The organism is Ramlibacter rhizophilus, assembly GCF_004681965.1.
Lineage (GTDB): Bacteria > Pseudomonadota > Gammaproteobacteria > Burkholderiales > Burkholderiaceae_C > Ramlibacter > Ramlibacter rhizophilus.
Genome location: NZ_SMLL01000008.1, coordinates 52,546 through 109,387, shown reverse-complemented (window position 1 = coordinate 109,387; position 56,842 = coordinate 52,546). Strand labels below are relative to the sequence as shown.

The following is a 56,842-nucleotide window of genomic DNA, read 5'->3' as shown; positions in this document are numbered from 1 at the left end:
CGCGAGCTGGTGCAGCACGTCATCGCGCAGCAGCTGCATGCGCAGTCCGTGCCCTTCCTCCTGAACGTGAACATTCCCAACCGGCCGCTGTCGGAACTCGGCCCCTTCGAGGTCTGCCGCCTCGGGCGCCGGCATGCGGCCGAAAACGTCATCTCGCAGACCAGCCCACGCGGCGACACCATGTACTGGATCGGCGCCGCGGGCGCGGCCAAGGACGGTGCACCGGGCACCGACTTCCACGCCGCGGCGCAGGGGCACGTGGCGGTCACGCCCCTGCAGGTGGACCTCACGGACTACGAGGGCCTGGCCGCCTGGAACCAGGGCCTCGCGGCGCTGGGCGCGGGCACGCGATGAACCGACGTCCCAGCTTCCCGGCGCGCCTGCCCGCGTCGCAGCCGGTTGCGACCCGACGCCCGGCGACGCGCACGCCGGTGCCCGCAGGGGCTGCGCCTGCGCCCAGCGGCATCGGCCTAGATTCGGGCGCCGTGCGGGCGCGCATGGTCCACAAGCTCGCGGCGCAGGGCATCACCGACCGCCGCGTGCTGGCCGCCATGGGCGAAGTGCCGCGCCACGCCTTCGTGGACAGCGCGCTCGTGAACCAGGCCTACGAGGACACCAGCCTGCCCATCGGCCTGGGGCAGACCATCTCCAAGCCCAATGTGGTGGCACGCATGATCGAGCTGCTGCTCGGGGGCGAGTGCGATGCGAAGGGCCTGCTCGGTCGCGTGCTGGAGATCGGCACCGGCTGCGGCTACCAGGCCGCCGTGCTCGCGCGCGTGGCGCGGGAGGTCTACAGCATCGAGCGCCTGCGCGGCCTGCACGAGAAGGCGCGCGAGAACCTGCGGCCGCTGCGCATCCCCAACGTGCACCTGCTGTTCGGCGATGGCATGCTCGGCTTTCCCAAGGGTGCGCCGTATGCAGGCATCATCGCGGCCGCGGGCGGTGAAGACCTTCCGCCCTGCTGGATCGAGCAGCTCGCCCCGGGCGGTCGCATCGTCGCTCCGACGCTCATGCCCACCGGGGCGCAGGCCCTGGTGGTCCTGGAGAAAACACCCGCCGGTCTCAAGCGCAGCGTGCTTGAGGCTGTTCATTTCGTCCCCCTAAAATCCGGAATCGCTTGAAGGAAACGCACAAGATGCCCCAGTTGCTGTGGCAGGGTCGGAAGGAGCTTCTCGTCCTGCTGTCGGTGGCAGTCCTGGCGGGCTGCGCCTCCCGCACGCGCGGGCCCGCTCCCATCGAAGACCGCAGCGCCCTAGGTCGCGGCGCACAACAGGCCAGCGTGGCCAACACCCCACCCACCGTCGTGGCCACGCCCGTTTCACCGGGCCTGGCCGAGCCGCCTGCCGACGTGCCGCGCCTTCCGCTGGGCGCCGAAAACGCGGGCAAGCCGGGCTACTACACCATCCGCCCCGGCGACACCCTGATCCGCATCGCGCTGGACACCGGCAACAACTGGCGCGACATCGCGCGCTGGAACAATATCGACAACCCCAATCTCATCGAGGTGGGGCAGGTGCTTCGCATCGTTGCGCCGGTCGCGACGGCGTCCGGGAGCGGGGAGGGTGGGACCACCCGGCCGGTGGCGCCGCCGGCGGTGGCCGGCTCGCCCGTGCCGCCCCCGGGCGGCTCGCGCGTGGTGGCGCCCGTGACGGTGCCGCCACCCGCTGGCTCGGTCGCCCAGGCGCCCACCGCGCCGGCAGCGCCCGCGCCTGCCGCGCCGGTCCCGCCACCCGCACCCGCCCCGGCACCCAGTCCCGCTCCGGCTCCGGCGGCAACCGCCCCTGCGCCCAGCGCCCCGGTGCCGGCGGCCGACGAAGCCGTCGCCTGGGCCTGGCCTGCACCGGGCAACACCGCGGTGCTCGCCGGCTTCGACGAGGCGCGCAACAAGGGCGTGGACATCGCGGGCAAGCAAGGCGACCCGGTGATCGCCGCCGCGGACGGCCGGGTGGTCTATGCCGGCGCCGGCCTGCGCGGCTACGGCAACCTGGTGATCCTCAAGCACAACAACACCTACCTCACCGCCTACGCGCACAACCAGACCCTGCTGGTCAAGGAGGACCAGGTGGTGCGCAAGGGCCAGAAGATCGCGGAGATGGGCTCCACCGACGCGGACCGCGTCAAGCTGCACTTCGAGATCCGGCGCCAGGGCAAGCCGGTCGATCCGGCGCGCTACCTCGGGAGCCGCTGAACCGGCCGGCCGCGTCCCCGCGCGGGGCGTGGCCGGACGTGTGCGGCTTCAGGGCCCCTCGGGCCGCAGCCGTCCTTCCGACGCTTTGGAAAGCCTCAGGAACTCGCGTCCGAGGGCGACGGCCGCGCCTCGTTCGCCAGGTCGCTGGTGGTGGTGCTCCGTGCGCGCTGCAGCTTGATGTGCGCGGCCAGACCACCGGATGTGGTGTTGGCCAGGGCGAAGACGCCGCCCATGCGCTGCACCGTCTTGTCCACGATGGCCAGGCCCAGACCTGCGCCGGTGGCGGCGGTGCGGGCCGTGTCTCCGCGGAAGAAGGGCTTCATCAGGTTGGGAAGGGCCTCCGGGGCGACGCCCGGCCCGTGGTCGCGGACCTTGAGCAGCACCCACTCGCTGCGCGTCTTGGCCGAGATGTCCACCACGGCCATGCCGGTGGACGGCGTCTTGCCGTAGCGGCGCGCGTTCTCCAGCAGGTTGGCGATCACCCGCGCGAGTTCGACTTCGTCGGCCAGCACGTGGACATTGCGCGGCAGCTCCACGTTGATGCGCATGTCGCCGCGGTCCTGCACCGCGTACACGCAGGCCTGAACCACGTCGTTGAGGCTCACCCGCTTGAGTTGGGTGTGGTCGGGGCGGGCGTAGTCCAGGAACTTGTCGATGATGGCGTCGAGCTGGTCGATGTCGGCCGCCATGTGGTCGCGCGCGTCCGGGTCCGCCACGCTCATCTCGGTTTCCAGGCGCAGGCGGGCGAGCGGCGTGCGCAGGTCGTGCGAGATGCCGGCGAGCATCACGGCGCGGTCCTGCTCGATCTTGGCCAGCTGCTGCGCCATGCGGTTGAAGCCGATGTTCACCTCGCGAATCTCGCTGGTGACGGCTTTTTCGTCCAGGCGGCTGGCATCGAAGTCGCCGTCGCGCACGCGGCTGGCGGCAAAGGACAACTGCTTGAGCGGGCGGTTGATCAGGCGCGCGATCAGCGCCGCGCCGGCGAGCGACAGGCCCGCGGCCGTGACCAGCCAGATCAGCCAGGTGCGCCCGCCCACGCGCGAGAAGCGCGCGCGGTCCATCAGCAACCAGTAGGAGTCTTCGCCGATGGTGAACCCCACCCACAGGCCCGGTTCGCCGTTGACGCTGGCGGCCAGCACCGTGCCGGGCCCCAGGCGCGAGACCAGCTCGCGGGCGACGTCCCGGTCCATGCTGGCCGAGTCGAAGGCGGTGTGCCGGTCCGTGGTCTTGCGCGGCATGATGCGCACGCGCTCGCGTTCGGCCAGGGTCTTGATGAGGGACACCCGCGCGATGGCGTCGGAATATTCCAGCGCCGCGCGGCTCAGGTTGACCAGCGAGGCGATCTGCTGCGCCGTCTGGATGGCCCTCGGCTCGAACTCCAGCGCCCGGAAGGTCTGCAGCCAGGCGACGATGGAGCCGATCAGCAGGATGGACAGCAGGAAGAAAGTGCGCCAGAAAAGCGAGAGCCCCACGCGGGGCCGGCTTTCCAGCGGGGCTGGCGCCGTCTCCAGCGGCGTGGGGCCGCTCTGGGTGTCCATGGTGTGCGAATAGCTGCTGGGCAAGGCCTTCCGTTCCTTCGCCTGAAGGCGATCGAAGGGGCGGCGGATCAGCCCGCCCCGTCCGGAACGAAGACGTAGCCCACGCCCCAGACCGTCTGAATGTAGCGGGGAGCGGCCGGGTCGGCCTCGATCAGTTTGCGCAGACGCGACACCTGCACGTCAAGACTGCGGTCGAACGGTTCGAATTCACGACCACGTGCCAGTTGGGCCAGCTTCTCGCGAGACAGCGGCTGGCGCGGATGGCGCACCAGCGCCTTGAGCATGGCGAATTCGCCGGTCGTCAGCGGCAGCTCGTCGCCGTTCTTGCGCAGGGTGCGGGCGCCCAGGTCGAAGGCGAAGGGGCCGAAATTCACCACTTCGTTCTCACTGGAAGGCGCGCCAGGCGCTTCCTGCACCGGCCGGCGCCGTAGCACCGCATGCACGCGGGCCAGCAACTCGCGCGGGTTGAAGGGCTTGCCCAGGTAGTCGTCGGCCCCGACCTCCAGGCCCACGATGCGGTCGACGTCCTCGCCCTTGGCCGTGAGCATGATGATCGGCGTGCGGTCATTGGCCGCGCGCAGCCGGCGGCAGATCGACAGGCCGTCTTCGCCCGGCATCATCAGGTCCAGCACGATCAGGTCGGCCGTCTCGCGCAGCATGAGGCGGTTCAAGGCCTTGCCGTCCTCGGCCAGGATGACTTCGAACCCTTCCTGCGTGAGGTAGCGTCGCAGCAGATCGCGGATCCGGGCGTCGTCATCGACGACCAGGATCTTGTCGGTACGGGCTGCAGTTTGGTTCATGGCGTTCCAACGTTTACTTGTAACAGTGGCCATTTTGCGGGGCTTGTTGCAGCTCGTGCGATCTTTTGCCCCAGGGCTAACACAGGGTTACAAAAGTTGCCCCAGGCGCTCGCGGCCCGGGGAACTGCCTTACGCTGGCGGGTCCCGGCCTCGGCCGGAGCCAGTCATGCAAGGAGAACCATGAGTCAGCTCATCCGTGTCCTGGGCGTCCTGAGCCTCGCCCTGTGCCTTCTGCCCGCCACCGCGCGGGCCCAGGGCACGACGGCAGCGGACGCGCCGCCCCGCAACGTGCTTCACCTCAATGCCTCGGCCGGGGTGGAGGTCGTGCACGACCATGTCCAGCTCACGCTGTCCACCACGCGCGAGGCGCCCACGCCCGGCCCGGTGCAGGAGCAGCTGCGCGCCGCGGTGGACCAGGCCCTCGCCACGCTGCGGCCGCAGGCCGAGGAGGGACAGATGGAGGTGCGCAGCGGTGGCTTCCAGGTGCAGCCCCGCTACGGGCGGGAGGGCCGCATCCAGTCCTGGGCGGGCACGGCCCAGCTCATCCTCGAAGGCCGGGACATCCAGCGCATCAGCCGCGCCGCCGGCCGCGTGGAGACCATGACGGTGGCGGGCCTGGACTTCGGCCTCAGCCGCGAGCGACGCCAGGAAGCCGAAGGGCGCGCGCAGCAGCAGGCCATCGCGCGCTTCCGGGCCCAGGCCGGCGAGCTCGCGCGTGGCTTCGGCTTCGGCGGCTACGAGCTGCGCGAGGTCACGGTGCAGTCGGCCGACCCCGGCCCCTTCCCCCGTCCGCGCATGATGGCCATGGAGGTACGCAGCGCCGCCGCCGATGCGGCGGTGCCGGTCGAGCCGGGCCGCAGCACGGTGACGGTCACCGTCTCGGGCTCGGTGCAGATGCAGCCGTCGGCGGCTTCGCGCTGAGGACGCGGCGCGTGCCCCGGTTCCTGGTCCTGCTGAACCCGGCCTCGGGCGGTGGCCGTGAGGTGGCGCAGCACAAGCGCGAAATCCTGGAGCGGGTGTTTCGCGAGGCCGGGCAGGACCACGAATTCGTGCCCCTGGACTCGCCCGCCGAACTGGCGCACGTGGCCCGGCTGGCGGCCGAACGCGCGCACCGGGAGGACGCCGTCCTGGTCGCCGTGGGCGGCGACGGCACCCTCACCACCGCTGCGCAGGCGGCGCACCACGCCGGCTGCGTACTGGGTGCCGTGCCCCAGGGGACCTTCAACTACTTCGGCCGCGAGCAGGGCCTCTCGCAGGACGCCGAGCAGGCCGCCCGCGCCCTGCTGCGCGCCACGCCCCGGCCGGTGCAGGTCGGCACCATCAACGGCCGCCTGTTCCTGGTCAACGCCAGCCTGGGCCTGTATCCGCAGCTGCTGGACGACCGCGAGGCCTTCGTCGATCGCTTCGGCCGCCACCGCTGGGTGGCGCTGCTTTCGGCGCTGTCCACCCTGTTCAAGTGGCGCCACCAGCTGTCGGTGCAGATCGAGGTGGACGGCCGCGAGCGCCGGCTGCGCACCCCCACGCTCTTCATCTGCAACAACCGCGTGCAGCTCGCCCGCCTGGGCCTGGCGCCCGAGGTGCTGGAGCAGGTCGGCCGCACCCACATGGTCGCCATGGTGCTCAAGCCGATCGGCACGGTGGCCATGTTCGGCCTCTTGCTGCGCGGCGCCTTCGGCCGCCTGGGCGAGGCCGAACAGGTCGAGAGCTTCACCTTCGACCGCCTCACCGTCTCGGTGCGCAGCGCGCGGCGCGTCAAGGTGGCGGCCGATGGCGAGATCGGCATGATGACGCAGCCCATCACCTTCGAGGTCTGCCCCACGCCGCTGATGCTGATGATGCCCAGCGACGAGGACCGCGTCGAGGCGGAATGAGCCTGGTCCTGCACATCTCCGACACGCACTTCGGCACCGAGCAGCCGCCGGTGGTGGCCGCCCTGCAGGCGCTGGTGCGCGAGCGCCGGCCGGACCTGGTCATCCTGAGCGGCGACGTGACCCAGCGCGCGACCGAGCTGCAGTTCGAGGCCGCGCGCGCCACGCTGGCCGGGCTGGGCGATGCGCCCCTGCTGGTGCTGCCCGGCAACCACGACATTCCCCTCTACAACCTCGCGCTGCGCCTGTGGCGGCCCTATGCCCGCTACCTGCGCGCCTTCGGGCCGCAGCTGGAGCCGGTGCTGCACCTGGACGACATGCTGGTGGTGGGCGTCAACACCACGCGGCCCGAGCGTCATACGAACGGCGAGGTCTCGGCGGCGCAGATCGAGTCCGTCTCGCGCACCCTGGCGCGCGCGCGGCCCGGGCAGCTGCGCATCGTGGTCACGCACCAGCCCGCCGCCGTGCTGCGTGCCAGCGACGAGCACGACCGCCTGCTCAACGCCGACGAGGCGCTGCACGCCTGGTCCAACGCCGGCGCCGACCTGGTCCTGGGCGGCCACATCCACCTGCCCTATGTGGTGGAGCTTTCCGGCCAGGCACGGCCCACGCCGCGGCCCATGTGGTGCGTGCAGGCCGGCACCGCCCTGTCGCACCGCGTGCGCTGGGGCACGGCCAACTCGGTCAACCTCATTCACTGGCACGCCGTGCCCCTGGGCCGCACCCGCACCTGCAAGGTCGAACGCTGCGATTACGACGCGAAGACCGAGGCCTTCCTCACGGCCTCGGAACAAACCCTCGGCCTGGCCTGAGCGCAGCCGGCGGAGGTCTGGTCATCCATTAGGATGCGACGAAACCTCGTCGTCCCGGAATCCCCATGACCGAACCGCGCCTGCACCACGTGAACTGCCAAAGCGCAGCCGGGCCGCACCGCATGGCCTACTGGCTCTGGGGCGACGCGCAGGCACCGCAGGTGGTCGTCTGCGTGCACGGCCTGTCGCGGCAGGGGCGTGACTTCGACGTGCTCGCGCGCCGCCTGGTGGACGCCGCCGGCGGCACGCTGCGCGTCGCCTGCCCCGATGTCGTCGGCCGCGGCCACAGCGACTGGCTGCGCGACCCCTCCCTCTACCAGCTGCCCACCTACGCGTCCGACATGCTGGTGCTGCTCACCGCGCTGGACGCCGCGGCGCCGGTGGCCTGGTTCGACTGGGTGGGCACCAGCATGGGCGGCCTCATCGGCATGGCCGTGTGCGGCACGCCCCACCTGCCGCTGCCCGCGCCGGTGCGGCGCCTGGTCCTCAACGACGTGGGGCCGGTGATCCAGTGGCAGGCCCTGCAGCGCATCGGCAGCTACCTGGGGCAGGGCGGCCGCTACGACACCCTGCAGCACGCGGCCGACGCCATGGCCGCCATCTCCGTCGGCTTCGGCCCGCATTCGCGGGAGCAGTGGCTGGCGCTGTCGCAGCCCATGGTGCGCGCCCTGCCGGAAGGCGGCTTCGCCCTGCACTACGACCCGGCCATCGCCCAGCCGCTGCGCGCGCTGCGGCAGGAGGACGCCGCCCAGGGCGAGGCCGCGCTCTGGGCGCTGTACGACCAGATCCGCGCCGAGACCCTGCTGCTGCGCGGAACCGAATCGGACCTGCTGTCGCACGAGACGGCGCTGGCCATGACGCAACGCGGGCCGCGCGCCCGCCTGATCGAGATCCCCGGCGTCGGCCATGCGCCCACGCTGGTGACACCGCAGCAGGTCAACCCCTTGGTGGACTTCCTGCTGCACGAGGAACGCAAGCATGAAAAGCCTGGCGAGCGAGGCGGCTGAGGCCGCGCCCGTTCCGGAGCTGGTCGCCGCCGCCGAGCAGTCCTTGCCCCGCCAGGCCGATGCCCTGGCGCGCGCGCGCGCCTTCGCCGAGCCGCTGATCGCGGGGGAAACCCTGGACACCGGCGAGAACACGCTGGTGCATGCCGATGCGGTCGCCGACATCCTCAAGCAGATGGGCGGCTCCGAGGCAATGCAGGCCGCCAGCTACCTCGTGTATGCCTGCACCCACCTGAACCGCCCGCAGGAGGTGATCGCCAAGGCCTTCGGCGAAAGCTATGCCGCGCTCGCCGTGGAGACCACCAAGCTGGTCGCCGTGCAGCGGCAGGCCCGCGGCGGCGAGGCCCGCCCGAGCGGCGTGCACGCCCAGGCCGAGAACATCCGCAAGATGCTGCTCGCGTTCTCGCGCGACCTGCGGGTGGTCATGCTGCGCCTGGCCTCGCGCCTGCAGACGCTGCGCTGGCACGCCGTCTCGCGCACCGTGCCTCCGCCGGAGGTGGCGCGCGAGGCACTGGAGGTCTTCGCGCCCCTGGCCAACCGCCTGGGCATCTGGCAGATCAAGTGGGAGATGGAGGACCTCGCCTTCCGCTTCCTGGAGCCCGAGACCTACAAGCAGATCGCCCGGCTGCTGGACGAAAAGCGCGTCGAGCGCGAGACCTACGTCGAGCAGCTGCGCCAGCAACTGGAGGACGAGCTGCGCGCCCAGGGCCTGCACGCGCAGGTGCACGGACGGCCCAAGCACATCTACAGCATCGTCAAGAAGATGCGCGGCAAGTCGCTGGAATTCGAGCATGTGTTCGACATCCGCGCCTTGCGCGTGATCGCCGCCGACGAGCGCGAGTGCTATGCGGCCCTGGCCTGGGTGCACCAGCGCTTCGAGCCCATCGAGGGCGAGTTCGACGACTACATCGCGCGGCCCAAGCCGAACGGCTACCAGTCGCTGCACACGGTGGTGCGCGACGCGACCGGCCGGCCCATCGAGATCCAGTTCCGCACCCCGGCCATGCACGAGCACGCCGAGCATGGCGTGGCCGCGCACTGGGCCTACAAGGAGGCGGGCGCCAAGGGTTACGCGGGCGTCTCGGCCAGCAGCGACTACGACGCCAAGATCGCCGTGCTGCGCCAGCTGCTCGCCTGGGAGCGCGACCTGGCCGGCGCGGCCACGGGCCTTTTCGAAGACCGCATCTACGTGCTCACGCCGCAGGCCGCGGTGGTGGAGCTCGCGCAGGGCGCCACGCCGGTGGACTTCGCTTACACCGTGCACACCAGCCTGGGCCACCGCTGCCGCGGCGCGCGGGTGGACGGCGCCATGGTGCCGCTGAACACGCCGCTGAAGAACGGCCAGACGGTGGAGATCGTCACGGCCAAGGAAGGCGGGCCTTCGCGCGACTGGCTCAATCCCGACCTGGGCTTCCTGGCCGGCCAGCGCGCGCGCGCCAAGGTGCGCGCCTGGTTCAACGAACAGCAGCGGCACGAGACGGTCGCCCGCGGCCGCGAGGCGGTGGAAAAGCTCCTGCAGCGCGAAGGCCGCACCGCCTTCAAGCTGGAAGACCTGGCCGCGCAGCTCGGGTTCAAGACCGCCGACGACCTCTTCGCCGTGGTGGGCAAGGACGAGTTCTCGCTGCGCAACATCGAGACCCTGCTGCGCCCGCCGGAGGCGCCGCTGCCGCAGGACGAGTTCCTTCTCAAGAAGCCGCGCTCGGGCGCGGGCACGCCCAAGGGCGGCGTGCTCGTGGTGGGCATCGATTCGCTCATGACGCAGCTGGCGCGCTGCTGCAAGCCGGCGCCGCCCGATGCCATCGGCGGCTTCGTCACGCGCGGCAAGGGCGTGAGCATCCACCGGCGCGACTGCAGCAACTTCCGGCAGATCGCCGCGCGCGAGCCCGCGCGCGTCATCGAGGTGGAGTGGGGCGGCGCACGCGCCGACCGCGAGGCCGTCTATCCGGTGGACGTGGCCGTCGAGGCCGCCGACCGCCAGGGCCTGCTGCGCGACATCTCGGAGGTCTTCGCCAAGGAGAAGATGAACGTCATCGGCGTGCAGACGCAGTCCGTCAAGGGCACGGCCTGGATGACGTTCACCATCGAAACCGCCGACGCGCAGCGCCTCATGAAGGTCCTCACGCAGGTGGCCGAAGTGCAGGGCGTGCGCTCGGCGCGCCGCCGCTGATGCCCGCGGAAGTTGGCCTCTTCGACCCTGCTACAATCGCCGCTTCTCGAACGAACTCAGGCGCGTAGCTCAGCTGGTTAGAGCACCACCTTGACATGGTGGGGGTCGTTGGTTCGAGTCCAATCGCGCCTACCAATCCCGCAAAGGCCCGGCCCCGCAAGGACCGGGCCTTTTGCATTCCGGCAGGCCTCAGGCCGCCTCCTCCGCCGGCAGCTTCAAGCCCACCATCGAGATCCGCGCCCCCTCCATCGCACGCACCACCAGCGTGGCGCTGCCCAGGGGAACTTCGTCGCCGACGACGGCCGGGCGGCCCAGCGCCGTCGCCATCCAGCTCGAAAGCGCCGCATCGGCCTGCGCCTCCGGCAGGGGCAGGCCATAGAACGCGCACACGTCACGCAGCGGCGAGGCGCCGTCCAGGACGAAGTCGCCGAAGACCGCGCGCGTGCGTTTCTCGTCGGCGGCTTCGGGCAGCGCGACCTGCAGGCGGCGGGCGGCCCAGCCGATGGTCGTGCCTTGCAGCAGCAGCGAGACCACCACGACCACGAAGGCCACGTTGAACAGCAGCATGGCGTCGGGCACGCCCGCCATGAGCGGGAACACCGCCAGCACGATGGGCACCGCGCCGCGCAAGCCGACCCAGGAGATGAACCAGATCTCGCGCGGTCGGAAGCGGAACGGCGCGAGGCAGGCCCACACGGCCACGGGGCGGGCCACCAGCATCAGCAGCGCCGCCACGCCCAGGGCCGGGCCGGCGACGGTGAGCACCTGCGAAGGCGTGACCAGCAGGCCCAGCAGCAGGAACATGCCGGCCTGCGACAGCCAGGCATAGCCGTCCATGGCCGACAGGGCGGTGCCGGTGCGCTCGGTTGCGCGGTTGCCCAGCATCATTCCGAACAGGTACACCGCCAGGAAGCCCGAGCCGCCGACCAGGCCCGTCGCCGCGAAGACCGCCAGCCCCGCGGACACCAGCAGCAGGGCCGTGATGCCCGCATCTGAAGGCGGCAGCCGCCGCATCAGCCAGGCGGCCATCAGGCCCGCGACGAGGCCGAAGAGCGTGCCCCAGCCGAACTGCTGCAGCAGCGTGAGCAGCACCGGCGCCGGGCCGCCCGTGGCGCCGGGCTGCGCCTGCAGGATGACCGCGATGAGCGCCAGCGTGAGGTACACCGCCATGGGGTCGTTCAGGCCCGATTCGATCTCCAGCGTGGCCGCGACACGTTCGTTCAGGCGCGCGCCGGAGCTCTTGAGCATGGCGAAGACCGCGGCCGCGTCGGTGGAGCCGACCACGGCGCCGAGCAGCAAGCCCGAGCGCCAGTCCAGGTCCAGCAGCAGCGAGGCGCCCACGCCCGTGATGCCGGCGGAGATCGCGACGCCGAGCGTGGCCAGCAGCAGCGACGGCTTCAAGCCCGTGCGGAAGGTGGAGAAGGCGGTGCGCAGGCCGCCGTCCAGCAGGATCACCGCCAGCGCCGCGTTGCCCACCCAGAAGCTCAGGACGAAGTCGTTGAAGGGGTAGCCGCCGGGGCCGTCCTCGCCGGCCAGCGCGCCAGCCAGCAGGAACACCAGCAGCACCGGAAAGCCCACGCGCGTGGACACGACGCCCGAGAGCACCGAGAGGAACACCAGGACGGAAGCGGCGAAGAGGGGGATGTTGACGAAGTCCACTGCCCGGGCATTCTGCCTGCCGGGCACGACGGAAACGTGGCTTCTCAGCGGCGGATCGACGCACCCTGCATGGCGCCGGAGGCGAGCCGCACCAGCCCCTGCGCTTCGGGCACCCGCTGGCGCAGGGCCGCGGCAACATCGGCCGCCGCGATGGGCCGCAGGTTCGCCGGCACCAGCGGCCGCAGCCAGCGACTGGCCCGCAGGAAGAGATGCTCGCCCCGGCGCGCGGGCTGGCCGAGCGCCGCGCGGTCGCCCACCAGCAGCGAGGGCCCCGCCACCACCACCGTCTCGAAGCCCAGGCCGGCCACGGCCTCTTCCAGCTCACCCTTGACCCGGTTGTAGAACACCCGCGAATGCGCATCCGCGCCCATGGCGCTGACCAGGCCCAGCCGCCGTGCGCCCGCCGCGCGGGCGGCGCGGGCCACCGCCAGGTTGGCGTCGAAGTCCACGGCGCGGAAGGCATCCTGGCTGCCGGCCACGCGGATCGTCGTGCCCAGGGCGAGGTACACCTCTTCCACCGGCGGCAGCGGGGCGAGCTGCGCGAAATCCACGACGAGCAGCTCGAGCTTCGGGTGCGTGACCGTGAGCGGCCGGCGCACCAGTGCCAGGACGGACGCGACGGACGGCTCGTCCAGCAGCCCGCGCAACAGCGCCTGGCCCACCAGGCCCGTCGCGCCCGCGAGGGCGATGCGCCGGCCGCCGGGCGGCCGGGGGTTCGTGTCGTCGTTCATCGCCGGCTCCTTGCAGTCCAGGGGAAACGAGCATACGGGCATCAACAGCGTCCGACACGCACCGTCTCGCCTGCCACCACCGCGCCGCGGCGGCGGGCGCGCTAGGGTCGGGTCATCCATTGGAAGGCAGCAAGCATGAACCTCGAGAAACCCGACATCCTCAAGCGTTTCGACAACCCGGAGCCCTTCTTCCCCGGTGAGCACTGGGTGCTGCTGGTCGCCGGCTTCGGTGCCTGGATGGCGACGCGCAAGCATCACTCGCTGGCCGTGCGCACCCTGGGCACCTTCGTCGGCGCCACGCTCGTGGCCCGCGCCGTGCACGGCCACGACCGCCTGAGCGAGGTCATGCGCCTGACCCCGGTGGGCGGGGGCATCAGGCGCGATCCGGACGACGTGGTCTAGGACCGTGGGCGCCCGCCCAGGCACCTAAGGGTAATCGGCGCTGCGCCACCGGGTCAGGGTGACTACCATCCGACCGTGCAGACCTGGCACCTGGACCCCGCACCCACCGCCCAGCCGCTGAGCGCGCAGGCGGTCGGCCTGCTGCTGGACGCGCCGGACCGCCCGCAACCGGCGGCCGCCTTGATGGCCTTCGTGGACAGCGTGGTGCCGGTGGACTACCTCTCCCTGGTGGAATACCGCAGTGCGCGGCGCGAAGCGGTCGCCGCGCCGGAGCTGGTCGAAGGCCATGCGCGTCCCGGCATGGCCAATGTCACACCCGAGTGCTTTGCCACCTACCGCGAGCGCTTCTGGCGCGAAGACGCCGGTACCCAGCTGGCGCAGCGGGTGGACCAGCCCCGTGGCATGGCCGCGCTGCACGTCGTGGCCGAAGAGATCCACTCGGAATCCTGGCGTCGCGACATCTACGAGCGGGCCCGGCTGCGTTCCCGGCTCAGCTTCTTCTACGCGCCCGTGCCGGGTGCACGCTTCGCCATCAACCTGTATCGCGATGTCGCGCGCGGCGACTTCCAGCCGGCCGAGATCGAGCGGCTGCTCGGGGTTGCGCCGCTGCTGGCGCGCACGCACCGCAACGTGCTGGGTGGCGCGGCCGCACGCCCATCCCATGGCCCCCAAGCCGTGGCTTGGGCCGAGAGCGCGCTGCAACGCCAGCTGCCGGAGCTGTCGCCGCGCGAGCGCGCCGTCTGCGCGCGCATCGCCTGCGGCATGAGCGCCGACGGCATCGCCTGCGAGCTCGACATCGCGCCCTCGAGCGTGCTCACGCTGCGAAAGCGCGCCTACGCCAAGCTCTCCGCCCGTGGCATGCACGGCGGGCGCATGCAGCTCGCCACGCTGGTGCGCTGACCCCTTCGCAAAGACCCTGGGCGTCCCCTTCGAGGGGGACGCCGCGTTCGCCCGCCACGGCCACCATGGAGCGAAGGACTTCATGGAGACACAAGCATGTGGCTGCGCAACTGCTGGTACGTCATCGCCTGGGAGCACGAGATTCCCGCGGCGGGCTCGGCTGAACTTTTCACCCGCACCGTCCTGGGGGAGCCCATCCTCGTCATGCGACGGGAGAGCGGCGGCTTCACCGCCCTGGAAGACCGCTGCTGCCACCGGCTCGCGCCCTTGTCCAAGGGACGGCGCGAAGGCGACTGCGTGCGCTGTGGCTACCACGGCCTGAAGTTCGATGCCTCCGGCCGCTGCATCGAAGCGCCCGGCATCCCGCTGATCCCGCAGAAGGCGAGGGTGCGCAGCTACCCCATCGTCAACCGCAACCGATGGTTGTTCGTCTGGATGGGCGAACCCGAGCGGGCCGACACCGCGCTGCTGCCGGACAACTTCTCCTGCGACGATCCGGCCTGGACGCACAAGCCCGGCTACCTGCACTACGACACGCCCTACCTCCTGATCTGCGACAACCTGCTGGACTTCTCGCACCTGTCGTACGTGCACGAGAAGACCCTGGGCGGCAGCACTGCCATTGCCCAGGCGCGGCCGGAGATCGAGCGCGTGGACGGCCCGGGCATGCCCGGCATCCGCGTGACCCGCCACGTGCCGGGCGTGCCGGTGCCGCCGTACTACCGCCGCATGCGGCCCTTCGAGGAAAGCGCCTTGCTGGACCGCTGGTTCGTCTACGACTTCCTCCTGCCCGGCACGCTGCTGATGCACTCGGGCGGACGCCCGGTGGAGGACGCGCCCGAGGACCTGTCGCGCGCGGTGCGCCTGCACAGCTGCCAGACGCTCACGCCGGAGACGCAGACCACCACGCACTACTTCTTCCAGCAGTCGCACCCGGCCGACCAGGGCGACGAGGGCGTGACCGAAGGCATCTACCAGAGCCTCATCACCGCCTTCAACGAGGACCGCGACACCATCGTGGCCCAGCACCGCAACATCCAGCGCAAGCCCGACGCCCCCATGCTGGCGCTCGCCATCGATGGTGCGCTGGTGCAGTTCCGCCGCCTGCTCGCGCAGCGCGTCGCTGCCGAACACCAAGAGACCGCCTGATCCACGCACCCCCAACGACAAGGAGACAAGCATGCGTCGCACCTTCCTGCTGCAGACCCTGGCCGCCTCGCTCGCGCTGGCCGCCGCGCCCGCCTTCGCGCAGGCGAACTTCCCGAGCAAGCCGATCCGCTTCATCGTTCCCTACCCGGCGGGCGGCGGCACCGACTACGTGGCCCGCCTGATCGGCGAGCGCCTGTCCAAGCGCCTGGGCCAGCCGGTGCTGGTGGAGAACAAGTCGGGCGCGGCCGGCGCCATCGGCGTGGCCGAGGTCGCCAAGGCCGAGCCCGACGGGCACACGGTCCTCATCACCATCAACGACCCGCTGGTGAACAACGTGGCGCTGTTCAAGTCGCTGCCCTACGACCCGCAGAAGGACCTGGCCTTCGTGGCGCAGATCGTGCGCAGCCCCGCGCTCATCTCGGCCGGCACCCAGCTGGGCGTCAAAAGCATGGACGATCTGCGCCAGCTCGCGCAGCGCGGCGGCGGCAAGCTCAGTTACGCCTCCTGGGGCATCGGGGGGCTCGGACATCTGGCGGGCGAGTCGCTCAATCGCGAGCTCAAGGCGCAGATGGTGCATGTGCCCCAGCGCGGCGAAGGCCCGGTGGTGCAGGACCTGCTGGCCAACACCGTCAGCGTCGGCCTGTCCAGCGTGGGCACGGCCAAGCAGCACGTGGCGGCCGGCAAGATCGTGCCGCTGGGCGTGATGAACCACCAGCGCATGAGCGCCATGCCCAATGTGCCCACGCTCAAGGAGCTGGGCTTCAAGGACCCGCTGTACGAAACCAGCGTGTGGATGGCCGCCCTGGTGCCGGCGCGCACGCCCGCGCCGGTGGTGCGCAAGCTCTCGGAAGAAATCCGCGCCATCGCCGCCACGCCGGAGGTCACCGCCTTGCTGGTGGACCGGGGCCTTGAGATGCACCTCACCACGCCGGAGCAGGCCACGGCCAACTACCGTGCCGAGTTCGACATCATCACGAAACGCATTCGCGACCTGGGGATCGAGCCGCAGTAGGAGGACCCGTCGGCCGGCGCGTCAGCGCGCCTCGTGCCCCTCGCCTTGCTCCTCCAGCGCGTCCAGCGTCGCGAGCAGCTCGTCGCGGTCCACCGGCTTGACCAGGAAGCGGTCGGCGCCGGCCTGCAGGGCGCGGTTCATGGAGGCCGCGTCGTCGTTGCCGGACAGCATGACCACCCGGCAGCGCGGAAGCGCCAGCGCGGCTTCGTGCTCGCGCACCCGGCGCAGGGTCTCGATGCCGCTGAGGACAGGCATTTCCATGTCCAGCAACAGGACGTCCGGCCAGCGCTTCATCATCTGCTCCACGGCGACCTGGCCGTTCTCCGCGGTCTCCACCTGGAAGGGGGGGCTGGGCAGGAGCTGGCTGGTGACCAGGCGACTGAATTCGTCGTCGTCCACCAGCAGCAGTGTGCGGGCGGGGCCACCGTCCAGGGATGCGGCCGGCAGCGGCTGCGGCGCCGAGTTCCGCGCTTCCGCGGATTCCATCCTGCCTGCCGGCAGCGTCAGGGTGAGGGTGGTGCCCTGCGCGGCGCTGGTGTGCAGCGTGAGCTCGCCGCGCTGGGCGCGCGCCATGAGCCGCGCGGAGTAGGTGCCCAGCCCCGCTCCGCCGCGCTTGCCGGCGCTCGCGTACTTCTCGAAGAAGCGCGCCGCGATGTCGGCGCGCACTTCGCCGGGGTTGTGGATGCGCAGTGACACCGGATCGCCCGGGCTCAGCGACAGCGACACGCGCCCGCCCGGCGGGGTCGCCTCGATGGCGTTCTTCACCAGGTTGGCGATGATGGAGTAGCACAGCAGCTCCTCGCCGCGCACCGCCACCGCGGTGCGGTCCGAGCCGCCGCCGAAGTCCAGCGTGACGTCGGCGCCGCGCGCGAGCGAGTGCAGGTCCACCAGCACCCGCGTGACCACCTCGCGCAGGTTCACGGTCTGGGGCCGCAGGTCGTAGCTGCCGGTCTCCATCCGGTACAGGCCCAGCGAGAGGTTGACCATTTCCAGCATGCGCAGTCCGGCGCGCTGCAGCACGCCCACCAGCTCGCGCTGCTGGTGCCCGAGGCTGGGGTCGTCCTGCAGCAGGCGCGAGGCGCCGATGATGCTGTTCAAGGGGGTCTTGAGGTCGTGCCGCGAGATGCGCTCCACGTCCTCGCGCAACCGGGCGTTCTCCTCCAGCGTGCGGCTGCGCTCCTCGGCGTTGAGGGCCTGGCTCATGCGCCGCGCGATGACCAGGGCGGGGGAGAGCAGGAAAAGTGCGAAGCCGAAGGGCACGAGCTTGCGGTCCGGGTTGCCGCCGTCGATCAGCAGCAGGTCGGCCAGCGTCGCCAGCAGCACGCAGGCCATGCCGCCGAGCAGCACCCGCGCTTCGGCCCGGCGGTCGGACTTGAGCACCACGCCCACCACGTAGGCGATCACCAGGGCAGCCACCGCGGTGCCCGGCGCCACCAGCTGCGAATACGTCGCCGGCGGCAGCCGCAGCACGGCCCAGGCGCCGGCACACAGCAGCGCCATCACCACCGCCACGGCCCTGCGCGAGATCTCGGTGGGAAACAGCTTCTTGAGCGTGAGAAAGAAGAAGGCCATCGCCGTGATCCAGGCGAAGTACTCCATGCGCATGTACGCGAACCAGGACACCTGCGGTTCCAGCGGCCGCAGCAGCAGCCGCTCGCCGAGCAGGTCCGCGTAAAGGCCCATGGCGAGGCAGAACAGGCCGAAGACCAGCGGCGTGCGTTCGCGCCGCCGCACGGCGAAGAAGATCAGCGCAACCAGGCCCGTGATGCCATAGGCGGCCAGCAGGGCCGCATGCGTGGCGGTGCGGCTCTCGCGCCAATGCGCCAGCACGTCGGCCGGCCCAACGGCCAAGGGGCGCACGAAGCCGCCGGTGCGGTGGTCGAAATTGGCCAGGTGCAGCGTGATGCGCAGCGGGCAGTCGAACTCGCGGGTGATGGGCACGCGGTTGTAGACCGCCGCCCAGGTGTCGGCGGCCGAAGTTCCCGGCACGCCGTGCGCCGCCACGAGTTCGCCGTTGACGAACAGGCGCGAGGCTGTGCGCTGCGGACTCGCCTCCAGCGCCAGGGCCTGGCCGACCGGGCAGTCCACTTGCAGCGCGTAGCTGCCCCAGCCCTGCGGGCCGGGTGGCTTGCCGTCGGCCTGCAGCTCGTTCCAGCCGCCCGGTACGGCTGCAAGGGCGGAATTCGGCACCTGCTGCCAGCGCGGATCGATGAACTGCTGCCAGGCGAAGCCCCACTGGCCGGACAGAAGCACCGGCTCCCTCGGAACGGCGGAAAGCTCGATGCGGCCGGCCACGGCTTCACGATGGCTGGCGGCACTGGCCGGGGAAAACAGGACCAGGAACAGGAGGAGGGCGGCGGCGAAAAAGAACGCGGCAAGGCTTCGGCCGGGCGGCATCCCGCGAGTGTAGGCCGCGGGAACGGCAACTCAGCCGCAAAAAGCCGGGGGCTTCACTGCCTCGTCCACCGCTCGACGCTGGCTAAGATCGTTTTCCGCTGTCCTGTGGGGTGGATCGAACATGCGCCTGAACCTGCCGCCGGGCTCGCTGCCCGTCCTGCTGCTCCTGGCCGCCCTGGCTTTCGCCGCCGGGCTCGCGGCCGCTCATGCCGGCCTGCTCGATTCGGCGCGCGCCCGTCTCGGGCAGGTGCTGGGCACGCGCGCTCCGCTGCCGCCTCCGGACGCCGCCGCGCGCGAGTACCGCAGCCAGCGGCTGGCCTTGTACCGCTCGCTCGAAGGGTCGGCCGACGTCGTGATGCTGGGCGACTCGCACACCGAGGGCGGCCCCTGGGCCGAGCTGCTGCCCGGCCGCCGGGTGCTCAACCGGGGCATCGGCTGGGACACCTCGCAGGACGTGCTGGACCGGCTGGACGAAGTGATCGCCCGCAAGCCGCAGGCGGTGTTCCTCCAGATCGGCATCGTGGACCTGCGCTTCGGCCACGCGCCCGAGGTCGTGGCCGAGCGCATCGAGGCGGTCGCCGCGCGCCTGCGGCAGGCGGGCATCCGGCCGGTGGTGCAGAGCGTGCTGCCGGTTGCGCCGCAGCTGCGGGAAGCCACCAACGAGCGGGTGCGGGTGCTCAACGAGCGCCTGCGCCGGCTTCCCGACTACCTGGACCTGCATCCCGCCCTGGTGCGCGCCGGCGCGCTCGATCCGGCCCTGAGCTACGACGGCGTGCACCTGTCGGGCCCGGCGTACCGGCTGTGGGCCCGCGAGGTGGAGGCTTTCCTGGCGCGCGGCGCCTGATCAGCCGGGCAGGCTGATCGACACCCGCGCGCCACCCAAAGGGCCCTGGCCCAGCACCAGCGTGCCCCCGTGCGCATCGACCAGGGTCTTGACCATGGCCAGCCCCACCCCGTGCCCCGGCACGCGCTCGTCGCCGCGCACGTGCAGCTGCAGGACGGCCTGGGTGTCGCTGAAGCCCGGGCCGTCGTCGTCCACCGCGAGGTGCAGGCCCGCGTCGTCGCGGCGCACCTGGACCGCCACCTGCGTGCGGGCCCACTTGGCCGCGTTGTCCATCAGGTTGCCCAGGAGTTCGAAGGCATCGCCTTCGTCCATGCGCCATTCGAGCGTGTCGGGGCAGTCGAGCGTGAAGGCCAGGGCGCGCTCGCCGTGCACCTTGGCCAGCGAGCCTTCGATGCGGCGCAGCACCGGCGCGAGCGCCAGCGGCGCGACCAGCGGCGCTGCCGCGCTCGCCGCACGGGCACGCGCCAGCTGGTGCTGCACGATGTCGTCCATGCGGTCCACCTGCTGGCCCACCACCTCGGGCAGCTGCGCCGGCTCGCCCAGTGCTGTGCGCAGGACGGCCAACGGCGTCTTGAGGCTGTGCGCCAGGAAGCTCAGCGCCTCCTGGAAGCGCGTCTGCCGCACCCGCTCCTGGCGGATCAGCGCATTGAGGTTGCGCGCCAGTGGCGCAAGCTCGCGCGGGTAGTCCTGCGCCAGCTCGCCCTGCGCACCGGACTCGATGCGGCGGATCTCCGCGGCCATACGGCGCAGCGGTGCCAGCGCGCCCTGCAGCAGCAGGCTTTGCGCCAGCAGCAGCAGCAGGGCCGCGCCGCCCAGCCAGGCCCAGAGCGTGCGCTCGAAGACGGCCAGTTCGCGTTCGAAGGCGGCGCGGTCCTCCAGCACGGAGAGCGCCAGGCGCGTGTCGGCGCCGGAGCCGTTCCAGCGCACTCCGTAGCTCGCGGACAGGAAGCGCCGGGGGCCGGTCGGCTGCGTGGCCGCCACGGTCTCGAAGCGCCACTCGCCCACGGGCTGCTGCGCGCGAAAGGGCGGCTCGATGCCCAGGGCGGAGGCCGACTCCCAGCGCCCGCCCGAGTTCAGGTTGTGGATGCTCGCGTAGAGCCCGGAGCCGGGCAGCGACAGGCGCGGCTCGGCCAGGGCGGGCGGCATGACGAGGCGCCCCTGGGCATCGACTTCGGCGGCGGCCAGCAGGAGGTAGAGGGTCGATTGCAGCCGGGCGTAGTGCGCGGCGCGCACGCTGTTCTCGTGGGCGCGCTGCACGGCGGCGCCGGCGCCCACCAGGAAGGCCAGCATCAGCACCGCTGCGCCGAGGAGCAGGCGCGCGCGGATCGACGCCGGTCCGCTCATGTGAGCGCGAAGCGGTAGCCCCGCCCGCGCAGCGTCTCGATGGGCGACAGCGTGCCGGCCGGGTCCAGCTTGCGGCGCAGGCGGCCGATCAGCACCTCCAGCACGTTGCTCTCGCGGTCCTCGTCGTGTGGATAGAGGTAGTCGGACAGCTCCTGCTTGCTCACTACGCGTTCACGGTGGCGCACGAGGTACTCCAGCAGCCGCCACTCGAAGGCGGTGAGGTCCAGGGGCTGGCCATCGAGCCGCGCCGCCTGGGCCGTGAAGTCCAGCGCGAGCGGGCCGAGGGTGAGTACGTCGGAGGTGGCCTTGAGCGCCCGCCGCAGCAGGGCGCGGATGCGCGCGAGCAGCTCGGGGTACTCGAAGGGCTTGATCACGTAGTCGTCGGCGCCGGCTTCGAGGCCCTGCACCTTCTCCTGCCAGCTGCCGCGCGCGGTGAGCACCAGGATGGGGGTGGTGCGGCCTTCGCCGCGCAGGGCCTGGATGACGGCCAGGCCGCTCATGCGGGGCAGGCCCAGGTCGATCACCAGCAGGTCGGCCGGGTACTCGCGGGCGCGGAACAGGCCCTCGGCACCGTCGGCGGCCTGGTCCACGCGGAAGCCGTCGGCCTCGAGCTGGCGCGCCAGGCTGGCGCGCAGCGTGGGGTCGTCCTCGATCAGCAGCAGGCGCATGGGGCTTCGGTCAGCGGGAGGGCCGGCCGCCCTCGGCGTCGATCAGGATCACCCGCACTTCCCCGCGCGGCGTGAGCACCTTCACGCGCCAGGCGCGCCGGCCCGACTGCTCGGCCGGCTCCACCTGCAGCACGCGGCCACCCGTGGCGCGCTGGGCGGCGGCAGCAGCCTCGTCGCGACTGAGCTGCGCCCAGGCCGGCGTGGCGGCCAGCATCAGCGCGGACAGCAGCAGGGCGGGCAGGGACAAGGTGGCTTTCATCGGCTTCGGCGTTCAGGCCGGTCATGCTAACCGGCTCAGCGCCACGCCGTCTGCGTGCTCTGCACCGGCTCCACCGACACGCGCACCGGCAAGTAGGCGCCCGGCTGCTCGCGCAGGACGGTGGTGTGCTGCTGGCCGCGGTAGTCGTAGTGCACGCGGTAGCCGCTCAGGCGGCGCTGCACGTCGTTGACCGTGTGGCATTGCTGCACCTGGCGCTGCTCGTACTGCGGCTGCTGCTGTCCCCACAGGGCGCCCTGACCGTAGCTGTTGCCCGCATAGGCGCCCGCGACGGCGCCGACCACGGTGGCGATGTCGCGGCCGCTGCCCTTGCCGACCTGCCGGCCGAGGGCCGCGCCGGCGACCCCGCCGATCAGGGCCGGGGCGTAGTCGCGCACGACGTTGCCGGTGCCCGCGGCGCGCGGCTCGGTCACCCACTGCGTGGTGCACTCCTGGCGGGGCACGGTGACGTTCTCGTACTGCGGCTCCACGCGCTGCACGCGGGCCTGGTCGACGAAGGTCTGGGCCTGCGCCACGGCGGCGCTGCCGGTGGCAAGGAGGGCGAGGACGGTGGCGTATCGGTTCATGGAGAGCTCCTGGTGGAAGGTGTGGAGGCAAGGATGCGACGGGTGAGGTGAACGCATGCTGAACGGGCCGCGCCGCATGCATCCCGGCACGCACGAGGGCCTTCGCCGCGGGCTATCCTGCCCCGATGCAACGCCGACACCTTCTCGCGCTGCTCGCCGGCGCGCCCCTCGCCGCGCAGGCCCAGGCCCCCGCGGCGCCCCTGTTGACCCGCACCGTTCCGTCCTCGGGCGAGGCCCTGCCGCGGGTCGGGCTGGGCAGCTGGATCACCTTCAACGTCGGCGACGATCCGGTGGGGCGCCGCCGCAGCGCCGCCGTCATGCGCGCCTTCTTCGAGGGGGGCGGGCGGCTGATCGATTCGTCGCCCATGTACGGCTCGTCGCAGGATGTGATCGGCGATGCGCTGCGCACGCTGCGGCCGCCCGCCTTGTTGTCGGCCGACAAGGTCTGGACCGGCGGCGACGGCGCCGAGCAGATCGAAGCGTCGCGGCGCCTGTGGGGCGTGCCGCGCTTCGACCTCCTGCAGGTGCACAACCTGCTGGCCTGGGAGCGGCAGCTGCCGCTGCTGCTGGAGATGAAGCGGGCAGGGCGGCTGCGCTACGTGGGCATCACCACCTCCGAGGGTCGGCGCCACCGCGAGTTCGAGCGGCTGATGCGCACGCAGCCGCTGGACTTCGTGCAACTGAGCTACAACCTGCTGGACCGCGAAGCCGAGGAGCGCCTGCTGCCGCTGGCGCAGGAGCGCGGGATCGCAGTGCTGGTGAACCGCCCCTTCCAGCAAGGCGCGCTGCCGCGCCGGCTCGAACGACTGCCCTTGCCCGGCTGGGCGGCGGATATCGGCTGCACCAACTGGACCCAGGCGGCGCTGAAGTTCGTCGTCTCGCACCCGGCGGTCACCTGCGCCATCCCCGCGACCACGCGCGTGGACCACGTGCGCGAGAACCTGGCCGCTGGGACCGGAGCCATGCCCGACGCGGCGCTGCGCCGGCGCATGGCGGCCGACGTGTCCCGCCTCTGAGGGGCGGGGTCGGCCCATGTCCGAGTGGTGGACCTACCGCCCGTCCGACTTCCTGATGTTCTCGGCGGGCAGCTACGCCCGGCTGCTCGAACGTTTCCAGCGGGACGTCTGGCCGCTGCAACTCGTGCTGCTCGGCCTGGGCCTGGTGCTGCTGCTGGCGCTGGTGCGCCGCCCGGCGCCGTCGGCGCGCGCTGGCGCCTGGGTGCTGGCCGGGGTGTGGGCCTGGGTCGGCTGGGGGTTCTACCTCGCGCGCTTCGCGCCGATCAACACCGCGGCGCCGGCCCTGGCCGCGGCCTGCTTCCTGCAGGCCGTGCTGATGGCGGCGCTGGCATTCGCGACCCCTCGCGCGGGCGTTCCGCGCCACCGTGCGGTGGGAGTGCTCCTGGCCGCAGCCGGCCTGCTCGCCTGGCCCTTGCTGGCGCCGTTGACCGGACGCAGCCTGGCGCAGGCCGAGGTCTTCGGGCTGTCGCCCGAGCCCACGGCCTTGTTCACCCTGGGCTGGCTGCTCGCGGCGCCGCTGCGCCACCGCGCCTGGGCGGCGGTGATCCCGCTGCTGGTGCTGGGAGTCGGCGGGCTCATGCTCTGGCTGCTGTACGGCCCGCCCTGAGGCGACTCGCGCGCACAGTCAGGCGCCTGATCGCGAGCATTCCTTCCCCCCGGGGGAAGCCGCCGCCTCACCTCACCAACGCTTTCTGCAAGGCCGCGTGCACCACCTCCGGATGCGCCGGCTTGACCAAATGGCCGGAGAAGCCTGCCATGGCCGAGCGGCGCAGGTCGGGGCTGGCGCCGTAGCCGCTCAGCGCCACCACCGGCACGCGCGGGCTGAGGGCCCGGCCGATGTCGATGCCGCTGCCGTCGGGCAGGCCCAGGTCGGTGAGCACGACATCGAAGTCCTGCTGCTGTGCGGTGCTCAGGGCCCGGGCGCAGGAGTCCACGTGCGTCACCTGCCAGCCGAAACTTTCCAGGCACAGGGCGATGGTCTCGGCGGCATCGAGGTTGTCCTCCACCAAGAGGACGCGCTGGCCGGCGCCGGCTCGTTCTGTCGCGGGAACGGGACTGCTCTGCGGTGCCTGCTCCGCACCCTGGACGGGCAGGCGCAGTGTGAAGGTCGCGCCGTGACCGGGACCGTCGCTGGCGGCCATGAGCTCGCCCCGGTGCTCGGTGACCAGGCCCCGTGCGATGGCCAGCCCCAAACCCAGGCCGCCCAGGCGCGCGGCCGTCGGCTGGTCGGCCTGCTCGAAGGCGCCGAAGATGCGGGGCAGGGCCTGGGGGTCGATGCCGATGCCGGTGTCCACGCACTCGAGGACGAAGTTGCGTGCGTCCCCCTGGGTGCGCAAGGTGATCTGCCCGCCTTCGGGCGTGAACTTGACGGCATTGCGCACCAGGTTCCAGACCACCTGCTGCATGCGCGCTTCGTCGGCATCGACCTGCGGCTCGGGCGCAGCCAGCTCCAGGGCCAGGCTGAGCCGCTTGTTGCGCACGTCGCCGTCCAGCATGTCGGCCACGGTCTGCACCACGCGGTGCATGTCCACGGTGTCGATCTTCAAGTGCAGCTTGCCGGCCGAGATGGCCGTGAGGTCGAGCAGGTCCTCGATCAGCCGGGACTCCAGCGCGATGTTGCGCTGGATCATGGGCAGCAGGTTGGCGTACTTGGCCGGCACGGTGGCGACCCGCTCCAGCAGGTGCGCCGCGGTGGCGACGGGCGCGAGCGGCGTGCGCAGCTCGTGCGACAGCACGGCCAGGAAGCGGTCCTTGGCGAGGTTGGCGCGCTCGGCCTCTTCCTTGGCCAGGCGCAGCGACTCGGCATCCCGGTAGTCCATGGTGGCGTCGCGCAGGATCTTGCAGAAGCCGTTGTGCAGGCCCCCGTCGGACTGCAGCGGCACCATGACGCCCTCGGCCCACAGGCGCAGGCCGTCGCTGCGCATCAGCCAGCGGTTGTCGTCGGCCTTGCCCTGTTGCAGCGCCTGCTGCATCTCGGCGGCCGGAACGCCGGCGGCCTGGTCCTCGGGGGTGAAGAGGCGCGCTATCGGCGTGCCCAGCATCTCCGCGGCCTTGCGGCCGAAGATTTCCTCGGCGGCGCGGTTCCAGGCCCGCACCAGGCCCTGCGCGTCCATCAGGATCACCGCGTAGCCGCGCAGCGAATCGACCACCCGCGCGTAGATGGCATTGGCCTCGCGCAGCTGCAGCTGGGCCTGGCCGCGCGCGGCGCGTTCCTCGGCTTCCCGCAGTGCGCGGTCCACCACCAGGGGAAGGCGCGACAGCCGGCCCTTGCTCACGTAGTCGGTGGCGCCGCGCTTGAGCATCTCGACCGCGTTGTCCTCGCCGATCACGCCCGAGACGAAGATGAAGGGCGTCTGCGGGCTCATCTCGCGCGCGAGCTGCAAGGCCTGCTCGCCGCTGAACCCGGGAATCTCGTAGTCGGACAGCACCACGTCCCAGCCGCCGCGCCGCAGCGCCTCGCGGAAATCCTCGTCCGTGGTCACGACGGCCAGGCGCGCCTGCGGATAGCTGGCGACCAGGCTTTCGCGCAGCAGCTCGGCGTCGAACTTGGAGTCTTCGAGCAGCAGCACGCGCAGGCCCGTGGCCGGCTCGGGCCGCAGGGGGCGGGAGGAATTCGCACTCATGAGGGGCGCTTGACCTTGGCCGAGCCTGGAGGGGGCTCGTTCAGAACGGCCCAGAAGATGCCCAGCTCGGCGATCGCTGCGACGAACTGCTTGAACTCGACCGGCTTGACGACATAGGCGTTGACGCCCAGCTCGTAGCTGCGCACCACATCGGCTTCTTCTTCCGACGAGGTCAGCATCACGACCGGCGTGCTGCGCAGGTGGGGCGTCTCGCGCACCTTCTGCAGCACCTCCAGGCCATTGACCTTGGGCATCTTCAGGTCCAGCACGATCACGGCCGGATTGCCCGCCGGGCGCTTGCTGAACTCGCCCTGGCGCAGCAGGTAATCCAGGGCCATGGCGCCGTCACGCGTGACGACGACATCGTTGGCCAACTGGCTGCGCTCGAGCGCGATCAAGGTCAGTTCCAGGTCGCGCAGGTCATCTTCGACCAGCAGGATGGGTTTGAGCATGGCTTGGGGGTCCTCAGGCGTGCGGCCCTGGCGTGTTCGCGGCGGGCTCGGTCGGCAGCACGAAACCGAAGCTCGCTCCCTGGTCCGGAACGCCTTCGGCCCACACGATGCCGCCATGGCGTTCGACGATGCGGCGCACGCTGGCCAGGCCGATGCCCGTGCCCTCGAAGTCTTCCGCCTTGTGCAGGCGCTGGAAGACGCCGAAGAGCTTGCCCACGTACTTCTGCTGGAAGCCGACGCCATTGTCGCTGACGACGAGGCCGGCGCCCTCGGGCCGGGCCTGTGCCTTCACGCTGATGCGTGGAACATCACGGGCCCGGGAATACTTCACGGCATTGCCCAGAAGGTTGCGGATGACAACCTGGATCAGGAACGGGTCGCCCCAGAGCGTGGGGAGCTCGTCGTCGATGTCCCATTCGATGCGCGCACCGCCTTCCTGGCGCGCCAGTTCGGCCGCTACTTCGCGCACGAGCAGTGGCAGGGGCACCTGCGAGCGCTTGAGCTCGGCGCGGCCCATGCGCGAGAAATCCAGCAGCGCGTCCACCAGCTGGCCCGCGTAGGCCGCGGCGTGCCGCACGTTGGCGAGGTAGCGGTGCGACCGGTCGCTCAGCTGTTTGCCGTCGACCTCCTGCACCAGGTCCACGTAGCCGGCGATGTGCCGCATGGGGGCGCGCAGGTCGTGCGAGACGGTATAGGAGAACGCCTCCAGCTCGCGGTTGACGCGCCCCAGCTCGGCCGCCACTTCCGCGAGTTCCTCGGCCCGGCGCAGGACGATGCCGATCAGCGCGTTGCGCAGCTCGGCAGCCGATGCGACCTGGGCCTGGGTCCAGGCCTGGCTGCGCCCGCGCACGCGTTCCTGCCAGGCGGCAAAGCTCTTGCGCGGGTGGATGCGGCCGTCCAGCGTGGTGCTGAGCTTGCGCGGCTCGCCAGCCCAGCGGATGTCCCGGATGTGTTCGGGCCTGAACCAGATCACGAAGTGCCGGTGCACCTGCGAGATGGAGATCGCCAGCACGCCCGCGCTCACGTCCAGCCACTCGGCGGCGGGCGGGAACACCTCGGCGATCCGATCGCAGGCGTAGGTGGTTTCGCCCCGGCTGGCGATCCACTGCGCCACTTGCGTGATCTGCTCGGGGCGGGGTGTGTCGCCCACGGTCCAGCACTGGTCGTTCAGCACCACCGCCGCGCCGGCGGCGTCGGCCAGGCGCAGCAGCGGCAGGGGCTCGCCCAGCAGCCGCTCCAGCGTGGCGTCGCCGTCGGCCAGGTGGGAGACGATCTCCAGCGTGAGCTTGCGCAGCTCCAGCCGGGTCTCCACTTCCAAGGCCTTTTCCTTGGCGTCGATCTGCAGGCCCAGGAGCTGGCCCAGGTGTTCGCAGGCGGTGCGCGTCTCGAAGTCCAACAGGCGCGGCTCGGCATGGTGGCAGGAGACCAGCCCCCACAGTCGCCCGGCGATCACGATGGACACCGACATGGACGCCAGCGTGCCCATGTTGCGCATGTACTCCAGGTGCACCGGCGAGACACTGCGCAGGCTGGCGAAGGACAGGTCCAGGCCGCGCGGCTCCCAGCGCGGGTCGGCGCTCACGAGGCCCACGGGCTCGTAGAGCGCATCGGGAATCAGCCGGATGTGATTGAGGCGGTACAGCTCGCGTGCCTGCGCCGGGATGTCCGAGGCCGGAAAGCAGTGGTCCAGGTAGGAGTCGTAGCCCGGTGCGAGCGCCTCGGCCAGCACCAGGCCGTGGCCTTCCTCGTCGAAGCGGTACACCAGCGTGCGGCCGAAGCCGGTGAGTCGCTCCATCTCGTTCGCCACCAGCGCCGCGAGTTCGCGTACCGAATGCGCCTGTTCCAGCTTGGGAAGGAAGCTGCGGGCCAGGGAGTAGATGGGGGCCTGCGTGCCGGCCTCGGGCATGGACTGTTCGAACTCGACGAGCGTCACGTCGCCACTGCGGTGGGCGGTGACGTCGAAGGACCGTCCGTCCAGTTCCATGCGCCCGAGCGGCGCCGGGGCTTCGCCCAGGGGCAGTCCTCCGGGCTTGAAAGCGATGCGCTCCGCCGCACGCGCTGCCGCGCCGGAATCGGGCCAGTTCTGGCTCCAGGCAAGCAGTTCGGCGTCTGCGGAGAGGACCAGCATGCGGCCATGCGGCTGGATGGCGCCGGGAACCCGGATCGGCTCTTGCGCGCACCGGTTCAGGTCGGAGAAAACGTCCAGGTCAGGCTTCGAGGACACGCGCAATCAGGGGGAAAGGTGGCCAAAGGCGGCGATCTGCGGGCAAGCACCCGCGTCGGGGTGGGATCGGCCAAGAGCGGGCCAGTGCTTGTTGTTCGATGACATGGCTCGAGCGTCGCCGAGGAAACGGCGCACTTTGCCAGAAATCGCCTTGCACGCTTGTAGGACGGAGGCGATGAGCGAGCCTTGATACACGTCAAGCCGGCAAGGGGCGGCTCGCGGCACCATGGACCCATTCCACAGCCTGCTTGAAAGCGAGGTTATCCATGTTCCAGCGAATCCTCCTGGCCACCGACGGCTCCGCCGCCTCGGAACACGCCGCGCAGACCGCCATCGCGATGGCCCGCGTGCACAAGGCGCGCCTGACGGCCATCTACGTGGTCGATCCCTATCCCTACATGGGCGTGGGCGAGGCCAACCCCATGGGCTTCGACGCCTACATGTCCGCCGCCCGCGAGCACGCCGCGCGCGCCCACACCCACGTCGACGAACTGTGCCGCCAGGGCGATCCGGTGGACCTGCAGCTTCGCATGATCGAGGACGTCACCGCGCTGGAAGGCATCCTCAATGCCGCGCGCGAGGAGTCGGCCGACCTCATCGTGGTCGGCTCCCATGGGCGTACCGGCATCGGCCGCGCCCTCCTGGGCAGCGTGGCGGGCAAGGTGGTCGCCAACTCCAAGGTGCCGGTGCTCGTGGTGCGCTGAAGGACGCCGTCATGAGCCTGGTCACGCCCCAGCGCCTGCAACGCTTCGACATCCAGGGGCCGCGCTACACCTCCTATCCCACCGCCGACCGCTTCGTCGAGGCCTTCGGTGCGGACGACTACGCGCAGGCGCTGCGGCAACGCTGCGAAGGCCAGGCTTCGGTGCTGCCGCTGTCGCTGTACGTGCACCTGCCGTTCTGCGACTCGGTCTGCTACTACTGCGCCTGCAACAAGATCATCACGCGCCACCACGAGCGTGCGGCGCAGTACCTCCACTACCTGGCGCGCGAGATCGACCTGCACGTCGCCCAGCTCGGCGCCGGCCAGTCCGTGAGCCAGCTGCACCTGGGCGGAGGCACGCCCACCTTCCTGAGCGACGACGAGCTCGGCCAGCTCATGGCCATGCTGCGGCGCAGCTTCAACCTGGTGGCCGGCGGCGAATACTCCATCGAGGTCGATCCGCGCACGGTGGACGCGCAGCGCCTGCAAGCGACCGCGCGTCTGGGTTTCAACCGCATCAGCTTCGGCGTGCAGGACTTCGATCCCGAGGTGCAGAAGGCGGTGCACCGGGTGCAGCCGGCCGAGCAGGTCTTTGCCCTGGTGGACGAGGCGCGGCGCATCGGCTTCGAGTCGATCAACGTGGACCTGATCTATGGCCTGCCGCGGCAGACGCGCGACTCGTTCGCGCGCACGCTGGCGCAGGTCGGCCAGCTGCGGCCGGACCGCATCGCGCTCTATGCCTACGCGCATCTGCCCGACCGCTTCAAGCCGCAGCGGCGCATCGTCTCCGCGGAGCTGCCCGATGCCGCGAGCAAGCTGGGCATGCTCGCCTCGGCGCTCGCCGCCTTCGAGGGGGAGGGCTATGTGTACGTGGGCATGGACCACTTCGCCTTGCCCGAGGACCCGCTCGCGGTCGCCAAGCGGCAGGGGAGGCTGCACCGCAACTTCCAGGGCTACAGCACCCAGCCCGACTGCGACCTGATCGGCCTGGGGGTTTCCTCCATCGGCCGCGTGGGCGCCACCTACAGCCAGAACGCCAAGACGCTGGAGGAGTGGTGCGACCTGATCGACCAGGGACACCTGCCGGTCACGCGCGGCCTGGCGCTCACGCGCGACGACCTCGCGCGCCGCGCGGTGATCATGGCGCTCATGTGCCAGGGCCAGGTGCTGTTCGAGTCCGTCGAACTCGCCTGGATGCTTGATTTCCGCAACTACTTCGCCGCCGAACTGGAGCGCCTCGCCGAGCTGCAGGCGCAGGGCCTGGTGGCGGTGGACGACAACGGCATCCAGGTCACGCCCGAGGGCTGGTACTTCGTGCGGGCCGTGGCCATGGTGTTCGACCGCTACCTGCAGTCGGACCGCCAGCGGGCGCAGTTCTCGCGGATCATCTGAAACCGCTCCGATGTCCACATCCCTCGCGCTCACGGCCTTGCTGATGGGGCTGGCCGGCGGGCCGCACTGCGCGGCCATGTGCGGTGCGGCCTGCGCGGGCGTCACGGGCGCGGGAGGGCGCCTGGCCTCGTCCCGGCTCTGGACCTTCCAGGCCGGGCGCCTGGCCGGCTATGCGCTGGCCGGAGGCGTCGCCGCAGGCACGGTGCAGGCCTTCGCCTGGGCCAGCACGCAGTCCGCGGCGCTGCGTCCGGCCTGGACCGTCTTCCACCTGGGCGTGCTCGCATGGGGCTTGACGCTGCTGGTACTGGCGCGACAGCCCGCCTGGGCGCAGCAGGCCGGCCTGGCGGCCTGGGGGCGCGTGCGGCCGCTGGTGCAGCGCACCGGCGGCGTGTTCGCCGCCGGTGCGTTGTGGACCTTCATGCCCTGTGGCCTGCTGTGGTCGGCGTTGCTGGTGGCCTCGCTCACGGGCAGTCCCGTGCAGGGCGCGCTCGCGATGGCGCTGTTCGCGCTGGGAAGCGCCCTCGGCCTCGTGGCCGGTCCGGTGCTGCTTGCACGCGTGCGGACCCTGGGCAACCGCGTCCGGCAGGACTGGGGAACACGCCTGGCCGGAGGGCTTCTCGCGGCGACGGCCGTGTTCGCGCTGTGGATGGACCTGGCCGAGAAGATCGCGCTGTGGTGCGCCTGAGTGCCGCCGGCGGCGCGGCCCCGCCGCGCCTCGTGTTCAGGCCCGCTGGATCAACTCGATCTTGTAGCCGTCCGGGTCCGTCACGAAGGCGATCACCGTGCTGCCGCCCTGCACGGGTCCCGGCTCGCGCGTGATGCGGCCGCCGGCTGCGCGGATCTTCTCGCAGGCGGCGTAAGCGTCCGGCACGCCCAGCGCGATGTGGCCGTAGGCGGTGCCCATCTCGTAGTGGTCCACGCCGTGGTTGTAGGTGAGTTCGATCTCGGCATGCTCGGGATTGCTGCCGTAGCCCACGAAGGCCAGCGAATATTTCTGCTCGGGCCGCTCGGTGGTGCGCAGCAGCGTCATTCCGAGCACGCGGGTGTAGAAGTCGATGGAGCGCTGCAGGTCGCCGACGCGCAGCATGGTGTGGAGGAGTCGCATCGCCGCATTATTGCGGCGCGGCTCCCAAGCCGAGGGGCCAGGCGCCTTCAGAGCAGGATGCCGGCGCTTTCGCCCAGGTAGCGCTCCAGCAGCTCCAGCTCCTGCGGCTCGGGGACACCACGGCCGGTGATGGCGCCGTACACATAGCCGCCGAAACCCTCGTTGGGGAAGAAGCTGCGAAAGCCCCAGCCGATCAGCATCTGGGAGAAGGTGCCGCGGCCGAGCGTGCCTTCCCCTTCGGCGACGATGCGGCCGTTCACCCGCAGGGACTGCGCCCCGGGGCGCGAGCAGATGGTGATGACGGCCGGCTGGTGCGGCGCCAGGGTGTCGGGAGCCGTGAGCACGATGCGCTGGCCGTCTGCGTCGGTCCAGCGGGCCTGCGGGCGGTTGTTCGACAGCGCGAGCTCGGCCGCGTGGTCCTCCTCCGCCTTGGACGCCTGGAAGGCCACGCCGCCGTGCCCGCTGCCGGGCACGCTCAGCGCCATGACCACGAAGTGCGGGTCCGACACGTTGTAGGGCATGCGGTTGCGCGCGAGCGGCTGCCCCTCGTCCATGGCGGGCGGGCGCTTGCACCAGAAACCCCAAGTGTTGCTCGCACGATGGTCCGAGCACCAATGGCCGTTGACGCGCCGCATCACCGGCGCCAGCGCCGCCCCGCGGGCGCCCCCTTCGGCCACCCCGACCCAGTTGAGCATTTCCATCTCGCGCCGCGGCCCCGCGCCGGAGTTGGGCACCGAGCGCAGCACCTCGCCTTCGCGCGCCGGCAGCTCCCGCGTGATGCCGGTGCAGCCGTCGGCCATGTTCCAGCGGCAGGCCCGCAGCCGCGCCAGTACCGTCGCGGCCGCGTTCTCCAGCCCGGGCGAGAACGCGGACGGAGCCGTGAGGGAGGAGGAACTGCCGAATCGGGGCATGAACACGGGCGCGGATGAGGACAAGGAGGCCGATCCTAGTAGGACAGGGCTGACACGGCGTGGTCTCCGGCCCACAAAAGGTAAGTAGGTTCTTGTGACTTGCGACACAGCGGAAGGCTCAGCCACTGCCGTGCGCGGGCTGCGCGGCCCGCGGCTGCCCGGCGCCGCGTCACCTCTTCCGTTGGAAGTTACGTTTCGATGCGGAAGAGCTAATCCACCTGCACCTTGGCACCCTTGACCACCCGTTCCCACTTGGGGATCTCGGCGTCGATGAAGGCGCGCGCCTGGGCCGGCGTGGTGCCGGCCACGATGAAGCCCTGGCCGCCGAAGAAGTCCTTCATGTCCGGACTCTCCAGGGCCTTGACCACCGCCGCGTTCAGGCGCGACACGACGTCCGGTGGCGTGCCGGCCGGCGCGAAGATGCCCTGCCAGGAGGTGGCCTGGAACTTGTCCAGGCCCGGCAGGCCGCTTTCGGCGAGCGTGGGGACCTCCGGCAGCATGGGGTGGCGCTCGGAGGAGGTGACCGCCAGCGGCCGCAGCTTGCCGGCCTTGATGTGCGGCAGCAGGACCAGGAAGTCACCGAACATGGACTGCAGCGAACCGCCCAGCAGGTCGTTCACGGCCGGGCCGCTGCCCTTGTAGGGCACGTGCACCAGCTTGCTGCCGGTAGCCAGGCCGAACATCTCGGCGGTCAGGTGCATGGAGGTGCCGTTGCCGGGCGTGCCGTAGTCCACCCCGCCGCGCTTGGCCGCGTCGATGTAGTCCTTGACATTGCGGATGGGGCTGCTGGCGTTCACGGCCAGCACCAGCGGCGAGGCCACGGCCATGCTGACCGGGACGAAGTCCTTGCCGGGGTCGTAGGGCAGCTTGGGATAGAGGCTGCCGGCGATGGCATTGCTGCCGGTCACGCCCACCAGCAGCGTCGAGCCGTCGGGGGCGGACTTGGCGACCATGTCGGCGCCCACGGTGCCGCCGGCACCCGGCTTGTTCTCCACCACGACCGGCCGGTTCAGCGAGGCCGAGAGCTTCTCGCCCAGGCGCCGGGCCAGCAGGTCGGTGCTGCCGCCGGGCGGGAAGGGCACCACGAGGCGCAGCGGCTTGTTGTCCTGCGCCAGCGCGGGCTGCGAACCGAGCAAGGCGGCAGCGGCGGCAAGGACGAGGCGACGGCGGCGGATCGGAAAGGGCATGGGTTCTCCTGCAAAAAACAGCGGGACGGATCGAGACGCACCAGTCTCAAGCAAGTCGCGCGCCGCGCGGCCGGGGCTTTCCCCAACCGCCACCACCCGCGGTCTCGATGACCAGGCGGTCCCCCGCCGCCCAGCGCGCGCGCGCCTTGGCCGGCAGTTCCTCGACGGAGCCGTCGGCCCGCTCGAGGCAGGCACGGCCGCAGGCGCCCGGCTCACCGCCCGCGGCGCCCTGGGCCGGCGTGCGGTGGCGCTCGCCCCGGTAGGAGACCAGGCCCTCGCCGTCCAGCAGGCGGTAGATGCGCACCACGCCGTCGCCGCCCCGGTGCAGGCCCTCGCCGCCGGAGCCGCGCCGCAGCCGGACGGATTCGACGCGGATCGGCGCCTGCGCGATGCGGGCCATGGGTCAGAACCGGTCGGGCCGGAAGGGCGCCAGGTCCACCTGCGGCGGCCGGCCGGCCACCAGGTGGGCGATCTCGCGCCCGGTCGTCGCGCCGCCGCACATGCCCACGTGCCCGTGGCCGAAGGCCAGCCAGGCGTTTTCCATGCGCGGCGCGCGGCCGATCACCGGCAGGCTGTCGGGCAGGCAGGGCCGGTGTCCCATCCAGCGGCTGGTGCGCGAGGCGTCCAGCTGGGGGAACATCTCGCGGCCCTTGGCCAGCAGCACGTCGGCGCGGCGCCAGTCGGGCGGCGGCTGCAGGCCCGCGAACTCCACGCTGCCGGCCAGGCGCAGCCCCATGGCCATGGGATTGACCATGAGGTTGTATTCGGGGGCCATGACCGTGTGGCGCAGGCCCAGGTTGTTGCTGTGGACGGTCACGTGGTAGCCGCGCTGCGTCTCCAGCGGCACCTTCAGGTCCAGGGCGGCGGCGAGCGGCCGGGACCAGGCGCCGGTGGCCACGACCACGCCGTCGCAGGGCAGGACCTGCCCGTCGGCCAGGCGCACCGCGCGCACCTTTCCGCCGGCCGCCTCGAAGGATTCGGCCGCGCCGCTGACCATGGCGGCGCCATCAGCCATGCACTGGCGGTGCAAGGCCTTGACCAGCGCCTCGGGGTCCACCGTGGAGCCGTTCTCGGGCGCCAGGATGCCGAAGCGGAAGCGCCCCCGCAGGTCGGGTTCGAGCTGCGCGAGCTGCTCGGCGCCCACATCGCGCAGGTCCACGCCCAGGTTGCGCCGCAGCTCCATGCCCCACCGCCAGCGCGCGGCGGCGGCGTCCGAGCTGTACACATAAAGGCAGCCGGTGCGCCGCACCAGCGCCTGCGCACCGGCGTGCTGCAGCAGCGGCTCGTAGCTCTCGAAGATGGGGGCGAGCAGGCCGCGCAGCGCCGCGCTGATGCGCTCGACCTCCGGCTTTCGCGAGGCGCGCACGAAGCGCAGCAGCCAGGGCGTCACCTGGGCCAGGTAGCCGGGTCGGATGCGCAGCGGCCCGTCGGGATCGCGCAGCCAGCCCGGCACCTGCTTCCACATGCCGGGCATGCCCACGGGCAGGCAGGCGCTGGGCGAGAGCGAGCCGGCGTTGCCGAAGGAACAGGCTTCGCCAGGGGGGACGGGCGAGACGAAGGTGACTTGGTGGCCATCGCGCTGCAGCCAGGCGCCCGCGCAGGTGCCGACGATGCCGGTGCCGAGGACGAGGACGTGCATCAGGCCGCCACCGTGTAGTTCAGCGTCATGCGGCCGCCGTCGACCACGACGATCTCCCCGGTGACGTAGCTGGCGGCGTCGCTGGCGAGCCAGGCCACCGCGTCGGCCACCTCGGCCGGCGTGCCCAGGCGCTTCATGGGCGTGCGGCTCATGATGCGCGCACGGGCCTCCTCGCTGGTGAGGACGGCCTTGGCCGCCAGCTCGGTGGCGATGGTGCCGGGGGCCACCGCGTTCACCCGCACGCCCTGGTCGGCCAGTGCCAGCGCCATCACCCGCGTGAGCTGGTTGATGCCGCCCTTGCTCACGTTGTAGCTGGCGATGGTGGGGATGGCCAGGGTGCCGTTGACCGAGCTCATGTTCACGATGCTGCCCCGGCCGGCGCGCACCATCTCGCGCGCCACCGCCTGGCCCATGAGGAAGGCGCCCTTGAGGTTCACGCGCAGCACCGCGTCGAAGTCCTCCTCGGTCACCTCCAGGAAGTCGGCCGCCTTGAAGATGCCCGCGTTGTTGACCAGCACGTCGATGCGCCCGTAGGCGGCGATGGCCTCGGACACGCAGGCATCGACCTGCGCCTTGTCGCCCACGTCGCAGCGCACGAAGCGGGCGCCGAGCTCCCCGGCGAGCACGGGGCCTCGTGCCTCGTCGATGTCGGCCAGCACGAGCTGCGCGCCCTCGGCGGCGAAGCGCCGCGCGCACGCCTCGCCAATGCCCTGGGCCGCGCCTGTGACCAGGCACACGCGGCCCGCATGGCCGAAGTTGACGGGGGAGGGGGAGGCGGGAGATGTCATGGCGTGATGGTAGTCAGCCCGCGGGGTCGCCGCCAATGCGAAGGCCGCGACCCATTGACCGCTTTGTGAATGCCACGTCCAGTCTCCGCAAGAGCCTGCGGCCAGGTACGAACGAAAAAAAGCCGCTGCGGCGAACCGCAGCGGCTTGGGACCTCGGGGCCCGTCCGGGTCAGCGACCGAAGCCGCGGCCGAAGCCGCCGGAGCGGCCCGATCGGCCGCCACCGCCACCGCCACCACCACCGCCGCCGCGCCGGCCGCGGCCGCCCATGCTGTCCACGCTGGTGCGCAGCGGGTCGGGCTGGCCGTCGCCGTGGCGCACGGGATTGGGGTCGCGCTGCACGAAGGGGCTGGCCGGGTTGTGGGCCCCCAGGCGCGGTTGTGCCTCGCTGTCCAGGTGATGGTGGTGCTGGCCGCGGTGGCCGCCGCCACTGCCGCCGCGGCCATGCGCCGGGCGTCCGGCGCCATTGCCGTTGCCGCCCTGGCGGGCGTTGCCATTGGGCACCGGACGCGGGGACGGTGCGGCCTGCGTGCGCGGCTGGCTGCGCTCGGCCTCGCCGTTGCCACGGCCCTTGCCGCCACGGCCGTTACCGTTGCCGCTGCCGCTGCCGGCCTTGTTCTCGCGGATGCGCTCCATCATCTCCTGGCGCGCGGCCTTGGCGGCGGCAGCCATGACTTCGCGGCTGGGCGGCTTGCCCGCACCACCCCAGATGGTCTGGCGGCCCATGGCGATGGGTTCGGCGCGCTCGCCCGGCTCGGGGCCGAAGCCCTCGACCACCTGGGCGGGGATCTGCTGCTTGGTGAAGCGCTCGATCTCCTGCATGAAGCCTTCCTCGTCCAGGCACACCAGGCTCACCGCCTGGCCTTCCTTGCCCGCGCGGCCGGTGCGGCCGATGCGGTGGACGTAGTCCTCCGGCACGTTGGGGATCTCGTAGTTCACCACGTGCGGCAGGTCGTCGATGTCGATGCCGCGGGCGGCGATGTCGGTGGCCACCAGGGCGCGGATCTCGCCGGTCTTGAAGCCGGCCAGCGCCTGGGTGCGCGCACCCTGGCTCTTGTTGCCGTGCAGGGCCATGGCGGTGATGCCGTTCTTGCCCAGGAATTCGGCCACGTGGTTGGCGCCGAACTTGGTGCGGGTGAACACCAGCACCTGGCTCCAGTCGTGCTCCTGGATGATGTGCGCGAGCAGCTGCTTCTTCTTGCCGCGGCCCACCGGGTGGACCACCTGCGTGATGCGCTGCACCGTGGTGTTGCGCGGCGTGACCTGGATGCTCTGGGGGTTCTTCAGCAGGCCGTTGGCCAGCTCGCGGATCTCGTCGCTGAAGGTGGCCGAGAACAGCAGGCTCTGCTTGTCGCGCGGCACCAGCGCCAGCACCTTCTTGACGTCGTGGATGAAGCCCATGTCGAGCATGCGGTCGGCTTCGTCGAGCACCAGGATCTCGACCGTGGACAGGTCGATGTGGCCCTGCTGCGCCAGATCCAGCAGGCGGCCAGGCGTGGCCACCAGGATGTCGACGCCGCGCTTGATGCGGTCGATCTGGGGGTTCATGCCCACGCCACCGAAGACGACGGTGGAAGTGAGCGGCAGGTGCTTGCCGTAGGTGCGGATGGACTCCTCCACCTGGGCGGCCAGCTCCCGCGTGGGCGTGAGGATCAGGGCGGCGATGCCATCCTTGCCGAACTTGTTGGTCTTGCCCTGGCCCTTGGAGAGCTTGTGAAGCAGGGGGAGGGTGAACGCGGCGGTCTTGCCGGTGCCGGTCTGTGCGCCGGCGAGCAGGTCGTGCCCCTCGAGCACGGCGGGAATGGCCTGGGCCTGGATCGGGGTGGGGGTCTCGTAACCCTCCTCACGAACAGCCTTCAGGATGGCCGGAGCCAGTTTGAGTTCTTCGAAATTCATGCAGTGTGGTGTGCGCCATTTCCGCGGCGCAGGGGACCGGCCCCACCGGCACATGGCATGCCGGCCCAGTCGGGCTGATCGGATTGGGAGGTGGGAGCCTGCGCGGCCTGGCGGCCGGCGATGTCCCCAGCAGATCTGCTGGCGCCGCACGAACTGGCTGTGCGGACCCGGCGGATTGTCGCACGGATCGCACGCGCGCCACCGCTGAGAAGGAAAGGGCGCACTCTGTAACAGTTCGCTTGTAACCGCTGAGCTAATAATCCGGCGCATGCCCAAGCTGCTCAACCTCAAGTGGGGCGTGGCCGACGATCCGGCCGCGCTGCAGCCGGGCCTCTCCGAATGCCTGGAGTCGGTGGTCGCGCAAAGTGGCGTGCTGGTGGACAGGGTGGTCGAAGGCTTGGTGCTCGCCAGCGCCCCGCAGGGGCCGCGGCGCCATCCGCAGCTGCAGGGCGCGGCCGCGCGGGACGCGGTCGAGCGGCTGCAGCGGGAGCTGCCCGGGCTGCGCGAAGGCTTCCGCCACGAACTGGGCCGCCTGGTCTTTGAAGGCGGCGGCAAGGAACAGCTGCCCCGCGAGGGCCTGCGTTTCGAGGACCTGCAGTTGCTGGACGACGCTCTGCTCGACCGCAACATCGAGCAGGCCCGCGCGCTGCAGGAGGTCGAGCGCATGGTGGACGACGTGCTGCCGCCGCTGGACGCGCTGGTCAGCACCCTGCTGGGCTGGCGCAGCACGCAGCCGGGACTCAACCCGGTGCGACCCGAAGTCTTCGTGCGCGCCCTGCAGGCCAGCTTCGAATCGCGGGTGCACGATGCCGCCGTGCGCGAGGCGCTGCTCGTGCCCGCGGCCGGCCTGCTCGGGGCCCAGCTGCGCCTGGTGTACCGGGAGATGGGCGACTGGCTGGCGTCCACCGGCATCGAGCCGGCCGTTCCGGTGGGGGGACGCAAGGACGGCGGGGCCGCCGCCTCGGTGAGCCGCTCGGTCGCCCGGACCCTGGTGACCCTGGACCGCCTGCGCAAGCTGCTGGCCGGCGACTTCGACGCGCAGGCATCGGCGGCGCGTGCCGACTTCCTCCACACGGTGCCGGCGTCCATGGCCCTGCTGCAGGAGATGAAGAAGGAGGACGAGCTGCTGCGGCGGCTGGAGCAGGAACAGGTCCAGCGCACCGAACCGGCGGCGCCCCAGGACCTGCTGCTGTCCACCGCCGCGCCGGCCGCGGAGCCGCTTCGCATCGGTCGGCAGCTGGGCGAGCAGGTCGTGCGGCTCATGTTCGAGAACCTGGCGCAGGAAGGCCGGCTGGTCGACGCCTACAAGGCGCAGCTACGGGCCATGGAGCCGGTGGTCGCGCGGCTCGCGCAGGGCGACTCGCGCTTCTTCAGCGACCGCGGCCATCCCGCGCGGCAGCTGCTGGACCGCATGACCCAGCGCAGCCTGGCCTTCAGCGCCGAGTCGGACGAGGGCTGGCAGCTGTTCCTCGCAAGCATCGAGGCCACCGTGCGGCGGCTGGGCGCCGGCGCGGCGGACGCCGATGCCTTCGAGCAGGCCCTGGGCCAGCTGCAGGCGCTCTGGGACGGCCAGGACCAGCGGGCCCGGCAGAAGCGCGAGGAGGTCGCGCGGGCGCTGGTGCACGCCGAGCAGCGCAACCTGCTGGCCCAGCGCCTGGCCGAGCAGTTCGAGCAGACCCTGGCCGGCCGCGGGGTCCCCGACTTCGTCGCCGACTTCCTGCGCACGGCATGGACCCAGGCCGTGGCCGAGGACCAGCTGAGAAGCGTCGATGGCTCCGACGACCCGCGCGGCCTGCGCGCGGCGGTGGAGGACCTGGTGTGGAGCGTGGAGGCCGCCAAGGCGCGGGGCGGGCGCCTGCAGCGCCTGGCCCTGCTGGTCCCCGGCCTGCTGGCGCGGCTGCGCGACGGCCTGCGCCTCATCGATTACCCGCCCGAGCTGGCGGAGCGCTTCTTCGATCGGCTGCACGCCATCCATGCCAGCGCGCTCAAGGACGGCCGCGATGCCGGGGTCCGCCGCGCCGCGCGCGAGGCCGAGGCAGCGTCCTCGGAATTCGGGCCCAGCGCCTTCGAGGAGGACGCCGGCGTGTGGCTCGCCAGCCGCGAGATCGCGGAGTCGGGCTTCGTGGCGTCGCAGGCGCACCCTTCGGACGTGCTCGAGGAGCTCGTGCCGGCCAGCCCCGATGCGCTCGCGATCGGGGCCTGGGTCGAGCTGCGCGCGCATGGGCAGTGGCAGCGGGTGCAGCTCACCTGGGCCAGCCCGCACCAGACCCTCTTCATGTTCACCTCGCCCAAGGGCACCGCGCACTCCATGTCGCGCCGCAGCCTGGAGCGCCTGCAGGCCGGCGGGCGCATCCGCCTGGTGGCCGCCCGGCCCCTGCTGGACGAGGCGCTGGACCAGGTCGCGCGGGCGGCCCTGCGCAACAGCATCGATCCCGGCTAGCCGGCCGATTTGCACCGCCGCGGGCACGGACACCGCGCGGCACGGGATAATCGCGAGCTTGTCCCGCGTGCCCCGCCTGCTTCCGGCGGCTGCCGCAGCCCCGGGTCCGCCGTCCTGGCCGGGCCCGACCTCCCAACACAGCGACCCCATGGCCCAATACGTCTACACCATGAATCGCGTCGGCAAGATCGTTCCGCCGAAGCGACAGATCCTCAAGGACATCTCCCTGTCCTTCTTCCCCGGCGCCAAGATCGGCGTGCTCGGCCTCAACGGCTCGGGCAAGTCCACGCTGCTGAAGATCATGGCCGGCATCGACAAGGAGATCGAGGGCGAGGCCATGCCCATGCCGGGCCTGAAGATCGGATACCTCCCGCAGGAGCCGAAGCTGAACCCGGAGCACACCGTGCGCGATGCGGTGGAAGAAGCGATGGGCGAGGTCAACGCCGCCAAGGCCAGGCTGGACGAGGTGTACGCCGCGTACGCCGAGCCCGATGCCGACTTCGACGCCCTGGCCGCCGAGCAGGCGCGCCTGGAAGCCATCATCGCCACCGCCGGCACGGACTCCGAGCACCAGCTGGAAATCGCCGCCGACGCCCTGCGCCTGCCGCCCTGGGACGCCGTCGTCGGCGTGCTCTCCGGCGGCGAGAAGCGCCGCGTCGCGCTGTGCAAGCTGCTGCTGTCCAAGCCCGACATGCTGCTGCTGGACGAGCCCACCAACCACCTGGACGCGGAATCCGTGGACTGGCTGGAGGTCTTCCTGCAGCGCTACCCCGGCACCGTGGTCGCCATCACCCACGACCGCTACTTCCTCGACAACGCGGCCGAGTGGATTCTCGAACTCGACCGCGGCTACGGCATTCCGTACAAGGGCAACTACAGCACCTGGCTGGAGCAGAAGGAAGCGCGCCTGGAGCAGGAGCAGCGCACCGAGGACGCCCGCACCAAGGCCATGAAGAAGGAACTGGAGTGGGCGCGCCAGAACCCCAAGGGCCGCCAAGCCAAGAGCAAGGCGCGCCTGGCCCGCTTCGAGGAGCTGTCCGACTACGAATACCAGCGCCGCAACGAAACGCAGGAGATCTTCATCCCCGTGGCCGAGCGCCTGGGCACGCAGGTCATCGAGTTCAACAACGTGAGCAAGTCCTTCGGCGACCGCCTGCTGATCGACAACCTCAGCTTCAAGGTGCCGGCCGGCGCCATCGTCGGCATCATCGGCCCCAACGGCGCGGGCAAGTCCACGCTGTTCAAGATGATCGCGGGCCGCGAGCAACCCGATTCCGGCGAGGTGGTGATCGGCCAGACCGTGAAGATGGCTTTCGTGGACCAGACGCGTGACGTGCTGGCCAACGACAAGACCGTGTGGGAAGACGTCTCGGGCGGCCTGGACATCATCACCGTGGGCAAGTTCCAGATGGCCAGCCGCGCCTACTGCGGTCGCTTCAACTTCAACGGCGGCGACCAGCAGAAGAAGGTGGGCACGCTCTCGGGCGGTGAACGCGGGCGCCTGCACCTGGCCAAGACGCTGATCTCCGGCGGCAACGTGCTGCTGCTGGACGAGCCGTCCAACGACCTCGACGTGGAAACCCTGCGCGCGCTGGAGGATGCCCTGCTGGAATTCGCCGGCAGCGTGCTCGTCATCAGCCACGACCGCTGGTTCCTGGACCGCATCGCCACCCACATCCTGGCTGCCGAGGGCGACAGCCAGTGGGTCTTCTTCGACGGCAACTACCAGGAGTACGAGGCCGACAAGAAGCGCCGCCTGGGCGAGGAGGGTGCCAAGCCGAAGCGGATGCGGTACAAGGCGTTGAAGTGACCCCCCCCCGAAGCGCCTTCGGCGCCTCCCCCCCAGGGGGGCGCCACCAGCGGCCCGGCGAAGCCGGTTCCGCGGTGGCCGCTGGACAAGGCACTTCGTTCGCAGGGACCCCGTTCGGGCTGAGGCCTCACCTTCGTTCGAGCTGAGCCCACCCCGGTCGGGCTGACCCTCACCTCCGTGCGGGCCGAGCCCCCCCGTTCGGGCTGAGCCTGTCGAAGCCCCTCGGCACCCCAGCGCGCACCCGTTCGGGCTGAGCCTGTCGAAGCCCTTGCGCACACGCCCGTGCACCCCCGGAACTTCCTGCCCCGCCGCAGGGTCCTTTGCTCTCCCGCCCCATAAGTTCACGCGCGGGATACACGAGAGCCCCATGCTCTCGCTCGGCGCGCTGTCTTCTCTACACTGAGCGCCGCGCTTCGCGCGGGTCCGGCTGTCTCTGGCCGGACGGCAGCGCCCCCAGAACCCAAGGAAGCCGATGGATCGCCCCGAGCCGCAATCGCCCGAAAGGGCCCCTGCCCCTGACCTGCCCGCCCCCAGGCGCCTGGGGCGCATGGGGCGCTGGCTTGGCAGCGTGGTGGCCTTGCTGGTGGTCACGGGGGTGGGCTGGCTGGCGTGGAGCCTCACGCAGCGCGAGCCCGAGCGGGCGGCAGGGTCGGGGCGGCCGCCGGCCGCGGCTGGCGCACCGGCGCGCAGCGGCCCGCCGGCGCCCGGTCCCCGGGCACTGCCGCCCACCACCGTGGGCATGGCCGTGGTCGAACGCGCGGACCTCCCGGTGAGCGTGGAGGCCCTGGGCACCGTCGTGCCCGCCGCCACGGTGCGGGTGCGCCCGCAGGTCTCGGGAGTGCTCCAGGAAGTGCGCTACCGCGAGGGGCAGACGGTGCGCCAGGGCGATCTGCTGGCGGTGATCGATCCGCGGCCTTTCGAGATGGCCTTGCAGCAGGCCACCGGCCAGCGCATGCGCGACGAGGCGCAGCTGGAGGCCGCCCGGGTGACCCTGCAGCGCTTTCGCACGCTGCTCAAGCAGGACTCCATCGCGCGCCAGGAGGTCGATTCGCAGGAGGCCCTGGTCAAGCAGCTCGAAGCGACGCTGGTGGTCTCCAAGGCCAACGAGGGCACGGCGCGGCTGAACCTGGGCTACACCCGCATCGCGGCGCCGATCTCCGGGCGCGTGGGATTGCGTACCGTGGACGTGGGCAACGTGGTGGGCCCGAGCGACACCAACGGCGTGGCCGTCATCACGCAGATGGCGCCCATCGACGTGGAGTTCGCGGTTCCGCAGGACCTGGTGGGCGCCCTGCGCGACGCCGTGCAGGCCGGAACCGCCGCGCGGGCCCTGGACCGCAGCCGCACGCAGCTGCTGGCCACCGGCCGCTTCAGCGCCTTCGACAACCTCATCGACCCCCAGACCGGCACCGTGCGCGCCAAGGCCCGCTTCGCCAACGGCGACGGCGCGCTCTTTCCCAACCAGTTCGTCAACGTGCAACTGCAGCTGCGCACCATCGAAGGCGCGCTGGTCGTGCCGGTCTCGGCGGTACGGGCCGGCCAGGCAGGCGAGCAGGTCTTCGTGATCCAGCCGGACCGCACCGTGACGCTGCGCCCGGTGCAGCGCGGGCAGGTCGCGGGCGACAAGGTGCAGATCGTCTCGGGCCTGAGCCTGGGCGAGCGCGTGGTGACCGAGGGTGCGGACCGCCTGCGCGAGGGATCGCGCGTGGCCCTGCCGGCGGACGCGGCCCGGGCCGGCCCCGGCGCGCCCGGCGAAGGCGGCGCGGCGGCCGGTGCCGGACGACGCCGCGCTGCCGGCACGCAGGGCGGCGCCGCGCCCGCGCCATGAGCCCGTCGCGCCTATTCATCCTGCGGCCCGTCGCCACCGGGCTGCTGATGCTGGCCATCGTGCTGGCCGGGCTGGTGGGCCTGCGGCTGCTGCCCCTGTCGGCCCTGCCGCAGGTGGACTACCCCACCATCCAGGTGCAGACCCTGTTCCCGGGTGCCAGCCCCGAGGTCATGGCCAACACGGTCACCGCGCCGCTGGAGCGGCAGTTCGGGCAGATGCCGGGCTTGGCGCGCATGAGTTCCACGAGTGCGGCGGGCGTGTCCATCGTCACGCTGCAGTTCGGCCTGGGCCTGGCGCTGGACGTCGCCGAGCAGCAGGTGCAGGCCGCCATCAACGCCGGCAGCTCGCTGCTGCCGGCCGACCTGCCTGCGCCGCCCGTCTACGCCAAGGTCAATCCCGCCGATGCGCCGGTGCTGAGTCTCGCCATCACCTCCGAGTCGCTGCCGCTCACCGAAGTGCGCAACCTGGTGGACACGCGCCTGGCGCTCAAGATCAGCCAGGTGGCCGGCGTGGGCCAGGTGAGCGTGGCCGGCGGACAGCGCCCGGCGGTGCGGATCCAGGTGGACACGCGTGCGCTCGCCTCCTGGGGGCTCACGCTGAACAACGTGCGCACCGCCATCGCCTCCGCGAACAGCGCGGGCGCCAAGGGCAGCATCGACGGCCCCAGCCGCTCCTGGACCATCAACGCCAACGACCAGCTGCTGCGCGCGGAGGACTACCGCCAGCTGGTCGTGAGCTGGCGCAACGGCGCGCCGGTGCGCCTGGCGCAGGTGGCGCAGGTCGTCGAGAGCGCCGAGAACGTGCGCCTGGGCGCCTGGGCCGGCTTCGCCGATGCGCCGCGGGGCCTGCAGCCGGCCATCGTGCTGAACGTGCAGCGCCAGCCCGGCGCCAACGTGATCGCCACGGTCGATGCCATCAAGCAGCGCCTGCCCGAGCTGACCACGGGCCTGCCGGAGTCGGTGCAGGTGCAGGTGCTGGCCGACCGCACCACCGGCATCCGCGCCTCGGTGCACCACGTGCAGCTGGAGCTCGCCCTGGCCGTGGTGCTGGTGGTGCTGGTGATGTTCGCCTTCCTGCGCAGCCTGCGCGCCACCGTGATCGCCAGCCTGGCCGTGCCCATCTCGCTGGTCGGCACCTGCGGTGCGATGTATCTCCTGGGCTACAGCCTGAACAACCTGTCGCTCATGGCGCTGACCATCGCGACCGGCTTCGTGGTGGACGACGCCATCGTCATGATCGAGAACATCTCGCGCCACCTGGAGGCCGGCAAGCGTCCCCTGGACGCGGCGCTGGACGGTGCGCGCGAGATCGGCTTCACCATCATCTCCCTCACGGTCTCGCTGGTGGCGGTGCTGATCCCGCTGCTGTTCATGGGCGACGTGGTCGGCCGCCTGTTCCGCGAGTTCGCGGTGACGCTGGCCCTCACCATCCTCATCTCCGCCGTGGTCTCGCTCACCCTCGTGCCCATGATGTCGGCGCGCTGGCTGCGCAGCCTGCCGCACGGGGGAGGGGAGGGCCGCGTGGTCCGCGCCTACGACCGGGCCCTTCAGTGGGTGCTGGCGCGCCAGGGCGCGACGCTGCTGGTGGCCCTGGGCACGCTGGTGCTCACCGCCCTGCTGTGGCTGTGGATTCCCAAGGGCCTGTTTCCGACGCAGAACACCGGCCAGCTCCAGGTGCGGGTGCAGGCGCAGGAGTCCGTGTCCTTCGCGCGCATGGCCGCCTTGCAGCAGGACGTGGCCGGCGCGCTGCTGCGCGATCCGGCGGTGCACAGCATCGGCAGCTTCGTCGGCGTGGACGCGGCCAACAACACCATGCTGCACACCGGCCGCCTGCTGGTGAACCTGCGCAGCGCCACGGGCGACCTCGCCCCGGTCCTGTCCCGCCTGAAGGAGGCGGGCGAAGCGGTGGAGGGCGTGCGCCTCGTGCTGCAGCCGGTGCAGGACCTGACCGTGGACGCCGAAAGCGGCCCCACGCCCTACCGCGTCTCCGTCGAGGCCGCCGACGCGGACAGCGTCGCCACCTGGGCCAGCCGCCTGGTGCAGCGCCTGCAGGAGCGGCCCGAGCTGCGCCAGGTGGTGACCGATGCCGGCGCGTCCAGCCCGGCGCTGCTGGTGGACATCGACCGCGACACCGCGGCGCGCCTGAACATCACGGCCGCTGCCATCGACGAAGCGCTCTACAGCGCCTTCGGCCAGCGCATCGTCTCGACCATCTTCACCGAGACCAGCCAGTACCGCGTCATCCTGGAGGCCCGCCCGGATGCGCAGGCCACGCCCCAGTCGCTCGGCGAGGTGCAGCTGCGCAGCGGCTCGGGCGAGCCGACCCCGCTGTCCGCGGTGGCGCGCATCCGCCAGGTGCAGGCGCCGCTGCAGATCACCAACGCGGCGCAGTACCCGGCGGCCACGGTGGGCTTCGACACCGCCCCCGGTGCTTCGCTGGGCCAGGCGGTGCAGGCCATCCGCGAGGAGGCCCGTGCGATGCAGCTGCCCGCGGGCGTGAGCCTGAAGTTCCTGGGCGCGGCCGGTGCCTTCGAGGCCTCGCTGGACAACCAGCTCTGGCTGATCCTCGCGGCCGTGGTGTGCATGTACATCGTGCTGGGCGTGCTGTACGAGAGCTACGTGCACCCGGTGACCATCCTGTCCACGCTGCCCTCGGCGGCCGTGGGGGCGCTGCTGATGCTGCTCGTGACCGGCCATTCGCTGGGGGTGGTCGGCATCATCGGCATCATTCTTCTCATCGGCATCGTCAAGAAGAACGCGATCATGATGATCGACTTCGCCCTGGAGGCCGAGCGCGCCCAGGGGATGGCGCCGCGCGAGGCCATCCACCGCGCCGCGCTGCTGCGCTTCCGGCCGATCATGATGACCACGCTGGCCGCACTCGGCGCGGCCATCCCGCTCATGGCCGGCTGGGGCGAGGGCGCGGAGCTGCGCCGGCCGCTGGGGCTGGCCATCTTCGGCGGGCTCATCGTGAGCCAGCTGCTGACGCTGTTCACCACGCCGGTGATCTACCTCGCGTTCGATCGGGTGGGCAGGCGCTGGCGGCGGGCCCCCCTCCCAGCCTCCCCCCATAGGGGGGAGGGGCAACAGCCTTCCTCACTCGCTGGGGGAGGGCCGGGGTGGGGGCCACCCGCGCTGCAAGTCCCCGCGGACCGCAAGGCGCCATGAACCTGTCCGCCCCCTTCGTCCGCCGCCCGGTCGCCACCGTGCTGCTCACGCTGTGGCTGGCCCTGGCCGGCATCGCGGCCTTCTTCATGCTGCCGGTGGCTTCGCTGCCGCAGGTGGACTATCCCGTCATCTCGGTCAGTGCGAGCCTGCCCGGCGCCAGCCCGCAGACCCTCGCCAGCAGCGTGGCCACGCCCCTGGAGCGGCGCCTGGGCACCATTCCCGGCGTCAACGAGATGACGTCCTCCAGCGGCAACGGGTCCACGCGGGTCACGCTGCAGTTCGACCTGAACCGCAACATCGACGCCGCCGCGCGCGAGGTGCAGGCCGCCATCAACGCCGCGCGCAGCGACCTGCCGGCCACGCTGCGCGCCAATCCCAGCTACCGCAAGGCCAACCCGGCCGCCTCGCCGGTGCTGATCCTGGCGCTCACCTCGGCCACGCGCTCGCCCGGCCAGGTGTACGACGCCGTCTCCAACATCGTCGAGCAGAAGATCGCGCAGGTGCGCGGCGTCGGCGACGTGGAGCTGGGCGGCGGCTCGCAGCCGGCCGTGCGGGTCAACCTGCTGCCCTTCGCATTGAACAAATGGGGCATCGCCACCGAGGACGTGCGCGCTGCCATCCAGGCGGCCAGCGGCAACCGGCCCAAGGGCGAGATCGACGCCGCCGGCGAGCGCCTGGCCGTCTACACGCGCAACAGCGCGGGCGGGGGCCGCAGCGCGGCCGACTGGCGCGAGCTGGTCGTCGCCTGGCGCGACGGCGCCGCCGTTCGGCTGGCCGACGTGGCCGAGGTGAGCGACGGCGTGGAGAACGTGAACACCCTGGGCCTTTTCAATGGCGAGCCGGCGGTCATCGTGCTGATTCGCCTGCAGGCGGGCGCCAACGTGATCGAGACGGTGGACGCGGTGCGCGACCTGCTGCCCGAGCTGCAGGCCGCGCTGCCGCAGGACGTGCGCATCGCCGTGGCCTCGGACCGCACGTATTCGATCCGCGCCTCGCTGGAGGAAGTGGAGATCACGCTGGCCATCGCCATCGTGCTGGTGGTGCTGGTGGTCAGCGCCTTCCTGCGCAGCGCGCGGGCCACGTTGATCCCGGCGGTGGCCACCATCGTCTCGCTCCTGGGCACCTTCGCGGTCATGTACCTGCTGGGGTTCTCGCTGAACAACCTCTCGCTCATGGCGCTCACCGTGGCCACCGGCTTCGTGGTGGACGACGCCATCGTGGTGCTGGAGAACACGGCGCGCCACATGGAACGCGGCATGGACCGCTTCCGCGCCGCCCTGCTCGGCGCGCGGGAGGTCGGCTTCACGGTGCTGTCCATCAGCCTGTCGCTGGTGGCGGTGTTCATACCGCTCCTCTTCATGGGCGGGCTGGTCGGGCGCCTGTTCCGCGAGTTCGCGGTCACGCTGTCGGCCGCGGTGCTGATCTCGCTGCTCATTTCGCTGACCACCACGCCCATGATGTGCGCCTGGCTGCTGCGACCGGACACGGCGCACCGGCCGGGCCGCGTCGCCCGCATCTTCGAGCGCGGCTTCGGCGCCCTGCAGCGGGCCTATGCCCTGAGCCTGGACTGGGCGCTGCAGGCACGCATGCTGGTGCTCGCCATCCTGGTGGGCGCCATCGCGCTGAACGTGTACCTCTTCGTGCAGATCCCCAAGGGCTTCTTCCCGCAGCAGGACACGGGGCAAATCATGGGCGGCGTGCGGGCCGACCGGAGCATCTCCTTCTCGGCCATGCAGGAGAAGATGCGCGCGCTGGTGGACATCATCCGTGCCGACCCGGCCGTGGCCACGGTGGTCGGCTTCACCGGGGGCGGGCGCGCCGGCGGCGGTTTCATGTTCGTGAACCTCAAGCCAGCGTCCGAGCGGCCGGCCGGCGAGCGCGGGCAGGCGGTGATCGCGCGGTTGCGGCCTCAGCTCGCGCAGGTGCCGGGCATCAGCCTGTTCCTCAATCCTGTGCAGGACCTGCGCATGGGCGGACGATCCAGCAACTCGACCTACCAGTACACGCTCAGGACCGACAACGAGGCCGACCTCAAGCGCTGGGCCGCACGGATGGCCGAGGCCATGAAGCGCCAGCCGGCGCTGGTTGACGTGGACACGGACCTGCAGGAATACGGGGTGGAGACCTATGTGGAGGTGGACCAGGAGCTGGCCTCGCGCCTGGGCATCAGCGCACGCGACATCGACAACGCCCTGTACAACGCCTTCGGCCAGCGCCAGGTCGCCACCGTGTATGACGCGCGCAACCAGTACCGCGTGGTGCTGGGGGTGGCGCCGCGCTACATCCGCAGCCCCGAAGCGCTCAAGGATATCCACGTGCCGGCCCGCGCCGCTTCGGCCGGCGCCGCCTCGGTGGCGGTCAACCCGGGGCTGCGCGACCAGGCCACGGGGCAGCCGCTGAGCGCGGCGTCCCGGAACATGGTGCCGCTGGCCGCCATCGCGCGCTTCTCGCAGCGCCCCACGCCAGCCAGCATCAGCCATGACGACGCCGAGCTCGCCACCACCATTTCCTACAACCTGGCCGAGGGCGCGACCCTGCCCGACGCGCAGGAGGCGGTCCGCGCGGCCGAAGCCGAGGTGGCCCTGCCGAACAACGTGCGCGGGAGCCTCCAGGGCACGGCCCGCGCGGCGCAGGAGTCGCAGGGCCAGCAGGCGCTGCTGATCGTGGCGGCCATCGCGGTGATCTACATCGTGCTGGGCGTGCTGTACGAAAGCCTGGTGCATCCGGTCACGGTGCTGTCCACGCTGCCCTCGGCCGGCCTGGGCGCCGTGCTGGCGCTCATGATCTTCAAGCTGGACTTCTCCATCATGGCCCTGATCGGCGTGTTCCTCCTGATCGGGATCGTGAAGAAGAACGCCATCCTCATCATCGACTTCGCCCTGGAGGCCGAGCGCGCCCGCGGCCTCGCGCCGGTGGACGCCGTGCGCGAGGCCTGCCTGCTGCGTTTCCGCCCCATCCTCATGACCACGCTGGCCGCCATGCTGGGCGCGCTGCCGCTGGCCATCGGCTTCGGCGACGGCGCGGAGCTGCGCCGGCCCCTGGGCATCACCATCATCGGCGGCCTGGTCGCCAGCCAGCTGCTCACCCTGCTCACCACGCCCGTGGTCTACCTGCTGCTGGACAAGCTGCGCCGGCGCGGCCCCCGCGAAGACCAGCTGGTGCACCACTCCGACCTGCAGACCTCATGACAGCTCCCTCGCACGCACGCCATCAGCCGCGCGCCCTCCTGGCTTCCCTGCTGGCCACGGTCCTGGCGCTGGCCGGCTGCGCCACCGCACCGGCGGCCGATCCGCCGCCGCCGGCCGTGGACACGCCCGTGGCCTTCAAGCAGGGGGAGGGCGCCTGGGTGCCCACGGCCTCGGTCGAGGTGCTCGAACGCGGCACCTGGTGGGAGCTGTTCGGCGATCCGGCGCTGAACGCGCTGGCGCAGCAGGTGGAGGTCTCCAACCAGAACCTCGCGGCGGCCGTCGCGGCGTACGCGCAGGCCCGCGCCCTGGTCGCGCAGCAGCGCGCCTCGCTCTTTCCCTCGGTCAACGCCGGGGCCAGCGCGGACCGGGGCGGCGGGCGCGGCGGCACGCCCACGCGCGGCAGCTACGACCTGAGCATCGGCTTCAGCTGGGAGCCGGACGTCTGGGGCCGGCTCGGGCAGGCCGTGGCCGCGGCGCGAGCGAGCGAGCAGGCCAGCGCCGCCGACCTGGCCGCCGCGCGCCTGTCCATCCAGGGCGAGCTCGCGGCCAACTACATCGCGCTGCGCGGCATCGACCAGGAGCGGGCGCTGCTGCGCCAGATCGTGCAGGGCCTGGAGCGCACGCTGCAGATCACGGGCAATCGCTACGAGGCCGGCATCGTCGCGCGCACCGACGTGCTGCAGGCGCAGACGCAGCTGGCCAACGCGCGGGCGGAGCTGCTCACGCTGGACCGCCAGCGGGCGCAGCTGGAACACGCGGTCGCGGTCCTCGTCGGGCGCGCGCCGGGCAACTTCGCCATCGAGGACCGCAGTGCCGGCGGCAGTGCGGCGGTGCCGGCCTTGGTGCCCGACGTGCCGATGCAGCTGCCCTCCACGCTGCTGCTGCGCCGACCGGACATCGTCGGCGCCGAGCGCCGCGTGGTGCTGGCGAATGCGCAGCGGGGCGTGGCCCGCAGCGCCTGGTTCCCCAGCCTGCGCCTGTCCGGCTCCTCGGGGCTGGGCGCGGCGTCCTTCGCCGACGTGTTCAGTGCCGGCAACCTGGTCTGGGCGCTGGGCCTGTCGCTCGCGCAGACCGTGTTCGACGGCGGCGCGCGCGAGGCGCAGCTCGACTCCGCCCGTGCCGGCCTGGAGCAGGCGGCGGCGCGCTACCGCCAGACCGTGCTCAGCGCCTTCCAGGGGGTCGAGGACCAGCTCGTGGCCGCACGCCTGCTGCGCGAACAGCAGGCACTGCGCGAGCAGGCGGCGAGCGCCGCGGCCCTCGCCGAGCAGCAGGTGATGAACCGCTACCAGGCCGGGCAGGTGGGCTTCAACGAGGTCATCACGGCGCAGAGCACGGCGCAGAACGCGCGTCGCAGTCTCGTGCAGCTGCAGGCCGATCGCCAGCTCGCCGCGGTCGCGCTGATCCAGGCGCTCGGGGGCGGCTGGCGCGCCCCTTGAGGCCCTGGCCGGGGTTGCATAGCGGCAGGGCGACATCGACGCCTGTCGCGCCAGACACTTCGCCGTGCGCAGGCGCCGGCCCATCGTGTCAGGGAACTGACAAGGTTCTTGGGCCACTGATCAGCGGCCCCCACCTTACGGGCGGCGTCGGCCCGGCGTCGTGAGGCGGGCCTGGACCTTGTCCGCGGCATCTTCCACCGGAGAAAAGCCATGCTTCCTGTTTCCAGACCGCCAGCCGGCACGTCCGCGCCGCACGGCACGGGCCCGGACGTCAAGCGCGATCCCCGCACAGGTGGTCAAGGTGGTCCGCTCCTGGATGTCAAGCACGGTCCTGGCAAAGGAGCAGGCAGTGGTGGTCCGCGCCTGGATGTCAAGCTTGCCTGGGGCGATCCCCACGACTCCGTCCGATCACCACCCGTCTCCGTGGCCGAGCGGCATCCGCAGGTCGCAGGGCCGACGCCTGACCTGCCGAGCGCTCGCGCCCACCCTCGGGAACCCGTCAACGGCGCGATCAAGTTGAGCGAACGTGGCGTGGATGGCACCAAACAAGTGCTGGCTGGCGCCTATATCGGTGCCGGAATCGGCGTGGCGGCCGGACTCCCCCTGGGTCCACTCGGCGCGGCCGGTACCGGGCTCCTGGGCTTGTGCCTGGGCGGTCTCGCGGGGCGGCGAGTAGCGGCCATCCGCGACGGATCGGCCAGTCGCGCAGAGCAGCAAAGGCTTGACGCTGCGCGAGCGGACTTCAAGGCCCTGCACGGACTCGAGGACTTGCCGACCACCACACCGCGTGAAGAACTCGAGCGGGTCGTACAGCTCGCCAATGCTCAGAAACTGGACAAGATTGCCAACGTGATCCAGCGCCTGCGCACGCTGCGCGAGATGAGCATGGCGGACCCCATCGGGGTCGGCGGAGTCGGCGGCGATGATCTTGCCCAGGCCGTCGCGCGCCTCACGGTGCGCGCCCTGGACCTGAGCATGGATGCGACGCATGGAAACCCTGCCAGCACCCTCCAGCAGTTGGTACTGGAGCCACTGACCCGAATGGCGCAAGACGGGCTGTGCAACTGGGCCGATCGATCCAGAGCGCTGGCGACGATGGCAGGCCACATGTCCCGGCGCAAGGACGTGCCGGAGGACGCACCACGCCCTGGGAGACCGTCCCCTCGAGAGCGCATCGGCGGGGTCCTCATCGAATGCTTGCATCGGGGCGTGCCAGCGGGCGCCGTGTCGCCCGATGTGCAATGGTCTTTTGGCCGTGCCATCTTGCGGGCCCTGCCGATGCCCGGCGTTTGCGATGCGCTTCTATCCCGGCTACCCGAGGGCCCGGGCCGACTGGAACGACTGCGCGATTGTCTCCATGAGCCGCCGATACCGCTGACCGCGCGGCTGCTTGCGCTTGCCTGCGAACTGCTCCATGCACAGGCGCAAGAGGCCGATCCTGAAGTGCGTGCAGACAGCTACCTTGCCAGCATGGTCGACCTGGTTCGAAGGGCGGATGGCTTCGACCAGGAGGCGCTTGCCGAAGCCATTTCCGAGGTCGTGATGACGCGGGACTGCCCGGCGGAACGTCGCGTCGAGCTGCTGCTGGAACTGGCCGCGTTACCGACGTGGCCCTTGGGCAACTTCGCCATCGACATGCTCACCGCGGCGCTGCGCCGGATCCACGCCGTCGACGCAGGTCCCGCCGCCACCGCCCTGACCGATGGCTTCCTGACCCGGCTCATCACGCGAGGCTCACCCGATGCGTGCCCGGCGATCGAACTTCCGGTGTTGCAGGGACTGGTCACCGGGAAAAGAAGACCTTCTTCGTCCGTGATCGCCCGCAGCCTCGAAGCCCAGGCGGCGGACCTGCCCCGCAACGTGGCGTCGCAACTGAGAGACCTGCTGCGCGGCACCGAGCTGCTATACCAGGCGCGGGTGTACGCGGACGTGGCGGGACGCCTGAGTGCTTGCGAAGCGACGCGGTCAGGCGTGCTGGTCCACGGACTGCTCAGTCCCGACGAGGTGATGCGGATGGTCGATGCGGTGGCCGACGCGCAACCCTTCGCGGGTCAGGCTCAGCTGATCGTCGCACTGATGCAGCTGACGCAGCGGCAGACGAGCCAGGCGCAGCTCGAACACGCGGTCCGGCGGATGGCCGGCCTGCCGCAGTTCGAAGCCGGCGAGAGCAAAGCCGACGCGGACGCGGAGGCACGTCGTCTCGACTTCAGCGTGCACGCGCTGCGTGCGTTCGAGCAGGCCATGACGCACATCAGCCGCGCCGACGCGCGAAGAGAAGCCCGGCCCGATCAGACCTGGTGGCAGCGTGCTCAAGCCTTGAGGCGGTCCGATGCCAAGGCGACGGCACGGCCCGCACAGGCGCATATCCGCTTCGCGTGGCTCGAGCGCCAGAATCGAACGACGTTGATCAATCAGGCCTGGGAACAGCGTCAGGCCGGCGGATCGCAAGGTCTCCGGCAAGCACCCCCTGACGCCGTCGGCGCAGGCCTGGACTGAGAGGCCAACGAGCGTCTGGCCGATGCGGGGGTGCGCATTGGGAAGCGGGATAGGTCACTCCCAGCCGCAGGACAAGTTCGACGCGCTGTCGCGCTAGCAGCCGAGTCTTCCGGGCAGCAGGAGGATCGCCCCGTGCCTGTGTAGGACGAGGTCAATTCCTGCCGCGCTGGCCCGCGCGGCGGCTCTGCCGGACTATGATCGCCGCCACTGGAGACGGCATGCGGCGTGGTCTGCGAAGAATGGTGGTGCCCTGGGGCCTGGCGGCCTCCTTGCTCGTCGGACCCGCCGTCGCGGGCGCCGACACGCGCGTCGCGTTGCAGTCGCTTGCCGACCTCACCCTGGAGCAGCTCGGGGAGCTGCGCGTCACGTCGGTCTCCGGGCGGCCCCAGGCGGTGCAGGACGCGCCGGCCTCGGTCTACGTCATCACCGCGCAGGACATCCGGCGTTCGGCGGCCACCAGCCTGCCCGAGGTGCTGCGCCTGGCCCCGACGCTGCAGGTGGCGCAGACCAACGCGGGCGTGTGGGCCATCAGCGCCCGGGGTCGCAACGACGTCATCGCCAACAAGCTGCTGGTGCTGCTGGACGGACGCACGATCTATTCGACCCTGTTCGCCGGCGTCATCTGGGACATGCACGACGTGGTGCTGGAGGACATCGAGCGCATCGAGGTCGTCAGCGGCCCGGGCGGCACGCTGTGGGGAGCCAACGCGGTCAATGGCGTCATCAGCATCGTCACGCGCTCGGCGGCGCAGACGCAGGGTGCGCTGGCTTCCGTCGTGCGTTCGCATTCGGGAGGCCGCGAGACGCTGCGCTGGGGCGGCCGGCTCGGGCCGGCCGATGTCCGCGTCTACGGCATCGCGACGGACATGGACAACACCGTGCGCCTGGACGGCACGGCCCGTGACGATGCCCGCTCGCGCCGGCAGCTCGGGTTCCGCGCCGACTGGGACGCCGACGCCGGCGAGCTCATGCTCACGGGCGACCTGCACCGCGCCGGCGACGCGGCCGCCACGCGCGATGCGCCGCGCCACGAGGGCGGCAGCCTGCTCGCGCGCTGGACGAGCCGCCTGCGCGATGGCTCGCCTTACCGCCTGCAGGCCTACACCTGGCGCGCCGAGCGCGACGAAATCACCGCGCTGCGCAACCGGTCGCGCGTGTGGGACCTGGAGTTCCGCCACGAGCCCTTGCGCCCGACCGGCCAGCAGCTGCTCTGGGGACTGGGCTGGCGGCAGGCCGATGACGACAACCTGCCCAGCCCGCTGGTCGCGCTGCAGCCCGCACAGCGCACGCTGAGCTGGTTCAGCGCCTTCGCACAGCACCAGCAGCGGCTGGCCGAGCGCTGGACGCTCACCACCGGCCTGAAGGCCGAGCGCAACAGCTACACCGGCTGGGAGCTGCTGCCCAACCTGCGGCTGGCGCTGCGCCATGACGAGCAGCACACGAGCTGGGCGGGCGTGTCGCGGGCGGTGCGTGCGCCCTCGCGCATCGATCGCGACGTCTTCATTCCCGGCCAGGCACCGTTCTTCATCGCGGGTGGCCCGCGCTTCGAGTCCGAGGTGGTCGTGGCCTACGAGCTCGGGCATAACGGCCGGATCGACGACACGCTGAACTGGTCCGCTACGCTCTATCACCACCGCATCGAAGGCCTGCGTGCGGGCATTCCCGGGCAGGTCCCCCTGACGGTGGAGAACCTCGTGGACGGGCACACCACCGGCCTGGAGGGCTGGCTGCGCTGGCAGGCCCGGCCCGACTGGTGGCTGGAAGCGGGTGGCTTCGCGCAGCGCACGCGCCTGGCGTCCACGCTCGCCGGCGATCCGCGCACCGCCTTCCCCGACCTGGGCAACGATCCCAGCGCGCAGTGGAGCCTGCGCTCGCACCACGACCTGGGCCGGGGCGTGCAGCTCGACGCAGCGCTGCGGCGCGTGGGCGCGCTGCCCTTGCCGCGGGTGCCGTCGTACACGGCCCTGGACTTGCGCCTGGGCTGGCGGATATCACCCGCGCTGTCGGTGTCGCTGCTCGGGCAGAACCTGCTGGACGGCGGGCATGTGGAATTCAGTAGTGCACCGTCGCCCAGCCGCATCGAGCGGCGGCTGGCCCTGCAGGCGGTCTGGACGCTTTGACCCCCCCGGTCTTCGCTCTCGCGCCGCACGGCGTGCTCCTGCGGATCGCCGCCGGCCTGCTGGTGCTGGCCCTCGGCCTGGGATCGGGGGGCGCCC

At 71.4% G+C, this 56,842-nt stretch carries 46 protein-coding genes and 1 tRNA gene (2 of these 47 running past the window's edge); 28 read left to right on the top strand and 19 right to left on the bottom strand.

The annotated features are described in order from the left end of the window. The 3 genes in view from surE to EZ242_RS19190 are tightly spaced (at most 14 nt apart) and all read left to right on the top strand, a layout consistent with a single transcriptional unit that may run on beyond the window. On the top strand, positions 1 to 354 hold the end of the coding sequence (gene surE / locus EZ242_RS19200; RefSeq protein ID WP_135286821.1) for a 5'/3'-nucleotidase SurE. It extends 417 nt beyond the left edge of the window; only the last 354 of its 771 coding nucleotides appear in the window; the start codon falls outside the window, past its left edge; its stop codon occupies positions 352 to 354. Then, positions 351 to 1,121 (top strand): protein-L-isoaspartate(D-aspartate) O-methyltransferase, encoded by a 771-nt coding sequence (locus EZ242_RS19195; protein WP_135286820.1) that lies wholly within the window; start codon positions 351 to 353, stop codon positions 1,119 to 1,121. The genes surE and EZ242_RS19195 overlap by 4 nt, the downstream gene beginning before the upstream one ends. A gap of 14 nt (positions 1,122 to 1,135) precedes the next feature. After that, positions 1,136 to 2,188 carry a peptidoglycan DD-metalloendopeptidase family protein gene (locus EZ242_RS19190; RefSeq protein WP_135286819.1) on the top strand — a complete coding sequence of 351 codons (1,053 nt, stop codon included), beginning with the start codon at positions 1,136 to 1,138 and terminating at the stop codon, positions 2,186 to 2,188. Between the two features lie 95 nt (positions 2,189 to 2,283). Here the strand turns inward: EZ242_RS19190 and EZ242_RS19185 are convergent, their stop codons facing one another. Then, on the bottom strand, positions 2,284 to 3,726 hold the full coding sequence (locus EZ242_RS19185) for a sensor histidine kinase (protein ID WP_135287004.1): 1,443 nt from the start codon (positions 3,724 to 3,726) through the stop codon (positions 2,284 to 2,286). Positions 3,727 to 3,794: 68 nt separating this feature from the next. Then, positions 3,795 to 4,526: an osmolarity response regulator transcription factor OmpR gene (ompR, locus tag EZ242_RS19180; protein WP_135286818.1), complete on the bottom strand. Its 732-nt coding sequence runs from the start codon at positions 4,524 to 4,526 to the stop codon at positions 3,795 to 3,797. A 180-nt stretch (positions 4,527 to 4,706) separates the two neighbouring features. Here ompR and EZ242_RS19175 point away from each other — a divergent pair, with 180 nt between their 5' ends. The 6 genes from EZ242_RS19175 to EZ242_RS19150 all read left to right on the top strand — a co-directional run bounded on the left by EZ242_RS19175 (position 4,707) and on the right by EZ242_RS19150 (position 10,512). Further along, positions 4,707 to 5,447 (top strand): SIMPL domain-containing protein, encoded by a 741-nt coding sequence (locus EZ242_RS19175; protein ID WP_135286817.1) that lies wholly within the window; start codon positions 4,707 to 4,709, stop codon positions 5,445 to 5,447. Between the two features lie 11 nt (positions 5,448 to 5,458). Then, positions 5,459 to 6,397: a diacylglycerol/lipid kinase family protein gene (locus EZ242_RS19170; RefSeq protein ID WP_240787167.1), complete on the top strand. Its 939-nt coding sequence runs from the start codon at positions 5,459 to 5,461 to the stop codon at positions 6,395 to 6,397. Beyond that, a complete protein-coding gene (locus EZ242_RS19165) occupies positions 6,394 to 7,206 on the top strand; it encodes a metallophosphoesterase family protein (protein ID WP_135286816.1) in 813 nt (270 codons plus the stop codon). Before EZ242_RS19170 ends, EZ242_RS19165 begins: the two co-directional genes overlap by 4 nt. A gap of 65 nt (positions 7,207 to 7,271) precedes the next feature. Then, positions 7,272 to 8,213: an alpha/beta fold hydrolase gene (locus EZ242_RS19160; protein WP_135286815.1), complete on the top strand. Its 942-nt coding sequence runs from the start codon at positions 7,272 to 7,274 to the stop codon at positions 8,211 to 8,213. Continuing rightward, on the top strand, positions 8,185 to 10,377 hold the full coding sequence (locus tag EZ242_RS19155; protein WP_135286814.1) for a RelA/SpoT family protein: 2,193 nt from the start codon (positions 8,185 to 8,187) through the stop codon (positions 10,375 to 10,377). Before EZ242_RS19160 ends, EZ242_RS19155 begins: the two co-directional genes overlap by 29 nt. 58 nt (positions 10,378 to 10,435) lie before the next feature. Next, positions 10,436 to 10,512: transfer RNA gene (locus tag EZ242_RS19150), tRNA-Val, on the top strand. 54 nt (positions 10,513 to 10,566) lie between these two features. On the opposite strand, the gene EZ242_RS19145 is transcribed toward EZ242_RS19150, so the two are convergent. Then, on the bottom strand, positions 10,567 to 12,036 hold the full coding sequence (locus EZ242_RS19145) for a potassium/proton antiporter (protein WP_135286813.1): 1,470 nt from the start codon (positions 12,034 to 12,036) through the stop codon (positions 10,567 to 10,569). 44 nt (positions 12,037 to 12,080) lie between these two features. After that, positions 12,081 to 12,767 (bottom strand): NAD(P)H-binding protein, encoded by a 687-nt coding sequence (locus EZ242_RS19140; protein ID WP_135286812.1) that lies wholly within the window; start codon positions 12,765 to 12,767, stop codon positions 12,081 to 12,083. A 135-nt stretch (positions 12,768 to 12,902) separates the two neighbouring features. Between EZ242_RS19140 and EZ242_RS19135 the strand changes: the two genes are divergently transcribed. The 4 genes from EZ242_RS19135 (at position 12,903) to EZ242_RS19120 (ending at position 16,230) form a co-directional block, all read left to right on the top strand. Further along, the gene (locus EZ242_RS19135) at positions 12,903 to 13,169 is read left to right on the top strand and encodes a hypothetical protein (RefSeq protein WP_135286811.1); all 267 of its coding nucleotides are present in this window, start codon (positions 12,903 to 12,905) and stop codon (positions 13,167 to 13,169) included. 75 nt (positions 13,170 to 13,244) lie between these two features. Then, the gene (locus EZ242_RS19130; protein WP_135286810.1) at positions 13,245 to 14,069 is read left to right on the top strand and encodes a helix-turn-helix transcriptional regulator; all 825 of its coding nucleotides are present in this window, start codon (positions 13,245 to 13,247) and stop codon (positions 14,067 to 14,069) included. A gap of 96 nt (positions 14,070 to 14,165) precedes the next feature. Next, on the top strand, positions 14,166 to 15,218 hold the full coding sequence (locus EZ242_RS19125) for an aromatic ring-hydroxylating oxygenase subunit alpha (protein WP_135286809.1): 1,053 nt from the start codon (positions 14,166 to 14,168) through the stop codon (positions 15,216 to 15,218). Between the two features lie 31 nt (positions 15,219 to 15,249). Then, positions 15,250 to 16,230: a Bug family tripartite tricarboxylate transporter substrate binding protein gene (locus EZ242_RS19120; RefSeq protein WP_135286808.1), complete on the top strand. Its 981-nt coding sequence runs from the start codon at positions 15,250 to 15,252 to the stop codon at positions 16,228 to 16,230. Between the two features lie 21 nt (positions 16,231 to 16,251). Here the strand turns inward: EZ242_RS19120 and EZ242_RS19115 are convergent, their stop codons facing one another. After that, positions 16,252 to 18,627 carry a response regulator gene (locus tag EZ242_RS19115; RefSeq protein ID WP_135286807.1) on the bottom strand — a complete coding sequence of 792 codons (2,376 nt, stop codon included), beginning with the start codon at positions 18,625 to 18,627 and terminating at the stop codon, positions 16,252 to 16,254. Positions 18,628 to 18,748: 121 nt separating this feature from the next. Between EZ242_RS19115 and EZ242_RS19110 the strand changes: the two genes are divergently transcribed. Then, a complete protein-coding gene (locus EZ242_RS19110; RefSeq protein ID WP_135286806.1) occupies positions 18,749 to 19,471 on the top strand; it encodes a GDSL-type esterase/lipase family protein in 723 nt (240 codons plus the stop codon). Here the strand turns inward: EZ242_RS19110 and EZ242_RS19105 are convergent, their stop codons facing one another. The 4 genes from EZ242_RS19105 to EZ242_RS19090 are packed head-to-tail and all read right to left on the bottom strand — an operon-like array spanning position 19,472 to position 22,326. Then, positions 19,472 to 20,815, bottom strand: coding sequence for an ATP-binding protein (locus tag EZ242_RS19105; protein WP_135286805.1), 1,344 nt, complete (start codon positions 20,813 to 20,815; stop codon positions 19,472 to 19,474). After that, positions 20,812 to 21,483 (bottom strand): response regulator transcription factor, encoded by a 672-nt coding sequence (locus EZ242_RS19100; protein ID WP_135286804.1) that lies wholly within the window; start codon positions 21,481 to 21,483, stop codon positions 20,812 to 20,814. The genes EZ242_RS19105 and EZ242_RS19100 overlap by 4 nt, the downstream gene beginning before the upstream one ends. A 10-nt stretch (positions 21,484 to 21,493) precedes the next feature. Then, positions 21,494 to 21,730 (bottom strand): PepSY domain-containing protein, encoded by a 237-nt coding sequence (locus tag EZ242_RS19095; protein WP_240787166.1) that lies wholly within the window; start codon positions 21,728 to 21,730, stop codon positions 21,494 to 21,496. Between the two features lie 47 nt (positions 21,731 to 21,777). Next, positions 21,778 to 22,326, bottom strand: a complete 549-nt coding sequence (locus EZ242_RS19090) for a glycine zipper 2TM domain-containing protein (protein WP_135286802.1) — start codon at positions 22,324 to 22,326, stop codon at positions 21,778 to 21,780. A gap of 125 nt (positions 22,327 to 22,451) precedes the next feature. Between EZ242_RS19090 and EZ242_RS19085 the strand changes: the two genes are divergently transcribed. Next, complete coding sequence (locus EZ242_RS19085; protein WP_135286801.1) at positions 22,452 to 23,342, top strand: aldo/keto reductase; 891 nt, start codon at positions 22,452 to 22,454, stop codon at positions 23,340 to 23,342. A 16-nt stretch (positions 23,343 to 23,358) separates the two neighbouring features. Further along, positions 23,359 to 23,949 carry a DUF6064 family protein gene (locus EZ242_RS19080; RefSeq protein WP_135286800.1) on the top strand — a complete coding sequence of 197 codons (591 nt, stop codon included), beginning with the start codon at positions 23,359 to 23,361 and terminating at the stop codon, positions 23,947 to 23,949. 67 nt (positions 23,950 to 24,016) lie between these two features. Here EZ242_RS19080 and EZ242_RS19075 read toward each other — a convergent pair whose 3' ends face one another. The 3 genes from EZ242_RS19075 to EZ242_RS19065 are packed head-to-tail and all read right to left on the bottom strand — an operon-like array spanning position 24,017 to position 28,642. Beyond that, on the bottom strand, positions 24,017 to 25,966 hold the full coding sequence (locus EZ242_RS19075; RefSeq protein ID WP_135286799.1) for a hybrid sensor histidine kinase/response regulator: 1,950 nt from the start codon (positions 25,964 to 25,966) through the stop codon (positions 24,017 to 24,019). Beyond that, entirely contained in the window at positions 25,963 to 26,418 is a 456-nt protein-coding gene (locus EZ242_RS19070; protein ID WP_135286798.1) for a response regulator, read from the bottom strand. The genes EZ242_RS19075 and EZ242_RS19070 overlap by 4 nt, the downstream gene beginning before the upstream one ends. A gap of 13 nt (positions 26,419 to 26,431) precedes the next feature. Then, positions 26,432 to 28,642 (bottom strand): ATP-binding protein, encoded by a 2,211-nt coding sequence (locus tag EZ242_RS19065; protein ID WP_240787165.1) that lies wholly within the window; start codon positions 28,640 to 28,642, stop codon positions 26,432 to 26,434. 266 nt (positions 28,643 to 28,908) lie between these two features. Here EZ242_RS19065 and EZ242_RS19060 point away from each other — a divergent pair, with 266 nt between their 5' ends. From EZ242_RS19060 to EZ242_RS19050, 3 genes are read left to right on the top strand one after another with little or no spacing between them, the layout of a single operon-like run. Continuing rightward, positions 28,909 to 29,346, top strand: coding sequence for a universal stress protein (locus EZ242_RS19060; RefSeq protein WP_135286797.1), 438 nt, complete (start codon positions 28,909 to 28,911; stop codon positions 29,344 to 29,346). Between the two features lie 11 nt (positions 29,347 to 29,357). Beyond that, positions 29,358 to 30,737, top strand: coding sequence for an oxygen-independent coproporphyrinogen III oxidase (gene hemN, locus EZ242_RS19055; RefSeq protein ID WP_135286796.1), 1,380 nt, complete (start codon positions 29,358 to 29,360; stop codon positions 30,735 to 30,737). Between the two features lie 10 nt (positions 30,738 to 30,747). Beyond that, entirely contained in the window at positions 30,748 to 31,422 is a 675-nt protein-coding gene (locus EZ242_RS19050; protein ID WP_135286795.1) for a sulfite exporter TauE/SafE family protein, read from the top strand. Between the two features lie 36 nt (positions 31,423 to 31,458). On the opposite strand, the gene gloA is transcribed toward EZ242_RS19050, so the two are convergent. From gloA to EZ242_RS19015, 7 genes are all read right to left on the bottom strand, one after another. After that, a complete protein-coding gene (gene gloA, locus EZ242_RS19045; RefSeq protein WP_135286794.1) occupies positions 31,459 to 31,842 on the bottom strand; it encodes a lactoylglutathione lyase in 384 nt (127 codons plus the stop codon). A 47-nt stretch (positions 31,843 to 31,889) separates the two neighbouring features. Further along, positions 31,890 to 32,777 (bottom strand): hypothetical protein, encoded by an 888-nt coding sequence (locus EZ242_RS19040; RefSeq protein ID WP_135286793.1) that lies wholly within the window; start codon positions 32,775 to 32,777, stop codon positions 31,890 to 31,892. A gap of 185 nt (positions 32,778 to 32,962) precedes the next feature. Next, a complete protein-coding gene (locus EZ242_RS19035; protein WP_135286792.1) occupies positions 32,963 to 33,940 on the bottom strand; it encodes a tripartite tricarboxylate transporter substrate binding protein in 978 nt (325 codons plus the stop codon). A gap of 46 nt (positions 33,941 to 33,986) precedes the next feature. Continuing rightward, complete coding sequence (locus tag EZ242_RS19030) at positions 33,987 to 34,340, bottom strand: hydantoinase B/oxoprolinase family protein (protein WP_135286791.1); 354 nt, start codon at positions 34,338 to 34,340, stop codon at positions 33,987 to 33,989. 3 nt (positions 34,341 to 34,343) lie between these two features. Next, complete coding sequence (locus tag EZ242_RS19025) at positions 34,344 to 35,579, bottom strand: NAD(P)/FAD-dependent oxidoreductase (protein WP_135286790.1); 1,236 nt, start codon at positions 35,577 to 35,579, stop codon at positions 34,344 to 34,346. Beyond that, positions 35,579 to 36,367 (bottom strand): SDR family NAD(P)-dependent oxidoreductase, encoded by a 789-nt coding sequence (locus EZ242_RS19020; protein ID WP_135286789.1) that lies wholly within the window; start codon positions 36,365 to 36,367, stop codon positions 35,579 to 35,581. The genes EZ242_RS19025 and EZ242_RS19020 overlap by 1 nt, the downstream gene beginning before the upstream one ends. A gap of 169 nt (positions 36,368 to 36,536) precedes the next feature. Then, positions 36,537 to 38,261, bottom strand: coding sequence for a DEAD/DEAH box helicase (locus EZ242_RS19015; RefSeq protein WP_135286788.1), 1,725 nt, complete (start codon positions 38,259 to 38,261; stop codon positions 36,537 to 36,539). A gap of 268 nt (positions 38,262 to 38,529) precedes the next feature. Between EZ242_RS19015 and EZ242_RS19010 the strand changes: the two genes are divergently transcribed. The 9 genes from EZ242_RS19010 to EZ242_RS22120 all read left to right on the top strand — a co-directional run. Next, a complete protein-coding gene (locus tag EZ242_RS19010; protein WP_135286787.1) occupies positions 38,530 to 40,701 on the top strand; it encodes a DUF1631 family protein in 2,172 nt (723 codons plus the stop codon). Between the two features lie 148 nt (positions 40,702 to 40,849). Next, the gene (gene ettA / locus EZ242_RS19005) at positions 40,850 to 42,511 is read left to right on the top strand and encodes an energy-dependent translational throttle protein EttA (RefSeq protein WP_135286786.1); all 1,662 of its coding nucleotides are present in this window, start codon (positions 40,850 to 40,852) and stop codon (positions 42,509 to 42,511) included. A gap of 547 nt (positions 42,512 to 43,058) precedes the next feature. Then, positions 43,059 to 44,339 carry an efflux RND transporter periplasmic adaptor subunit gene (locus EZ242_RS19000; RefSeq protein WP_240787164.1) on the top strand — a complete coding sequence of 427 codons (1,281 nt, stop codon included), beginning with the start codon at positions 43,059 to 43,061 and terminating at the stop codon, positions 44,337 to 44,339. Continuing rightward, entirely contained in the window at positions 44,336 to 47,506 is a 3,171-nt protein-coding gene (locus tag EZ242_RS18995; protein ID WP_135286784.1) for an efflux RND transporter permease subunit, read from the top strand. The genes EZ242_RS19000 and EZ242_RS18995 overlap by 4 nt, the downstream gene beginning before the upstream one ends. Next, a complete protein-coding gene (locus EZ242_RS18990) occupies positions 47,503 to 50,694 on the top strand; it encodes an efflux RND transporter permease subunit (RefSeq protein ID WP_135286783.1) in 3,192 nt (1,063 codons plus the stop codon). Before EZ242_RS18995 ends, EZ242_RS18990 begins: the two co-directional genes overlap by 4 nt. Further along, positions 50,691 to 52,130: an efflux transporter outer membrane subunit gene (locus tag EZ242_RS18985; protein WP_135286782.1), complete on the top strand. Its 1,440-nt coding sequence runs from the start codon at positions 50,691 to 50,693 to the stop codon at positions 52,128 to 52,130. Before EZ242_RS18990 ends, EZ242_RS18985 begins: the two co-directional genes overlap by 4 nt. A 210-nt stretch (positions 52,131 to 52,340) precedes the next feature. Beyond that, positions 52,341 to 54,626: a hypothetical protein gene (locus tag EZ242_RS18980; protein WP_167784873.1), complete on the top strand. Its 2,286-nt coding sequence runs from the start codon at positions 52,341 to 52,343 to the stop codon at positions 54,624 to 54,626. A 218-nt stretch (positions 54,627 to 54,844) separates the two neighbouring features. Beyond that, complete coding sequence (locus EZ242_RS18975) at positions 54,845 to 56,746, top strand: TOL_0244 family TonB-dependent receptor (RefSeq protein WP_167784872.1); 1,902 nt, start codon at positions 54,845 to 54,847, stop codon at positions 56,744 to 56,746. Next, positions 56,743 to 56,842, top strand: partial view of a TOL_0243 family YfiR-like periplasmic protein gene (locus tag EZ242_RS22120; RefSeq protein WP_167784871.1) — the 5' portion only. It continues 488 nt past the right edge of the window; only the first 100 of its 588 coding nucleotides appear in the window; its start codon is at positions 56,743 to 56,745; its stop codon lies beyond the right edge, outside the window. Before EZ242_RS18975 ends, EZ242_RS22120 begins: the two co-directional genes overlap by 4 nt.

Excerpts from the sequence above, each read along its gene's own strand:
- EZ242_RS18975 (WP_167784872.1), top strand. The coding sequence starts at position 54,845 with ATGCGGCGTGGTCTGCGAAGAATGGTGGTGCCCTGGGGCCTGGCGGCC.
- gloA (WP_135286794.1), bottom strand. The coding sequence starts at position 31,842 with ATGCGACTCCTCCACACCATGCTGCGCGTCGGCGACCTGCAGCGCTCC.
- EZ242_RS19175 (WP_135286817.1), top strand. The coding sequence starts at position 4,707 with ATGAGTCAGCTCATCCGTGTCCTGGGCGTCCTGAGCCTCGCCCTGTGC.
- EZ242_RS19060 (WP_135286797.1), top strand. The coding sequence starts at position 28,909 with ATGTTCCAGCGAATCCTCCTGGCCACCGACGGCTCCGCCGCCTCGGAA.
- EZ242_RS19195 (WP_135286820.1), top strand. The coding sequence starts at position 351 with ATGAACCGACGTCCCAGCTTCCCGGCGCGCCTGCCCGCGTCGCAGCCG.
- EZ242_RS18980 (WP_167784873.1), top strand. The coding sequence starts at position 52,341 with ATGCTTCCTGTTTCCAGACCGCCAGCCGGCACGTCCGCGCCGCACGGC.
- EZ242_RS19090 (WP_135286802.1), bottom strand. The coding sequence starts at position 22,326 with ATGAACCGATACGCCACCGTCCTCGCCCTCCTTGCCACCGGCAGCGCC.
- EZ242_RS19030 (WP_135286791.1), bottom strand. The coding sequence starts at position 34,340 with ATGGCCCGCATCGCGCAGGCGCCGATCCGCGTCGAATCCGTCCGGCTG.
- EZ242_RS19035 (WP_135286792.1), bottom strand. The coding sequence starts at position 33,940 with ATGCCCTTTCCGATCCGCCGCCGTCGCCTCGTCCTTGCCGCCGCTGCC.
- EZ242_RS19190 (WP_135286819.1), top strand. The coding sequence starts at position 1,136 with ATGCCCCAGTTGCTGTGGCAGGGTCGGAAGGAGCTTCTCGTCCTGCTG.
- EZ242_RS19020 (WP_135286789.1), bottom strand. The coding sequence starts at position 36,367 with ATGACATCTCCCGCCTCCCCCTCCCCCGTCAACTTCGGCCATGCGGGC.
- EZ242_RS18985 (WP_135286782.1), top strand. The coding sequence starts at position 50,691 with ATGACAGCTCCCTCGCACGCACGCCATCAGCCGCGCGCCCTCCTGGCT.
- EZ242_RS19185 (WP_135287004.1), bottom strand. The coding sequence starts at position 3,726 with ATGGACACCCAGAGCGGCCCCACGCCGCTGGAGACGGCGCCAGCCCCG.
- EZ242_RS19105 (WP_135286805.1), bottom strand. The coding sequence starts at position 20,815 with ATGAGCGGACCGGCGTCGATCCGCGCGCGCCTGCTCCTCGGCGCAGCG.
- EZ242_RS19075 (WP_135286799.1), bottom strand. The coding sequence starts at position 25,966 with ATGAGTGCGAATTCCTCCCGCCCCCTGCGGCCCGAGCCGGCCACGGGC.
- EZ242_RS19085 (WP_135286801.1), top strand. The coding sequence starts at position 22,452 with ATGCAACGCCGACACCTTCTCGCGCTGCTCGCCGGCGCGCCCCTCGCC.
- EZ242_RS19160 (WP_135286815.1), top strand. The coding sequence starts at position 7,272 with ATGACCGAACCGCGCCTGCACCACGTGAACTGCCAAAGCGCAGCCGGG.
- EZ242_RS19010 (WP_135286787.1), top strand. The coding sequence starts at position 38,530 with ATGCCCAAGCTGCTCAACCTCAAGTGGGGCGTGGCCGACGATCCGGCC.
- EZ242_RS19165 (WP_135286816.1), top strand. The coding sequence starts at position 6,394 with ATGAGCCTGGTCCTGCACATCTCCGACACGCACTTCGGCACCGAGCAG.
- ettA (WP_135286786.1), top strand. The coding sequence starts at position 40,850 with ATGGCCCAATACGTCTACACCATGAATCGCGTCGGCAAGATCGTTCCG.
- EZ242_RS19135 (WP_135286811.1), top strand. The coding sequence starts at position 12,903 with ATGAACCTCGAGAAACCCGACATCCTCAAGCGTTTCGACAACCCGGAG.
- EZ242_RS19155 (WP_135286814.1), top strand. The coding sequence starts at position 8,185 with ATGAAAAGCCTGGCGAGCGAGGCGGCTGAGGCCGCGCCCGTTCCGGAG.
- EZ242_RS18990 (WP_135286783.1), top strand. The coding sequence starts at position 47,503 with ATGAACCTGTCCGCCCCCTTCGTCCGCCGCCCGGTCGCCACCGTGCTG.
- hemN (WP_135286796.1), top strand. The coding sequence starts at position 29,358 with ATGAGCCTGGTCACGCCCCAGCGCCTGCAACGCTTCGACATCCAGGGG.
- EZ242_RS19100 (WP_135286804.1), bottom strand. The coding sequence starts at position 21,483 with ATGCGCCTGCTGCTGATCGAGGACGACCCCACGCTGCGCGCCAGCCTG.
- EZ242_RS19015 (WP_135286788.1), bottom strand. The coding sequence starts at position 38,261 with ATGAATTTCGAAGAACTCAAACTGGCTCCGGCCATCCTGAAGGCTGTT.
- ompR (WP_135286818.1), bottom strand. The coding sequence starts at position 4,526 with ATGAACCAAACTGCAGCCCGTACCGACAAGATCCTGGTCGTCGATGAC.
- EZ242_RS19140 (WP_135286812.1), bottom strand. The coding sequence starts at position 12,767 with ATGAACGACGACACGAACCCCCGGCCGCCCGGCGGCCGGCGCATCGCC.
- EZ242_RS18995 (WP_135286784.1), top strand. The coding sequence starts at position 44,336 with ATGAGCCCGTCGCGCCTATTCATCCTGCGGCCCGTCGCCACCGGGCTG.
- EZ242_RS19000 (WP_240787164.1), top strand. The coding sequence starts at position 43,059 with ATGGGGCGCTGGCTTGGCAGCGTGGTGGCCTTGCTGGTGGTCACGGGG.
- EZ242_RS19120 (WP_135286808.1), top strand. The coding sequence starts at position 15,250 with ATGCGTCGCACCTTCCTGCTGCAGACCCTGGCCGCCTCGCTCGCGCTG.
- EZ242_RS19125 (WP_135286809.1), top strand. The coding sequence starts at position 14,166 with ATGTGGCTGCGCAACTGCTGGTACGTCATCGCCTGGGAGCACGAGATT.
- EZ242_RS19025 (WP_135286790.1), bottom strand. The coding sequence starts at position 35,579 with ATGCACGTCCTCGTCCTCGGCACCGGCATCGTCGGCACCTGCGCGGGC.
- EZ242_RS19070 (WP_135286798.1), bottom strand. The coding sequence starts at position 26,418 with ATGCTCAAACCCATCCTGCTGGTCGAAGATGACCTGCGCGACCTGGAA.
- EZ242_RS19115 (WP_135286807.1), bottom strand. The coding sequence starts at position 18,627 with ATGCCGCCCGGCCGAAGCCTTGCCGCGTTCTTTTTCGCCGCCGCCCTC.
- EZ242_RS19080 (WP_135286800.1), top strand. The coding sequence starts at position 23,359 with ATGTCCGAGTGGTGGACCTACCGCCCGTCCGACTTCCTGATGTTCTCG.
- EZ242_RS19110 (WP_135286806.1), top strand. The coding sequence starts at position 18,749 with ATGCGCCTGAACCTGCCGCCGGGCTCGCTGCCCGTCCTGCTGCTCCTG.
- EZ242_RS19050 (WP_135286795.1), top strand. The coding sequence starts at position 30,748 with ATGTCCACATCCCTCGCGCTCACGGCCTTGCTGATGGGGCTGGCCGGC.